37 protein-coding genes, 1 pseudogene and 1 riboswitch are annotated in these 41,248 nt (G+C 31.5%); of the genes and pseudogenes, 10 read left to right on the plus strand and 28 right to left on the minus strand.

Annotated elements, in window-relative coordinates; genetic code table 11:
• Nucleotides 1–222: pseudogene (locus Q326_RS18775) on the plus strand (IS110 family transposase); the annotation flags it as partial.
• Between the two features lie 310 nt (nucleotides 223–532).
• Here the strand turns inward: Q326_RS18775 and Q326_RS0109870 are convergent.
• The 4 genes from Q326_RS0109870 to Q326_RS0109885 form a co-directional block, all read right to left on the minus strand.
• Nucleotides 533–1,918, minus strand: a complete 1,386-nt coding sequence (locus Q326_RS0109870; RefSeq protein ID WP_084489608.1) for a sigma-54 interaction domain-containing protein — start codon at nucleotides 1,916–1,918, stop codon at nucleotides 533–535.
• A gap of 240 nt (nucleotides 1,919–2,158) precedes the next feature.
• Nucleotides 2,159–3,502: an alanine/glycine:cation symporter family protein gene (locus Q326_RS0109875; protein WP_026895243.1), complete on the minus strand. Its 1,344-nt coding sequence runs from the start codon at nucleotides 3,500–3,502 to the stop codon at nucleotides 2,159–2,161.
• Between the two features lie 245 nt (nucleotides 3,503–3,747).
• The gene (locus Q326_RS0109880) at nucleotides 3,748–5,109 is read right to left on the minus strand and encodes a sigma-54-dependent transcriptional regulator (protein WP_026895244.1); all 1,362 of its coding nucleotides are present in this window, start codon (nucleotides 5,107–5,109) and stop codon (nucleotides 3,748–3,750) included.
• Nucleotides 5,102–7,111 carry a transporter substrate-binding domain-containing protein gene (locus Q326_RS0109885; protein WP_026895245.1) on the minus strand — a complete coding sequence of 670 codons (2,010 nt, stop codon included), beginning with the start codon at nucleotides 7,109–7,111 and terminating at the stop codon, nucleotides 5,102–5,104. Before Q326_RS0109885 ends, Q326_RS0109880 begins: the two co-directional genes overlap by 8 nt.
• Before the next feature lie 157 nt (nucleotides 7,112–7,268).
• A riboswitch (TPP riboswitch) is annotated at nucleotides 7,269–7,367 on the plus strand.
• Between the two features lie 96 nt (nucleotides 7,368–7,463).
• Between Q326_RS0109885 and thiC the strand changes: the two genes are divergently transcribed.
• The gene (thiC, locus tag Q326_RS0109890) at nucleotides 7,464–8,777 is read left to right on the plus strand and encodes a phosphomethylpyrimidine synthase ThiC (protein WP_026895246.1); all 1,314 of its coding nucleotides are present in this window, start codon (nucleotides 7,464–7,466) and stop codon (nucleotides 8,775–8,777) included.
• 67 nt (nucleotides 8,778–8,844) lie between these two features.
• Here thiC and Q326_RS0109895 read toward each other — a convergent pair whose 3' ends face one another.
• The 3 genes from Q326_RS0109895 to Q326_RS0109905 form a co-directional block, all read right to left on the minus strand.
• Complete coding sequence (locus Q326_RS0109895) at nucleotides 8,845–9,036, minus strand: hypothetical protein (RefSeq protein WP_026895247.1); 192 nt, start codon at nucleotides 9,034–9,036, stop codon at nucleotides 8,845–8,847.
• Between the two features lie 120 nt (nucleotides 9,037–9,156).
• Nucleotides 9,157–9,663 (minus strand): FUSC family protein, encoded by a 507-nt coding sequence (locus tag Q326_RS0109900; RefSeq protein WP_051531360.1) that lies wholly within the window; start codon nucleotides 9,661–9,663, stop codon nucleotides 9,157–9,159.
• A gap of 207 nt (nucleotides 9,664–9,870) precedes the next feature.
• Entirely contained in the window at nucleotides 9,871–10,101 is a 231-nt protein-coding gene (locus Q326_RS0109905; protein WP_026895249.1) for a hypothetical protein, read from the minus strand.
• Between the two features lie 364 nt (nucleotides 10,102–10,465).
• On the opposite strand from Q326_RS0109905, the gene Q326_RS0109910 reads away from it, so the two are divergent.
• On the plus strand, nucleotides 10,466–10,699 hold the full coding sequence (locus tag Q326_RS0109910) for a helix-turn-helix domain-containing protein (RefSeq protein WP_026895250.1): 234 nt from the start codon (nucleotides 10,466–10,468) through the stop codon (nucleotides 10,697–10,699).
• A 90-nt stretch (nucleotides 10,700–10,789) separates the two neighbouring features.
• Here the strand turns inward: Q326_RS0109910 and Q326_RS0109915 are convergent, their stop codons facing one another.
• From Q326_RS0109915 to Q326_RS0110000, 18 genes are all read right to left on the minus strand, one after another.
• Entirely contained in the window at nucleotides 10,790–12,106 is a 1,317-nt protein-coding gene (locus tag Q326_RS0109915; protein ID WP_026895251.1) for a TRAP transporter large permease, read from the minus strand.
• Between the two features lie 24 nt (nucleotides 12,107–12,130).
• On the minus strand, nucleotides 12,131–12,616 hold the full coding sequence (locus tag Q326_RS0109920; RefSeq protein ID WP_034601835.1) for a TRAP transporter small permease: 486 nt from the start codon (nucleotides 12,614–12,616) through the stop codon (nucleotides 12,131–12,133).
• Between the two features lie 151 nt (nucleotides 12,617–12,767).
• The gene (locus Q326_RS0109925; protein ID WP_205687668.1) at nucleotides 12,768–13,823 is read right to left on the minus strand and encodes a TRAP transporter substrate-binding protein; all 1,056 of its coding nucleotides are present in this window, start codon (nucleotides 13,821–13,823) and stop codon (nucleotides 12,768–12,770) included.
• A 59-nt stretch (nucleotides 13,824–13,882) separates the two neighbouring features.
• Nucleotides 13,883–14,917, minus strand: coding sequence for an L-erythro-3,5-diaminohexanoate dehydrogenase (gene kdd / locus Q326_RS0109930; protein ID WP_034601838.1), 1,035 nt, complete (start codon nucleotides 14,915–14,917; stop codon nucleotides 13,883–13,885).
• A gap of 299 nt (nucleotides 14,918–15,216) precedes the next feature.
• Nucleotides 15,217–17,193: a sodium:solute symporter family protein gene (locus tag Q326_RS0109935; protein WP_026895255.1), complete on the minus strand. Its 1,977-nt coding sequence runs from the start codon at nucleotides 17,191–17,193 to the stop codon at nucleotides 15,217–15,219.
• Nucleotides 17,194–17,299: 106 nt separating this feature from the next.
• Nucleotides 17,300–18,070, minus strand: a complete 771-nt coding sequence (locus tag Q326_RS0109940; RefSeq protein WP_026895256.1) for a cyclase family protein — start codon at nucleotides 18,068–18,070, stop codon at nucleotides 17,300–17,302.
• A gap of 16 nt (nucleotides 18,071–18,086) precedes the next feature.
• Nucleotides 18,087–18,905: a beta-keto acid cleavage family enzyme gene (locus Q326_RS0109945; RefSeq protein ID WP_026895257.1), complete on the minus strand. Its 819-nt coding sequence runs from the start codon at nucleotides 18,903–18,905 to the stop codon at nucleotides 18,087–18,089.
• Between the two features lie 20 nt (nucleotides 18,906–18,925).
• Nucleotides 18,926–20,098 carry a thiolase family protein gene (locus Q326_RS0109950; protein WP_026895258.1) on the minus strand — a complete coding sequence of 391 codons (1,173 nt, stop codon included), beginning with the start codon at nucleotides 20,096–20,098 and terminating at the stop codon, nucleotides 18,926–18,928.
• A gap of 238 nt (nucleotides 20,099–20,336) precedes the next feature.
• Nucleotides 20,337–21,746, minus strand: coding sequence for a sigma-54 interaction domain-containing protein (locus Q326_RS0109955; RefSeq protein ID WP_034601842.1), 1,410 nt, complete (start codon nucleotides 21,744–21,746; stop codon nucleotides 20,337–20,339).
• 387 nt (nucleotides 21,747–22,133) lie between these two features.
• Nucleotides 22,134–23,360, minus strand: a complete 1,227-nt coding sequence (locus Q326_RS17090) for an ISLre2 family transposase (protein WP_169733583.1) — start codon at nucleotides 23,358–23,360, stop codon at nucleotides 22,134–22,136.
• A 326-nt stretch (nucleotides 23,361–23,686) separates the two neighbouring features.
• Nucleotides 23,687–24,823 (minus strand): acyl-CoA dehydrogenase, encoded by a 1,137-nt coding sequence (locus Q326_RS0109965; protein ID WP_026895260.1) that lies wholly within the window; start codon nucleotides 24,821–24,823, stop codon nucleotides 23,687–23,689.
• 48 nt (nucleotides 24,824–24,871) lie between these two features.
• Complete coding sequence (locus tag Q326_RS0109970) at nucleotides 24,872–26,188, minus strand: acetyl-CoA hydrolase/transferase family protein (protein ID WP_026895261.1); 1,317 nt, start codon at nucleotides 26,186–26,188, stop codon at nucleotides 24,872–24,874.
• A gap of 53 nt (nucleotides 26,189–26,241) precedes the next feature.
• A complete protein-coding gene (locus Q326_RS0109975; RefSeq protein WP_026895262.1) occupies nucleotides 26,242–27,024 on the minus strand; it encodes an enoyl-CoA hydratase/isomerase family protein in 783 nt (260 codons plus the stop codon).
• Nucleotides 27,025–27,225: 201 nt separating this feature from the next.
• On the minus strand, nucleotides 27,226–27,549 hold the full coding sequence (locus Q326_RS0109980) for a type II toxin-antitoxin system RelE/ParE family toxin (RefSeq protein ID WP_026895263.1): 324 nt from the start codon (nucleotides 27,547–27,549) through the stop codon (nucleotides 27,226–27,228).
• Between the two features lie 4 nt (nucleotides 27,550–27,553).
• Nucleotides 27,554–27,802 (minus strand): type II toxin-antitoxin system prevent-host-death family antitoxin, encoded by a 249-nt coding sequence (locus Q326_RS0109985; RefSeq protein ID WP_026895264.1) that lies wholly within the window; start codon nucleotides 27,800–27,802, stop codon nucleotides 27,554–27,556.
• A gap of 111 nt (nucleotides 27,803–27,913) precedes the next feature.
• A complete protein-coding gene (locus Q326_RS0109990) occupies nucleotides 27,914–28,873 on the minus strand; it encodes an ABC transporter ATP-binding protein (protein ID WP_026895265.1) in 960 nt (319 codons plus the stop codon).
• On the minus strand, nucleotides 28,857–30,524 hold the full coding sequence (locus Q326_RS0109995) for an ABC transporter permease (RefSeq protein WP_026895266.1): 1,668 nt from the start codon (nucleotides 30,522–30,524) through the stop codon (nucleotides 28,857–28,859). Before Q326_RS0109995 ends, Q326_RS0109990 begins: the two co-directional genes overlap by 17 nt.
• Nucleotides 30,525–30,526: 2 nt before the next feature.
• Nucleotides 30,527–31,564 (minus strand): ABC transporter substrate-binding protein, encoded by a 1,038-nt coding sequence (locus Q326_RS0110000; RefSeq protein ID WP_488655820.1) that lies wholly within the window; start codon nucleotides 31,562–31,564, stop codon nucleotides 30,527–30,529.
• A 221-nt stretch (nucleotides 31,565–31,785) separates the two neighbouring features.
• Between Q326_RS0110000 and Q326_RS0110005 the strand changes: the two genes are divergently transcribed.
• Nucleotides 31,786–32,427: a PHP-associated domain-containing protein gene (locus Q326_RS0110005; RefSeq protein ID WP_026895268.1), complete on the plus strand. Its 642-nt coding sequence runs from the start codon at nucleotides 31,786–31,788 to the stop codon at nucleotides 32,425–32,427.
• Nucleotides 32,428–32,509: 82 nt separating this feature from the next.
• Here the strand turns inward: Q326_RS0110005 and Q326_RS17950 are convergent, their stop codons facing one another.
• Entirely contained in the window at nucleotides 32,510–34,669 is a 2,160-nt protein-coding gene (locus Q326_RS17950; RefSeq protein ID WP_051531363.1) for a tyrosine-protein phosphatase, read from the minus strand.
• Between the two features lie 346 nt (nucleotides 34,670–35,015).
• Between Q326_RS17950 and Q326_RS0110015 the strand changes: the two genes are divergently transcribed.
• The 4 genes from Q326_RS0110015 to Q326_RS0110030 are packed head-to-tail and all read left to right on the plus strand — an operon-like array spanning nucleotide 35,016 to nucleotide 38,575.
• Nucleotides 35,016–35,231, plus strand: coding sequence for a FeoA family protein (locus tag Q326_RS0110015; protein WP_026895269.1), 216 nt, complete (start codon nucleotides 35,016–35,018; stop codon nucleotides 35,229–35,231).
• Nucleotides 35,232–35,233: 2 nt separating this feature from the next.
• Nucleotides 35,234–36,988, plus strand: a complete 1,755-nt coding sequence (locus Q326_RS0110020) for a ferrous iron transporter B (protein WP_026895270.1) — start codon at nucleotides 35,234–35,236, stop codon at nucleotides 36,986–36,988.
• A gap of 10 nt (nucleotides 36,989–36,998) precedes the next feature.
• The gene (locus tag Q326_RS0110025) at nucleotides 36,999–37,565 is read left to right on the plus strand and encodes a nicotianamine synthase family protein (protein ID WP_026895271.1); all 567 of its coding nucleotides are present in this window, start codon (nucleotides 36,999–37,001) and stop codon (nucleotides 37,563–37,565) included.
• A gap of 8 nt (nucleotides 37,566–37,573) precedes the next feature.
• Nucleotides 37,574–38,575: a lysylphosphatidylglycerol synthase transmembrane domain-containing protein gene (locus Q326_RS0110030; protein WP_026895272.1), complete on the plus strand. Its 1,002-nt coding sequence runs from the start codon at nucleotides 37,574–37,576 to the stop codon at nucleotides 38,573–38,575.
• 84 nt (nucleotides 38,576–38,659) lie between these two features.
• Here the strand turns inward: Q326_RS0110030 and Q326_RS0110035 are convergent, their stop codons facing one another.
• Entirely contained in the window at nucleotides 38,660–39,325 is a 666-nt protein-coding gene (locus Q326_RS0110035; RefSeq protein WP_026895273.1) for an AraC family transcriptional regulator, read from the minus strand.
• Between the two features lie 247 nt (nucleotides 39,326–39,572).
• Here Q326_RS0110035 and Q326_RS0110040 point away from each other — a divergent pair, with 247 nt between their 5' ends.
• Both Q326_RS0110040 and Q326_RS0110045 read left to right on the plus strand, forming a co-directional pair.
• Complete coding sequence (locus Q326_RS0110040) at nucleotides 39,573–40,055, plus strand: hypothetical protein (protein WP_026895274.1); 483 nt, start codon at nucleotides 39,573–39,575, stop codon at nucleotides 40,053–40,055.
• Complete coding sequence (locus Q326_RS0110045) at nucleotides 40,055–40,585, plus strand: permease (protein ID WP_026895275.1); 531 nt, start codon at nucleotides 40,055–40,057, stop codon at nucleotides 40,583–40,585. Before Q326_RS0110040 ends, Q326_RS0110045 begins: the two co-directional genes overlap by 1 nt.
• Before the next feature lie 103 nt (nucleotides 40,586–40,688).
• Here Q326_RS0110045 and Q326_RS0110050 read toward each other — a convergent pair.
• A partial coding sequence (locus Q326_RS0110050) for an RpnC/YadD family protein (RefSeq protein ID WP_026895276.1) occupies nucleotides 40,689–41,248 on the minus strand: 560 nt, incomplete at its 5' end.

The following is a 41,248-nucleotide window of genomic DNA, read 5'->3' on the forward strand; positions in this document are numbered from 1 at the left end:
GGTAACAAATATCTTAGATATTACTTAATTGAATCAGCAAACAGTGTAAAAAATCTTGTTCCAGAGTACAAAGAGTATTACTACAAAAAATTTAGTGAAGTTAAAACCCATCAACACAAAAGAGCACTCGCGTTAACATCTCGTAAATTAGTACGCCTGATTTTTAGCTTGCTGACTAAGAATCAAATCTACTCCAATGATAAAGTTGGGGAGATTCAATAAAATATGCTCTTAAATCAAACCTGTTTTTTTGCTGAAAAACCTAGGTTCTATTAAAGTTACCCTTTTTTAATCACTTCTTTTATTTTCTTTTAAAAATTCTCCTTGACATATTACCAGGTTGCTTTTTTATTTGTACAATATATTATTGCAATAAATATGCCTAAGGGTTTTTATAATATTTGTTTAGATATAAAATCAACTTTATATTAATTAATAACTCATACTGGCGTCGATATCATTTTTTTATTTATTAATTTTTCACACAAAAATATTGCTAAAAATTTATCATATGATAAATTTTTAGCAATATTTAAAGTCCCATCTTTTTTATTCTATATTGTAATGTTTGCCTTTTTATTCCTAATATCTTTGAAGCCTCCGATATATTTCCTTTTGTAATTTCTAAAGCCTCTGATATTATTGACTTTTCAAATTCAAGCATTCTTTTATTATAATCCAAATCATCATAGTCTTTCACTTTAATATTCATCATATTTTTTTTCATATAATGTGGTAAATGTTCTAAATTAATTGGATCAACAAATAGAGAATTTAATAATAGATAATTAACTACATTTTTTAACTCCCTTACATTTCCTGGCCAAGGATATTTTCTAAAAAAATCTTTAACTTTAACTGAAATATTTGGTTCCTTAATCTTGATTCTTTTACTTTCTCTTTTTATAAAAATTCTAGTTAAATAATCTATATCTGATTTTCTATCACGCAAAGGGGGGATATTTATATATATAGGACCCAATCTATAAAATAAATCTTCTCTCAATTTTTTGTCTCTCATTAAAGTTTCAGGATTTTCATTAGTAGTACCAATAATTCTAACATTTACATAAATGTCTCTTTTTCCTCCTACCCTTCTAATGCAACCTTCTTCTAAGACTCTTAAAAGTTTTGCTTGCAAAAATATAGGCAAAGAATTTAATTCATCTAGTAATAATGTACCTCCATCAGCCTGCTCAAATAATCCTATTTTTTGAACTGCACCAGTAAAACTTCCTACCTCTGTTCCAAAAAAAATAGATTCCAATAAATTTTCTGGGATAGCTGCACAATTCTGTGCTATAAAAGGCTTATTTTTTCTAGGACTTTTATTATGTATACTCTGGGCTATTATTTCTTTTCCTGTTCCTGTTTCTCCAAAAATTAAAACATTATAATCATAAAGAGCCATATGACTAATCTTTTCTATTAAAAAAGTCATTTCCTTTTCTACAGTTAAAAAATCGCTGAAATTATAGCTATATGAACTTTTCAAATCAAGACGACTTTTTATTTTCATTTCTTTTTTAGCGTCCCGCAAAAGATAAGAAAACAAATCTCCAAAAGAATCTTCCGTTTTAACATATTCTATTGCTCCAATAATTTTTCCATCCTTAAATATTGGGATATTGGTACTAACTAAATAAATCATTTCTCCTTTATTATTAAATCGAATTTTTATTTTATTATTTATACTATTACCTGTTTTTACACAATTAAGCAGTGTACTTGATTTTTCTTCTAAGTCTTCGTGTAATTCCAATATATGCTTCCCACATATTTCATTCTCATTTAAACCTATTATTTTAGCCATTTTACTATTACAATAAATGATTAATCCTTCTATATTAATAACCCTTATACCAATATCTATCGTTTCTATTATGTAAGAGGAAATATTTTTCATATCTATTCCCAAAATAAAAATCAACCCCTTTTTGGATAACAATTATAAGGCTTGCTTACGGATACATGTATATTATATTCTGTAATTACAAAATATAATGAAATTCATGAAATATATACATATTTCTACAAATTATTTGGTTTTCCTCTTATCTTTGACAATAAAGTGTAGATTCGTGGAATAGAATAAAATCCCATCAGATAGAAGACTCTACCTAATGGGATTTTATTAAATCTAAGATATTTACCAATATTATTTATTTTCAAAATACTCTCTTTTCAATTTAACAACAATTCCATTTAATAATAGTAAAGAAATAAGGTTTGGAATTGCCATTAGACCATTTGCAGTATCTGCTAATCCCCATACAAATTCTAACCCTCCTAAAGAACCTATAACTATAAAAATTATCCATAGGATCCTAATTGGTTTAATTGCTTTATATCCAAATAAATAGTCACCTGCCCTTTCACAATAATAGTTGGCAGATATTAAACAAGAATATCCAAATAAAATAGCAGATATTAATACAACATAACTACCTATATTTCCAGGCAAAGTTTTAGAAAATGCTCGCATAGTCAATGCAGGCCCTGATACACCTGTAACCCATTCCCCAGATATTACTATTGCTAATCCAGTAATTGTTCCAATTATTAATGTATCTACAAAGACCTCTATTGTCCCCCATATGCCCTGCTCTACTGGATGATTAACTTGAGCACTACTATGAATAATAGGAGAGCTACCCATACCAGCCTCATTAGAAAACAGTCCCCTGGCTGTACCAATTGTTATCATTCTAGTAATAGTAGCACCAGCAAATCCACCAGTTGCAGAAACTGGGTTAAATGCAGTATAAAATATTTGAATAAATGCATTGGGAATCTTGTCAATATTTAATATCAATACAGCTAATCCAGTGATTATATATATACCTCCCATGAAAGGAGTTAGGAACTGACACACTTCTCCAATTCTTTTAATGCCACCTAAAATAACAATCCCTGCTAATATAGCAAAAACAACCCCTGTAATAATTGGTTTAATTCCCCACTGTTCCTGCAATGACATAGCAATAGTATTAGTGTCAACAATAGCTCCTATTATGAAATAAGAAATAATAACCATAATACTAAAAAAAGTTGCTAGCCATTTTTTCCCTAACCCTTTTTCAATATAATACATAGCTCCACCAGCATAAGCTCCATTTGCCCTTTTTTCTCTGAAGTGAATTCCAAGGGTAACTTCAGCAAATTTTGTAGCCATTCCAAAAATTGCTGCTACCCACATCCAAAATAAAGCACCAGGTCCCCCAATAGATATTGCAGTAGCAACACCCGCAATATTTCCAGTGCCAACAACAGCGGCAATTGAAGTAAATCCTGCCTGCCCCGATGATATATCTCCTTCTTCAGCATCCCCCTTTGAAAATGATTTTACCAATGTGTTTTTAAAAATGTGCTTAAAATTAATCAACTGGAAAAATCCTAGTTTAAAACTTAAAAAGATCCCAGTCCCCACCAATAAAGCAATCATATATGGCCCCCAGACAATGCCATTTAACCAATCATTAACTGCATATACTACATCCATTTATAATTCCTCCTATTTATTATATTTCCCTTAAGTAGTAGTACTCTTAATATACTAATAAGGGTTATATAATAAATATTCGCAATTTATATGCCAACAATCTGAGTTCACATCTTTTTGTTATAAAACCATTTTAAACGTTGATATTTGGCGATTTATTGTTTTCCTAAATAATCATGTTAAATAATTGTCAGAATAAACAGAAATTTATTTCCTACCATTACCGGAAATAAATTTCTGTTTTATTATTTTCTTATTTTATATTCATTAATTTTGTTAGACAAATGACGTGTTGTTATACCCAATTTTTTGGCAGTGACAGATACGTTCCTCTTACTTTCTTTAAATATTTCATTAATATAAAATGCTTCAAATATTTTCCTAGCTTCCTTCAATGATTTACCCATTAATTTTTTTTGATTTAAATCTCTATAAGTATGTATTTTACCCATTGGCAAATAATCTTTTTTTATAACCCCATCTTCAGATAATACTACAAGCCTTTCTATAATATTCTTTAATTCACGAATATTTCCAGGATATTCATATTTATTAAGAAAAAATAATACATCATCATCAATAGTCTTTACCTTCTTTTTCAATTCATTTTCAGTTTTACCAATAAAAAACTCTATTAGTTTAGGTAAGTCTTCTTTTCTTTCCCTTAGAGGCGGAATATTTATTGTAATAGTATTAACCCTATACAACAAATCTTCTCTTAAATGATTTTTATAAATAGCATCTTTTATATCTCTATTTGTGGCTGAAATAAATCTCAAATCTATAGGTATGTTCCTATTGCTTCCTATTCTTTCAATAGATTTTGTATCAATTGCCCTTAACAATTTTATTTGAGTATTTATAGGCATATCCCCTATTTCATCTAAAAATAATGTGCCTCCATCGGCTTCTTCAAATCTTCCTATTCTTTTTTCTGTTGCTCCAGTAAATGCTGCTTTTTCATGTCCAAATAATTCTGATTCCAGTAATCCATCAGAAAAGACATGACAATTAACAGCAACAAAATTATTATCACGTCTTAAGCTTATATTGTGAATATACCTAGCTAGAACTTCTTTACCTGTTCCAGACTCCCCTAAAATCAAAATACTGCTATTACTTAATGCTGCTTTTTGTGCAATATGTATGACTTCTTGAAATTTCTCATTTTTAGTCTCTAATAAAAATTTACCATTCTTTTGCATCTTTTTAAGTATACTATTTTCTTTCTCCAGAACTTTAATCCGTACTAATTTATCTATCTCTAACAACAATGTTTCTGGATTATGACTTTTTATATAATAGCTAAATGCACCCTTTTTCATTGCTTCAACTGCACTTTCAATAGTCCCATATCCCGTTATTACAATGACTTCTATGTCTTTGAATTTCTCTTTGACTTCTTCCAAAAGTTTTAGGCCTGTCATATTTTTCATTTTCAAATCTGTTAATACAAGATCAATTTCTTCATGTTCTAATAATTTCATTGCCTCTTCTCCAGAACTACAAGACTTCACATTGTATCCCTTTTTTGTTAATAAAATTTTATAGACCTCTTGATAGCGAACTTCATCATCTACTACTAAAATAGTAAAATCTTTAGCCATCTATTTTCATCCTCTCTGGTAAATAAATAGTAAATGTAGTTCCTAAGCCAATACTACTTTCTACTTGGATTTCACCCCCTAATTTTTGAACTTCATTATAAACTACATAAAGCCCTAATCCTGTTCCATCTTTATTTTGTTTTGTAGTAAAAAATGGATTGAATATATTCTTAAGATTTTCTTCATTTATACCAATACCATTATCTTTAATTATGATATTAACACCATTATCTTTTGGGTAACAAATTATTTCTATTACTCCATCCTGTTCAATAGCATGTATAGCATTTTCAATTGTGTTAATTAATATATGCTTTAATGATTCTCTATTTGAATGTATCGTTAATAACTCATCACATTTAACATCAAACTTTATACTTCCTATCTCTAATTGAATCTGCTCCAATTCAACAATATTTATAATCATATCCTTTATAAATATTTTCTGTTCATAATCATCTGTCAACCTAGAAAAATTCAATAGATTTGTTATGATATGATCAATCCTACCCACTGATTCTTCAATTATTTCCAATGATTTAATATCTTCTTGATTTAAATTATTCTCTTTCATTAAATAACCATATGTATGTATTAACCCAAGGGGATTTCTTATCTCATGGGCTACCCCTGCCGCCAGTTGACCAATTGCCTCCATCTTATTTCTTTGTGCCAATCTGCCCTCTATTATTCTAAAATCAGTTATATCTTCTATCACAATTAACAGTTTATATGTATTATCAGTAACAAAATCCATAGAAAACACACTAAAGCTATAAGTCCTATTATCCATAGGAATCTCCATATTTTTAATATCATTATCCTTATTAAAAAAAGTATTGATTTCCTGTTCTATTAAATTAAGTATTGGAAATGTTAAATAGTGGGTACCTATTACCTTTGACTTGTCGGAACCGATTAATTTTAAAAAGGGCTTATTACAATTCAATATGATTCCATATTCATCTAAAACTACAACTAATTGATTTAAAGCATTAAATGTAGTTTCCAGCTCTTCTTTACTCTTTCTAATCTCACTATTTCTACTACTAATCTCTTCCTTTAATATCTCAATTAAAATTAACATAACTAATACAATAGCAGCTACTATTACAATAAATAATATACCCCCTATGAACATATTATCTGTCAATATGGTTTTTTCAATTGGGGTAGAAATTCCAAACCATCTCTGTTGTATTTTGGTAACATAATCTATCTTCTTTAAATTTAATATAGCCTTATTGAAGATATTTAATAGATGTGAATCCGCCTTTCTAACAGCTAAAACTACGTCTTGCTCATATATGTATGGATAGATTAAATGTGTTTCATCTTTTAGATTCATTTTAAGTACAAAATAATTAATTACAGGCTCGTCTCCTATTACTCCATTGACAATACCCTTTCTTAATAAAAAAATAGACTCTTCAATATCATCAGTTAATATGTAATTTATTTGAGGAAAATGTTTATCAATATGCTCTCTAGCATAATCTCCTCTTTGTATAGCAACTGTATGTCCAAATAAATCAGAAATCTCTTCTATGGAATTATTCTTACTAGCTACCAATACTACACCTTTAAGCTGATAAATCGGTTTTGAAAAACTATATGCTAACTTTCTCTCATCACTAACAAATATATCGACAATATCTGCTTCCCCATTTTTTAAACCATTTAATGCATTTTCCCATACCGATGGTTTAAAAATAATATCTGCTCCCATCTCTACAGAAAGAGCTGATGCATAATCAATTACTAAACCCCTGTATTGATTATTTTCTTCCTCTATATATGAGAGAGGTGGGGCATTTTCATCAGAAGTAAAAATAATCGTACCCCTGTCTTCAATAATTTTAAACTCATTTTCTGTTATTGGCTTAGACTGAATATAGTATTCATATAAATTTAAATCATATTTTATTTTTGTTAGCTGGTTAAATAACACAATCATAATTAAAAATAATATCAATAAATAAATAGCAGCTCTTTTTTTCATAATAGATCATTGTCCTTTTAAATTATTGAAATATGGCTATTTAGGCTAGTTATATTATATCATATATTCATATTTCAGAATAGTTTGATATATCCATGCCTCTCAATGTTACTTTACAAAAATAGGATAAAAGATTATAATGTATATATAATTTAATAGTAGTAGCTAGGGGAGCTTTTTAGCTGAGAAGGAAAATTCCTGACCCTTTGAACCTGAATTAGTTAGTACTAACGTAGGGAAGCTGTTTATCTTATATTTTGATAGAAAGCTTACCTTTGTGGTAAGCTTTTTTAATTTTTATATCAAAATATAAATTACAAAAATTTTATAAAATATAAGGGGGAAGTACATAATGAATTATACAACTCAAATGGATGCTGCTAAAAAGGGTATTATAACTAAAGAAATGGAAGTAGTGGCACAAAAAGAAAAAATTGATACTCAAAAGCTAATGAAATTAGTTGCCGATGGAAAAGTAGTTATACCAGCAAATAAAAATCATAAATCTTTAGATGCCGAAGGTATAGGGGAAGGATTGAAGACAAAGATAAATGTGAATCTAGGAATTTCTAAAGATTGTTACAATGTAGATGCAGAGATGGAAAAGGTAAAAGTAGCATTAGACATGAATGCAGAAGCAATAATGGATTTAAGTTCATATGGTAAGACCCAGGAGTTTAGACAAAAGCTAGTTGATATGTCTACAGCTGTTGTAGGAACTGTACCTGTATATGATGCTGTGGGATTTTATGATAAGGAACTCAGTGATATAACCTCAGAAGAATTTCTAAAGGTTGTGGAAAGACATGCCAAAGATGGTGTAGATTTTATCACTGTCCATGCAGGAATGAATAGAGAAACTGCTAAGGTCTTCAAAAGAAATCCTAGACTTACTAATATAGTCTCTAGAGGTGGATCATTGATGTACGCATGGATGGAATTAAATAATAAGGAAAATCCATTCTTTGAATACTACGATGAAATGTTAGATATCTGTGCCAAATATGATGTAACATTAAGTTTAGGTGATGCATGTAGACCTGGTAGTATAAATGATTCCACCGATGCAAGCCAAGTAAAAGAATTGATGATATTGGGTGAACTCACTTTAAGGGCTTGGGAAAAAAATGTGCAAGTCATGATAGAAGGTCCAGGACATCTGGCTATAGATGAAATAAAATCAAATATGATTCTAGAGAAAAAACTTTGTCATGGAGCACCTTTTTATGTATTAGGTCCAATAGTTACCGACATTGCCCCTGGATATGACCACATAACCAGTGCAATTGGTGGAGCAATTGCAGCTAGTACTGGAGCTGACTTTCTATGTTATGTTACACCAGCAGAGCATCTTAGATTACCTACACTTGATGATATGAAAGAAGGTATTATTGCTACAAAAATTGCTGCTCATACTGCAGACATTGCCAAAAATGTAAACGGTGCAAGACAATGGGACTATGATATGAGTAAAGCAAGACAAGAATTGGACTGGGATACAATGTTCAAATTAGCTATAGATTCTGAAAAACCTAAAAAATATAGAATGGAATCCATGCCACTACATGAAGATAGTTGTACTATGTGTGGAAAAATGTGTTCAATGAGAAATATGAATAAAATAAAAGAAGGAAAAGATTTAAATATTTTGAGAGAAGATGATTAGAAAAAAGACTTGGGATATAGTTTTATATCCCAAGTCTCTTTTCTATTGACAAATTATTTTGCTTGTTTTAATCTTGCAATCTCTGCCCAATTACTAGCTGTAGCCTCTTCGACCCTGTACATACTTCTCCACTTTTAATGCCACCTATTTTATTTTTTATGCCATTTATTTCATTTTTCACGGCGCCTATTTCACTTTTGATTGGATATAATTCTTCTTTAAGCATCTCTCTAATTGCTGACAATAACTCTTTTTCCATGGTTTAATCGCCTCAATCACAGTATGCCTTCAGATGATTTATAGATTAATAAATGTCTTCTGCTTATTATGTCATAGATATATGTTTGACAACTTATGCCTTTATTTTCCGATCACTATTCTAATCTTTAGATGAATAAATTTTATTTATTAAAAGGGAAACAATTATACCTATTAATGTATCAATTATCCTGTTTAGTCCAAAAAATATGGGAGAAATATCCCCACCATGAGACACTGTTATACTTAAAAAAACCACACAACTAATATAAGTTGACTTTGCAGTTTTGCAATATACATTTGTATATATTATTGGGACCAAGAAAAAACACAATGTCAAATAGTATATGTAACTAAATAATTTAATATTAATAAAATCAGCCAATAAAATAGCTATAAATCCATAGAACCCACCAATCATTGTGCCAATCATTCTATTTTTACCTACTTTTAGACTATTGGCATGAGTATTCTGCATACAAAGTATTGCAGCTATAGCAGAATAAAAAGGTGGTGATTTCCTAATAAAACTTATCAAAAAACATATATATACTGCAATAACTGTCTTAACAACTCGCATACCTATAAATGTTGTTTTTTTGTCCTTGTCTAGTGTGAACTTTTCCATAGCTATGCTCCTAATTTTACATTTTCCCTTATTTTTTGACAAATATGCATCTATAGGATATCAGATTTTACTTATTAATTCTAGAGATAAGTGATAAAATATATCATCATAGTTTTAGAGAATGCAAAAGGTTACTTTTTAGTGGATAATAAAATGGTCAAGAAATACTGAAAAATTAAGCCTGAGATACAATGTCCCAGGCTTAATTTAATGCATTAATTTAATATTGTTTTCTCTTATCATTTTTATATCTACCCCTATAATCTCTGAAACTTCTTTCATTGGCAATCCCATTTTCAAAAGCCTTTTAACCAAATTTATTTTTTTATAGCTTAATCTCCCCTGTTCACTATTTATACTTTTAAAACCTGGTAATTCTTTATCTGATTCTTGATATCTTAAGCTCCTAACCTTAATATTTGTAAACTTTTCCGCCATTTTATCTCCCCCTTGAATTTTTATTCTCAATTACTCATTATCTTTAAACCTTAATATAATCTCCCCAATATTCCCTTTTCTCATAAGTTCAAAGTCCTTTAATTATTTTTACTTATTGTTGTATTAATACTAATAAATTGGTAAAATGTTATCATAAAGTTTGCCCCCACAAACTTTACGATAACTGACTAAGTAATTATTACTAATAAGTTCTTTTTGCTGTTCATAAACCCTGAAACAGCTATGTCTTAATTGTGTTATAAAGTTATATATTTGGTCACCACCTTTCTAAAAATATCTACGCATTGTGCGTCTTTTATTTATATGTTATAACGCATTGTGCGTAAAGTCAAGGAGTTTTTTTATGTTTTCAAGAGAAATATTTTCTAAACGAGTTAAAATGTTGAGATTATCTCACAATCTTAGTCAAATTGAGCTTGCAAAAATTGTTGGTTTTTCATACAGCAGTGCAATTGGAGACATTGAAAGAGGTAGGAGAACAACTCCTATAGATAAAATAGTAGCATTGGCAGACTATTTTGATGTATCTGTTGATTACCTAATAGGTAGAACCGATAATCCAAAGCTCAATAAGTAATCTATTAATCAAAAAAGGCGATGTGGATACTTAAGTATCCACATCGCCTTTTTTGATTGCACTTTATGAGATAACAATTCGAACAATTCACTATACAAACAACAATGATAACCAAGGCACATAGGTAATTATCAAAAGTGCTACAATAGAAGTAACAAAAAATGGTACTATATATGTAAACATACTCTCTAATTTAATCTTTGCAACAGCAGCTCCTACAAAAAGATTACATCCATATGGCGGTGTGCAGAGACCAATTGCCAAATTAACAGCCATAATGACACCAAAATGGACTGGATCAACACCTAAAGACCTAATAGCTGGAAGTAACATTGGAGCCATTATAATAATAGCTGGAACTGTATCCAAAAACAAACCTACTGCTAACAATATCAAATTAATAAGAATTAACACTACATACATATTATCTGAAACACTAGTCAAAAAAGTAGTAATCATCTGAGGTACTTTTTCAAAAGTCATAAAAGTAGAAAAAACTGTTGAATATCCAAGAAGAAAAGATGTAATACCATTAAGAACAGCGGCATCTAAGAGAACTCTATATAAATCCTTCAATTTCATATCTCTATACACAAACAAACTTATTATAGTTGAATAAACAACAGATATACAAGCAGCTTCTGTAGGTGTAAATATTCCTGAATAGATTCCTCCTAGTATTATGACAGGAGAAAGTAGTGCCCATATACCTTCTTTTGTTGCAACCCAAATAAGCTTTGCACGTTTCCTCAAAAGCTCATTAATTGGAACTTTTTTATATTCTCTTTCAGTAGCATGATTATTTTTTAAATCTATATTATTCTTTTTGCATAAAATGATATTCATAACAATATAAACAAGTCCTAATAATATTCCTGGAAGAATCCCTGCTATAAATAGACTTGGTATAGGTGTACCTGTTGTAGCTCCATATAAAACAAAAGAAAGACTAGGAGGAATAATCGGTCCTACTATACCTCCAAAACAAACAAGTGTAGCTGCATAAGATGGATTATATCCCTTTCGTTTCATCTCAGGAATCATCATACCACCTATAGCAGAAGTAGTTGCCATTCCAGACCCTGTTAATGCACCAAAAAACATAGAAGCTAACACAGTCACACAACCAAGGGCACCTGTTACAAAATCAATAATTGCAGAAGCAAAGTCTACTATCCGTCTTGCAATGCCTCCTGTAGACATTATCAATCCTGCTAACATAAAAAATGGTATTGCCATAACAGTAAAAGAACTGATACCAGAGTAACAATACTGTGCACTAATTACCATATTCAAATCTGAACAAAAGATCATAGAAGCCATAGTTGCTCCACCAATTGCAAAACCAACTGGTACACCAACCATTAACATAATAAATAATATAACAAATAATACAACCAACGACATTATATATTCCCTCCTTTCAGCAAATCAAGCCTTTAATCCCTTATTAATTGATGTTATAGAATCTATTATTGATACTAAACAACGAATTATCATTATGCTACAACCTACAACAACTGCTAGATAACCCCAAGACATACTTATCTTTATACCTGCATAATTAACATTTGCCTGACTCATCACAAGACTAACCCCATAGTAGACTGTAATGGAACATATTCCTATTACAATCAATTGGGAGATAATATTGAAAATATGTCCAGGAATAAAGGGCAATTTATCAACTAACATAGTAATTTTGATATGCTCTCCCCTTTTAGCACCTATACTAATTCCAATCCACGATAACCATACAAAAAGAAACTTTCCAAGCTCTTCAGACCAAGAAAGAGAATTATTAAAAACATATCTCATAATAACCTGTAAGAAAATTGCTAAAACCATAGTAGCAAACATAGTAACTAATAAAATTCCCTCTACTCTATCCAGAATAGAAACTATTTTTTTCTTCATAAAGTTATTGCATATGTCATGTCTAGAAAAAATTTATACGACATGACCTGCTCCCTCCTTTCAATAAATTAAAATTCATCTATATAACACGCTTTGTACTTGAATATTCAAGTACAAAGCATTAATAACATTAAACGTTAATATTTTGAATTCATTGTTTAGGAATAGTGTTAAGCCAAGCATCCATTACTTCATCACCTACTTTTTCTCTCCACTTATCATATATAGGTTGTACAGCTTGTACAAAATCTTCTACTTCTTTGGATGTTAACTCTTCTACAGTAGCTCCTTCATTTTTGAAACGTTCAATATATTTCATTTCATTATTTCTTTCTTCTTCTCTTTGCTGTTCACACATTTTATGAACACCATCTTCAAAAATCACTCTTAAATCTTCAGGCATAGAATTAATCCAATCCAAAGAACAAATCACTGGAAATGGTGAACTTGCATGGTTTGTTAAAGTGACATACGGAGCAATCTCATGAAGTGAGAAATCATTAAATACTCCCAATGAATGATCCAATGCATCTATTGTCCCTTGTGAAAGAGAGGTAATTACTTCACCCCAAGCCATAGGTGTTGGATTCCCACCCATTGCTTTCCAAAGTTCAATATTCAGTTCATTTTGTGCTATACGAATCTTCTGCCCATCAAGATCAGTAGCATTATGATAAGTTTTGTCTGTGCTTATTACTTGTCTCATGCCATTATAAAACATATCTAAACAATAATATCCTGAGTCTTCAAGGGTCTTATTGAAAAGTTCTAGACCTCCATTTTCAAAAGTTCCTTCAATCCAGTCCTCATAAGTAGGATACAGATAAGGCAAATCAATACAACTTGAAGCTGGTCCAGCTGCAGATGTAATTACAGAAGAAAGCTCAAATGCAACATCTAATGTACCAAGTTTTGTACCAGCTATTAAATCTGGAGAATCTCCCAATTGACCATCAGGATAAACTTCAATTACAAACTTCCCTGGAGCCTTTTCTTCAAGATATTCGCCGAGCCAAACACTCCAACGATGAGTTGAACGTGTGGATGAATCAGTATGCCCAATTTTCACAACAATTGGTATGTCTTCATTATTAGAAGTTTTTGCTCCTACCGATCTATCTGATTCAGATGATTTACCACAACCCACAGCTAAAGTTAAAACCATTACTACTACAAATATCAATGCTAATAGTTTTTTGATTTTCATATATCTCGTCCTTTCAAATTAATAGTTTTCTAATGTTACTAAATTATGTAATAATAGTATTATTTTAAATATTTCTTTTCAAAATAATTTCTTAGCATTGGATTATCCCTCATAATTTGGAATGTAACGTCTGCATGTCCTGGATAATATCCATTTCCTACTAACATTCTTGTATACTTTCCTATACCTTCAGCACCTAAAGAAGCCTTTGCAAAATTTGTACTCATACTAAAAAAATAAACTAATCCTTCATTGTCTGTAATCAATACTGTTGAAACTTCAGTATCACTAACATTTACAGTATTAATAGTTAAATCTGCTAACCTGTCTCCCATAATTTTTTGATATTTTTGAAGTATCTCAAGTGGATGTTGAGCATTGCCTTGTATTACATAATCAGCTAAACCAAGTTCTTTAACTAATTCACATTGTTCTTTTGAATACTCAATACAAATAACCTTACCAGTTGGTTTAACCCTCTTCTTAGCTTCATGTAAACAAAGAAGTCCAGCTTTACCCGATCCAATTACGACTACTATGTCGTTAGGCTTAGCATTTACAGCAACTTGTGCTGGAGCACCTGCTACATCCATAATGGCTAATGAAAGATTTTCCGAAAGATCTTTAGGAAGTTTTGTATAAATTCCACTTTCAAATAAAACTGCATCAGCCTTTACAAATACTTGATCTGTCTTTATATTTACATCTAAAATTTCATGAATTTTTAATGGGGTTAAAGATAGTGATACTAACGTAGCAATCTTATCCCCTACTTTTAAATCACTTTTTCCTTGAAAATTCTGTCCTATTTGTTTGACTTTACCTATTAAATTTCCCCCTGATTTAGTCACAGGGTCTTGAAACTTTCCCTGAGCTTCAACTATCTCTGTTATAGACTTTTTTATTTCTTCTTTATCACCATTACATTTTGTTCTAATTCTATTAAATGCTGTTGAAGTTGGATTTAATGCAATAACATCAATTAAAATTTCATTTGAACATATTTTAGTAGTATTGTTAACTTTAGCAGCTGATTGAGGTAAAAAACCTTTAGGTTCTAATACTCTATGTCCACCATACGTATTTCCTTTCATATCAATTATCCCCCTATTTAAATTCAATATCATAGTCAGTCTATTGTGAAATTCTATATAACACTCTTTCTTACTTTAGCACCCCCTTTTCTTTATTAATAATACTGTTGCATTAACACAAAAAAGTTGTTTGAATATCTATTTGACTATATTGTCACCACCTTTAAATAATTTTAAACGCATTTTGCGTCATTGTCTATCTATATGATATAACGCATTTTGCGTTAAGTCAAGTAGTTTTTTATATTCAAAAAAGAGAACTAACCTTTTTAACTTGGTTAATTCTCTTTCATCTTCTTTTAAATAGTTACATAATCCCCATATTTTCTAATCATTGATTTCCCTAAATCAGTAATTTCTACTTTTCTTTTAAATAGTCCCTTTTCATTAATATAACCTCTACGATTTAAATGAGAAATCATACTAGACATTTGCAAAGAGGACATATTGTATTCCTTTGGAAATGATCCTATTTTTTCCTTTTCATTAAAGGTTATTTCTAAAAATTTAAGATATTTTTTATTTAGATAATCTTTAACCATTGCTAATTCCTTTTCATCTAATATTGGTAAAGCCTTCTCTCCCTTTTTAGTTATATTAAAAGTAAAAAATTTACTTCCTCTCAATCCTGCTCTTTCTATATATCCACCTTGGTCTAATTTTTCAATTGCTACATTTGATATTCCAGAATCAACCTTTAGCCCATCACTTATATCTGCTAGATATTGATGTCCATTACGAATCATAACTAATACTTCAAGATCAAACTCATCTAATTTTCTTTCCACTCTATTGGATTTATTTGCTCTAATATCCCAATTAGGGTCTCCATAATACTTTGGTTTATCAGTGAAAGTTGCCAATATTCCTACAATTAAAGATACTAGAAATCCAATAATAGCCATATGTGTCCACTTTCCTATTGCAAATATTCCTGTTAATTCAGTTATAGTTAAAATAACCATTGTTATCATACCTATAAGAACTCCCCAAAAAGCTCCTCTAGCATTAAATCTTGGCCAAAATGCCCCTAATAGCAACAATACAGCTGGTGGAGTTAGCCAAGCGTTTGCAAATGCAAACAAATAAGTAGGTCCCCCTGGAAAGAAAGTCATTACCCATGTAACTATAATAATTAACCCCATTGTAAATTTACTGGCCCTCAATGTAGTCTCAGATGATGCTTTCTTATTTATCAGTCTTTTGTAAATATCCCTTGTGGCCATAGATGTTGCTCCCATTGCTGCCGTTGAAGATGTAGATAGAGCAGCAGCTGCAGCACCAACTATAAATAATGAACCTAATATTGGAGTAATTACAGTTGCAATCATTCCATAAGCAGCAGTTTGATCAGCACTTCCTCCAACTAAAGCAAATACCTCTGGCATAGTGACACCAGCATATATGCCGATTATAGATAAAGGTATCATAAATACAATTATTAGATATATTGTTCCAATAGTATATGATTTTCTTGCAATACTTTCATTCCTACATGAAGAAATCTTTAACCAATAATAATTATTTCCCCATACCAAAGCAGTACCAAATAAAAGCATAAATGTTATAACACTTGGATATTTCATTGTCAAACCAGGTAATTGAGCCCCAGATAATCCAGTATTAAACCAGTTCCCCCCTAACCAAGTATTGAAGTATTCAAATCCTCCATACTTATTCATTAATATTAGAGTAAATATAGGAACAGCAATTGTACCAATGGTCACTTGAATAAAATCTGCCACTGATGTTGCCCATAGACCACTCATAGTTGCAAATATTAGAATAACTAAAAATGCAACTGCAGCAATTGCAATTGTCGACCAGCCGGTATATCCTGAAACAATAGCTGATAATGATGACACATTATTCGCTAATATACCACACATACCAATAACAGATGTAACTGCCACAAGTCCTCTTACTTTGCCATTATATCTAATCTGAAAATACTCTGGAAGAGTCTGTGCTCCAGATCTTCTTATAAAATTCGAAAATAAATTAGCATATAAAAATAATCCAAATATAGAATAGATTACACCCCATATTATGCCACCTCTAGCTCCATATAGAACAGAAAATCCAGGTGCTAAAGCTATACTTGTACCAGCAAATCCTATTGCAACAACGGCTACAGTGTTAATAGGAAAACTGATTTCTCTTCCTGCTAATATATAGTCATCTGAATCTGATACCCATTTTTTAGAGATTAGCCCAGAACCGACTAATAACCCAATAAATATAATCGCATATATAGCAAAGGTAATATTAACCATTGATTTAACCTCCTATTTGCTTTTAATTTTTATATATAGTATAATGCTTCTATCTTTATTTTTATAAATTATTTGTTAGAAAGGGATATAAAATCCCTTTCTTTTTTTATTCTTCTACAAAAGCCACAGCCCGTATCCATCCAGCACTGGCCTTTTTTATTTTTATGGGAAAACAGAAAAATTTGCTCCCTATTATAGGTAAAGATTCTAAATTAGTTAATTTTTCTATATGACAATATGCCTTTTCTGCGCCAGCTCTATGGCCTTCCCATATGATACTTTTATCACCAGTTTTATCAAATTCTTCTGCTATTAATGGTAATGGTCTATCCCAGCTCCAAGCATCTGTTCCTACTACTCTGACCCCTTGATTGACAAGCCATAGAGTTGCAGCCTTACTCATTCCACATCCAGAAGATAGGTATCTCTTGCTTCCCCAATACTTGCTAGCTCCAGTATTAACCAATACTATATCTCCAGCCTTTAATGTATATTGTATTTTATTGAAATATTCATCAAAATCTTCAGGTTCAACCTTATATCCGTCAGGCTTATCCCTAAAATCTACAACAACAGCAGACCCATAAAACCAATCTAAAGGTATTTCATCTATTGTCCATGCCTCTTCACCTCCATTCATAGTTGGATAGTAATGATAAGGAGCATCAATATGAGTCCCTCCATGGGTAGAAACTTTAAGAAACTCAACAGCCCATCCATTTCCTTCTGGAAGATCTTCTAATGTAGCATTCCCAAAGTACTCCAACATTTCTTCTGCTGTATCTTTATGGTTTCTATAGTCTATATATGGAATATAATCTGGTGGATCACTAGGTAATCCACTTTCTAATGCAATACTTAAATCTATAATTTTCATTATATATATCCTCCTCTTATTCTAATCCTAATATTTCTCTTGTTTCATCTGGTGTAGCCACTTCATTTCCAACTTCCTTTATTATATTAGCAGCCCGCATCACAAATTGTTTGTTGGATCTTGCCAATTCTTTTTTATTAAATAGTATATTATCTTCCATACCAACTCTTATATGACCACCCAACGCTATAGTTGCTAGCATTATTGGAATATGAGTTTTTCCAATACCAAAAGCCGACCATGTAGAATTAGATGGCAACAATCCCTTCATAAAAACTAAGTTTTCTACAGTAGCTGCAATTCCCCCCGCTGCACCTAAAACAAATTGATAGTGCAAAGGCTCTTTTAATATTCCTTTTTTTACATAATACTTGGCATTATAAATCATTCCTGGATCAAATATTTCAATTTCTGGTTTTATTCCATATTCATTCATTGTTTTCCCTAATTCCTCTAAAAAAGATGGAGAATTTATAAACAAGGAATTATGTTGCCAGTTCATAGAACCACAATCATAAGATGCCATGTCAGGTCTAATTAATTTTAAATGTGATTGTCTTGTTTCATCTGTCGCATTTAGATCACCTGATGTGGTTAGATTAATTATAATATCACATTTATCTTTAATTAAATCTACTGTTTCTTTGAATCTCTCTTTGTCCATAGTACCTTGGCCCTTATCATCTCTCATATGCAGATGAGCAATAGATGCTCCTGCCTCATAGCATTGATACACATCTTCAGCAATTTCTTTTGGTGTTAAAGGTATATTAGGATTGTCTTTTTTAGTTGGCCACGCACCAGTTGGTGCTACTGTTATAATTGTTTTTCCCATATCTTCACTTCCTCCCTAAATTAATCTCTTTCCAGCAGCATAGCTACGCCTTGCCCTCCTCCACAACAGAAGGTTATTAAGCCTAAATTAACATCTCTAAATTCCATCTCATAAACCATTTTTGTCGTCAATATAGCCCCAGTTCCAGCTAATGGATGTCCAAGAGCTATGGCCCCTCCATTAACATTTAATTTATTCTCATTGATTTTAAGTTCTTTGATACATGCTAATGTTTGCGCTGCAAAGGCTTCATTTAATTCAATTAAATCAATATCTTCTAATTTTAGGCCTGTCTTTTCAAGTACCTTTTTAGTTGCAGGTACTGGTCCTATTCCCATTATATTTGGATCTACTCCTACAGCAGTAAATGCTTTATACCTTGCTAAAATCTCATACCCCATAGCTTTAGCCAATTTTTCTTCCATCATAATCACAGCTCCTGCTCCATCACTCATTGGAGAACTATTCCCTGCTGTTACCACTCCATCTTGTTTAAACACTGATTTTAATTTAGCCATAGATTCCAAATTAGCATCATCTCTAATAGTCTCATCTTCATCAATTACAACCTTCTTGTCCCTGTCCAATTGTACTTCAATTGGTAATATCTGTTCCTTAAACTTCCCCTTTTTTCTTGCTAAGGAAGCTTTTTTATGACTATTAACAGAATAGATATCAAGTTCTTCTCTAGTAAGACTGTACAATTGTGCCAAATTTTCTGCTGTAATACCCATACTAGGATTACCAATATGCTCTGGTGAAAGCCTTAATTTCCCATTAAATCTAGGTGGATTAACAGAATAACCTATCTCAGGTTTCAGCATCACATAAGGTCTGCGTGAATCACTCTCTACTCCCCCAGCAATAATCACTTTAGCTTCTCCTAATTGAATCATCATTGCTGCTAAAGCTATTGCATTAAGCGAAGTCCCACATTGCCTATCAACAGTAAGTGCTGGTATGTCTATTGGTAAGCCAGCTTCAAGAGAAACCACTCTTGCAATATTGTTTACATCATGACCCATAAGATTACCAAATATAATCTCATCTACCATATCCAAACTTATACTAACTCTATTGATAACTTCTTTAACAACTTCTGCCCCCATCTTATAAGGTTCTACTGATGCCAATACTCCCCTACATCTTCCCACTGGAGTACGCACAGCGGAAACAATAACTGCATTATTCATACTAACCTCCTTCTGTAAATTTATTTTCATTTATTTAATATTGCAAAACTTATGCCATTTTAAAAAAATAATAATAAGCTTAGAGTTCTAGGCTTTATACCTATATATCTAAGCTTACAAAAACAAAATGTGTAACTATATGTTTACACATTAATGCTTGTTATTTATTTTTCTTCTGATCACAACCTGATTATAAGTAAAGTGTAAACAATAGTTTGCGCAAACTATCATTTACACTTTATAATTTATCTAACTCATACTTTTTTATTTTTTTATATAAAAGAGTCCTAGATATTCCAAGAGTTTTAGCTGCCCGTGTCTTATTTTGATTGCAATCTCTAAGGACCTTAATTATTGTTTCCTTTTCTAAATCCTCCTTGATATCTTTTAGCAATAATTTATTTTTCTTTTGCCCTTTACAACTCTTAACAGTTTTTTTCTTTTCAAAATAATCACAAAAATGACTCCATGATAGAGATTCTCCCCACGACTTATTCATTGCTCTTTCCAATACATTTTGAAGTTCCCTTATATTTCCTGGCCAATTGTATTCTAATCCCATTAATCTAGTTTTTGCTTCATCAGATATTCCAATTACACTCATTCCAAGCTGAAAATTTAATTTGTCTAATAAATTATCCATTATTAGAGGGATATCTTCTTTTCTCTTTCTAAGAGGTGGTATAGTAATTTTTAATACATTAAGCCTATAAAAAAGATCCATTCTAAATTTATTTTTCGCCACTAATTTATCTAAATTTGCATTTGAAGCTGCAATAATTCTAACATCTACAGGTATAGATTTTCCTCCTCCTACTCTTTCTATTTCCCTTTCTTGTAATGCTCTTAATAGTTTAGGTTGTAAAGATAAAGGCATTTGATTAATTTCATCAAAAAATAGGCTACCTCCATTGGCCATTTCAAATCTTCCCTCTTTACCACCTTTTTTAGCTCCTGTAAAAGCCCCTTCTTCATATCCAAAAAACTCCGATTCTAAAAGCTCACTAGGTATAGCTGCACAATTCACTTTAATAAAAGGTTGAGAATATCTATTACTCAAATCATGTATGGCATGAGCAACTAATTCCTTTCCAGTACCTGTTTCTCCTTCTATTAATACACTAGAATTTGATCTAGCAGCATTGACTATTAATTTTTTCATATTTTTTATCTTTACACTATCTCCTATAATATTATCAATTGTATAATCTGCTCCCCTGATTTTTCTTAATTCCTCTTGATAATATTCAATTCTACTAGCCATACTATTTACTTTAAAAGAAAAATCTATTGCTTCTTCCATTCCTTTGAATATAACATGTATAAATCCAGCTACCACTTTACCATCCTTCATAATTGGCAGATAGGTCGAAAAAGCCTTTATTTTTGAAGGGCCTTTAGTTATAATTACATGTCCTGTTACAGATTTTTTTGTCTTTAAAACATAATCAATTTTTGTATCTGGAATAAAGTCTCGAACAGGCTTCCCTTTTATATCTCTTAGCTTTATATTTCCCATCATCTTTGACCATTTGTCATTCACATATAAATATCTCCCCTTAGAATCCGTTATGACAACTCCATCTAAATGCTCTATGATTAATTTAAATACATCTAAGTTAATATCTTCAAAATCACTATTAGTCATAATACCCCCTTATCATACAAATACTAGACTTTTTTATCGATATATCAAATATATTAATAGAAAGAATATTGTTAATAACAAATATTTTCATAATATTACCTCAAATGCTGATTTGCCCAATATTATATATCATATTTATGAAACATTCAACCGACCCAATGCATGGGATAGTGTCAAGTTACTGTAGGTTTTTATGAAATAGAGATTCCCCACATCATTATGAAGTTAAGCTCCAGTCATAGACTTAAGCAATTCTGATAGCCAAGTCCTTTTACCATTATTTAAAATTGTTATATTATTTATTTTTTCATTTGTAGATTTATTAACTGTTTTTTGTATGCTTTGTTTGCTTAATTTACTTAATCTTAATTCCTTTTGTTCTTCTTTTCACTTGTTAATGATTAAATCATATACATCTCCACCATTAGCTTTAAATACTCTAAGTCTAGACATTTGATCTACACCTGTTTTGCTCCAAGCTCGTGGTCTAGAGCTTAGCCTATCGGCTAATATATGGCTTATATGACCTTCAGCACTGCAACCTATATAATCCTTATTATACTGATTTTTTATACCTTCCCATTGGTTCATTATATATCTTCTAGAATCTTTTATTGCATTTATTTTTGTTTGTAACTTAGTTTCTTCAATGATAACTCTAAATAAATCAAGTACACTTTTTTTATCTAATTTATTTATATAATGCCACATAATAGGTGTTGTATAAGGTAAGTGAGCTGTGGCTATCTTTATATATTTAGATAAATGAAATCTATCTAGTACAAAGATACTTCCTTTAATCCATCCTACACCATTCTTTATCCACTTAGCTCCATCTCCTGATAAATAGATTTTCTCTATTTTTTCCATGTCATAAGCTTCTTCTAAATAATTGGCTACTTCTATCCATAAATCAGCACTATGAGAATAAACACCACTAAAATACCTTACATTTTGAAGTCTATATCTATCTTTATTAACAGCTTTTTTACCTTCATGCACATATACTAACTTTGGCTCAATATTTTTTCCAGATTGAAGTGCTACATGATCCTCATCAGCTTCAATATATAAAGTTTTAACTACTTTCTTTTTTTCAGTTATCTTAACACTATCATTTGGTATATCTCCTAGCTCTCTAATAGTATTCATGACTGTTTGATTAGTTAGATCAATAGAGTCAACAGCTATTTGACCACTTTTTCTATAAGAAGATTCTATGGCTTCATCCACAAGCTTCGCTTTTAAAGAAGAATCTAATCTATCATGTATATCTATTCCCAATCTTTGATCTGATAAATATTTATATTCACCAGTTTTCTTATTTTTATAGTAGGTTCTTTTATAATTAACTTCACCAAATATTGTAGCTATAGTTTTTCTGTCTGCTTTTCTCTGAACAGTCCATTTTTCTTTTCTTAAATTATCCTGTTTTACTAAAGAATCCACTGTTTCCAACGCTTTTTGTACTATCTGTACGCCTATATCATCAAGTATTTTTTCAGTATTTAAAATAAATTCCGATATATCTTTATGGTTTGCCAAAGTATTAATTAAATTTTCTTTTGTTTCATTGATGATTTTTTGTGAAATTTCATGTATAATAGTTTCCAAGAGAGTTCCTCCTTTGATGTTGGTTTTGGCACTTACATCATAACATATGGAGGAACTTTCTTTTTTATTTTTTGAAATTTTACCTACAATAATTTTACTCTAAGAATGCATGGTTTGTTCTTCCAGTTATAACTGTTGTATTTATAAATATATTTGATCCAATTATTATAACTTATTTCATGAATCTATTTAGTTAGTTCTATTATACGTATACTAGTCTAACCAAATACCCATATATAAAAGGTGGCGGCAAAATGAACCGTCACCTTATCTAATTAATATAGTGTCAATAATAAAGTTTAAAAGTGAGCCTGACCCCATAGCTTTTATATTGTACTGCCTGCTATGACCATCTTCATTACTTCTGATGTTCCTTCATAAATTTCTGTTATTTTAGCATCTCTCATCATTCTTTCCACAGGATAATCTTTTATATAGCCATATCCTCCATGTAATTGTACTGCTTTACTTGTTGTAAACACTGCTGTTTCGGATGCGAATAGTTTGGCCATTGCTGCATCTTTTGAATAATTTTGTCCTGCATATTTTTTAGATGCAGCTTTATATACTAACAGTCTTGAAGCATTAATCTTAGTTTCCATTTCTGATATATACCACTGTAACCCTTGAAATCTAGATAGAGGTTTCCCAAATTGTTCCCTCTCCTTTATATACTTTATGGATTCATCTAATGCCGATTGTGCTATGCCCAATGCTTGGGCTGCTATTCCTATCCGTCCTCCATCTAGGCAATTCATAGCTATGGCAAACCCTTTTCCCTCTTTTCCCAATAAATTTTCTTTAGGCACTTTTACATTGTCAAAGAATAACTCTCCCACTGGCACTGCTGTTATACCCATTTTATCTTCTATTTTCCCCACAGAAAATCCCTCTGTATCAGCATCTACTATCAAAGCAGTTATACCCCTCAATCCCTTTTCTGGATACTGCATGGCAAATACTATAGCTATATCTGCATAATTACAATTTGTTATGAAGCATTTTTGACCATTTAATATATAATAGTCTTTTTCTGATTTTATCCTACTAGATTGACTTGCAGCATCAGAGCCTGCATTTGGTTCTGTTAATGCAAAACAACAGCCAATCTTGCCCTGACACATGGGTTTCAAGTACTTTTGCTTTTGTTCCTCCGTTCCAAATTTTAAGATAGGATATGTGTATAGAGAATTATAACCTGAGCATAAAAGTCCCACCGCAGCACTTTTTCTAGATAATTCTTCTACAGCTATGGCATATGCCAAATCATCTCCCCCACTTCCGCCATATTTTGTGGGTACTGATATACTTAATAGCCCATATCTTGCCATATCATCTACTATCTTTTTTGGATATGCCCTGGTTTCATCTATTTCTGATGCTATGGGTTCCACTTCTTTTTCTGCAAATGCTTTAACCACTCTCTGTACCATTTTTTGTTCTGGTGTTAAATTGAAGTTCATAAAATATTTCCCCCCTTATAATCCAATCTTGAATAGAGAGATTATAGTTTAAAATATTAGGCCATTTTCCTTAGCATCATTCATTAATTGTTCTCTAAACTGTGGATGTGCCACTTTAATCAATGCCTCTACCCTTTGAGCAATACTCTTACCCCTTAAATCTGCAACACCATACTCTGTTACTATATATTGTGTATCTGTCCTTGGCGTAGTTATTACTGCCCCTGGGGGTAATGCTGCATTAATTCTAGATACCAATGTTCCATCTTTTTTCTTTGCTGTAGATTTAAATGCTAGGAAAGACTTTCCTCCATTGGATAATACAGCTCCCCTTACGAAGTCCAATTGTCCTCCTGTACCACTAAATTGCTTAAACCCTAGAGACTCTGAGCATGCTTGACCTGTTAAATCACACATTAGAGCATTGTTTATAGATATGAATTTGTCATTCTTTGCTATAATCTCTGGTGCAGCTATATAGGATATGGGATAACTTTTTACCATATCATTTTTATTCATAAAATCATATAGTTTTTGAGAACCTATGGCAAAACTACATGTAATCTCTCCTGGATGTATGGTCTTTTTGCTGCCATTTATTACTCCCTTTTCGGTCAAAGTAACCATAGAATCTGTAAGCATCTCTGTATGTACTCCTAGATCTTTATGGTTTTCTAGAAAAAATCCCACTGCATTTGCTACCCCACCAAGGCCTATTTGTACTGTTGAACCGTTTTCTATCCTTTCTACTATATGAGAGGCTATTTTTTTCTCTAACTCTGTTACTGGAGGTTGAGGTAATTCTGCTAATTTATGGTCTGCTTCACATATATAATCAACATCTTTAACATTTATGAAAGATTCCTTTTCGCATCCATATACATATGATGTCTCCTTATTTACTTGTACTATAACTGTTTCTGCAAGTTCCACTGCAGTATCATTGCAAAATGCACCTACAGGTCCATAGCTCATATTGCCTTGTTCATCTGGTGGAGATACTTCAATAAGCAGTACATTAGGTTTTATTACATTTCTAGTTAACCAATCGGTATGAGAAAATTGATAAGATGTATATTCTACATTTCCCATTGGATAATATTTTCTTTCAAATGGTCCCATAAATGTTGTAAAATGATGTATATGTCCCTTGTATTCTGGTTTTAGGTAATCAAAGGGATATAGTATAAGACATGTATACATAGTTACATTTTCCAATTCTTTGTATCTTTTGGTGATTGCATTTATAATATCTCTAGGTGCACTGGCACATGGTGGATACCATATTCTGTCATTTGATTTTATCACAGATGCTGCCTCTTCTAATGATACTAATCTACTTTTATATTCATCTTTCCAATTCATAATACTCCCCCTCTATTTTGTTAATATTCTGAAAATATCTTGTTTTTTATAGATTATTTGCCTTTAAAGACAGGAGCTCTCTTTTCCATAAATGCCTTTACACCCTCTTTATGATCTGCTGTTTTCATGCATATAGTTTGAAGATCTGCCTCCAATTCTGTTGCTGTATCTAAGTCTAAGTCTCCACTTTTGTTTATTACTTTTTTCATTAAAGATAGAGAGATTGGTGCTGATCTTACTAATCTTTTGGCAAATTTATATGTCTCTTCCCTTAGTGTCTCATCGGGAAATACTTTGTTTACTACTCCTAAATCCAGTGCTGTTTTAGCATCAATCAAATCTCCTGTAAACATTAACTCTTTGGCTTTGTGGGTCCCAACTGCCTTTGGTAAGAGGAACATACCTGCACAATCAGGCACTAGTCCTACTTTAGCAAAACTTTGGCCAAACCTAGACGATTCTGCACAATAGACGATGTCACATGCCAGTGCTAAATTAAACCCTGCACCTGCAGCTACACCATTTACCATAGCTATTACAGGCTTATCCATAGTTATAACAAGGGATGCTATATTACCTGCTTTACTAATAAACTTTCGTGCACATATGGGATCTTCTATTGATACCAAATAATTCAAATCTCCCCCTGCACTAAATGCCTTACCATTACCAGTAAGTACTACTACCCTTATTTCATCATCTTTCTTTACCTTTTCTAATGTTTCTGTCAAGTCATCTACTAATTCATCATTCAGTGAATTAAGTGCTTTAGGTCTATCCAATGTAATAGTTGCAATAGCATCTTTAACCTCTAGCAATACTGTTTTTTGTGACAAATTTAACACCTCCAATTATATTTATACATATCCATAGGTATGTCTCTAATATTAATATGCTTACAATTCTATTAATATGAAAAAAGAGAGGGAAATAACATAATGAAAAAATGTTATTTCCCTCTCTTTTTTTAAACTAATTAGTCTTATTTTCCATAATATTTTATTAGTTTTTTGAAGTAAAACTAATCTTAACAATTCCTAAAAATCAACTTCATTTGGAAATAGAATTTTAAGATAATTTCTTCTAGAATATAAAATACGATAGATTGATACAAACTCGTTGTCTATTTTATAAAATACAATATAGTTTCCCGATACTAAATACCTAAAATCTGTTTTTGCATTTATCTTTGTTGATAAATCTACTCCCATCATCGGAAACTCTTTTAATCGCTCATAACTTTCAAAGATCTTTCTTATAATATTTATTGCAGCTTTTGGACTTTCTAATTCTTTTGTTATATAATCTCTAATCTCTATCAAGTCTTCAGTTGCCATGGGATTTATTCTCAGTTTATGCATTAAATTAAACTCCCAGTTTTTCTTTCACCTGATCTTCTGTCATCCAATCATCATCTATTTTAATTCGATTTTCAGCTTCTATAAGTTTAGATAGCAATTTTATAGTAGCTTGATTTTTCTCATATTCTTTGATATCTAAGATTGCAAATCTCCCTCTACCATTCTTCGTCAAAAAAACCGGAGAACCAACTACTATATCTTTTAGTACATCGTTATAATTCCTTAAGTCTGAAACAGGTTTTATATTAGGCATAATTATCAACTCCTTCGTTAATATTATATCCTTATTTTACTTAAAATTCAACGTAATATATTATACAAATTTCAAATTTAATATTATGGAAAAACAAGTCAATATCTTATCTCACATCTGTTTTGTCTTATATTCAAGATATACCTTATCACCTATTTGATATTCTTTTGTTGATTTATTTGTAACTTGTGCTTCAATTATATTATTTTCTACATTTATTTTGTATTTTATATATGGCCCTAAAAATATCTTTTCTTCTATTTTGCCTATTATTTTGCCTTTCACATCTCCATTATAATCTGTGATATCTATCATTTCAGGTCTTACAAAGCTTATATTTCCATTCTCATCTTTTATTGTATTAGAATTACCTATAAAGTCTAATACAAATGGTGTCTTGGGGTTTTCATAGATTTCTCTGGCAGTTCCCAATTGCTCTAGCATCCCTTCATTCATGATACCGATTTTATCACCCATGGTTAGTGCTTCTTCTTGGTCATGGGTTACAAATACCATGGTTATGCCAAATTTCCTTTGAATATTCTTTATTTCTTCTCTCATTTTTATACGTAGCTTTGCATCTAAATTTGATAGTGGTTCATCTAACAACAACACCTTAGGATTTACAATAAGGGACCTGGCCAATGCCACCCTTTGTTGTTGACCACCACTTAACTGATGTATTCTTTTATTTTTGTATGTGCTGAGTCCTACAAGCTCTAAATACTCTTCACCCTTTGTTTTAGCTTTTTTCCTTTTAATCCGTTGAAATTTCAACCCATATATTACATTTTCCAATACAGTCATATGTGGAAATAGAGCATAGGACTGAAATACTGTAGACACAGGTCTTTTGTCTGGAGGCATTTTACTTACATCTTGACCATCTATCCATATCTTTCCCTCATCTGGAATCAAAAAACCTCCTATCATCTTTAGGGTAGTAGTCTTGCCACAACCACTGGGCCCTAATAGACATAGTAGTTCTCCCTTTTCTACCCCTATATTCAAATCATTTACTGCAACTAAATCCTCAAAAGATTTTCTCAAGTGTTCAATTTCTAAAAACATTTTTCCCCTCCAGTACAAATTTTGAAAAAGTTATATTTACAGCTAATGTAATTAAGATAATAGTCACAGCAATTGCTGAACCAACTCCATAATTCCCACTCTGAATAGCATCAAACATCTCAATGGTAGCCAGTTTTTTCCCTGGATATATCAAAAATATTATAGAACCAATAGTAGTCATAGTAGCAGTAAAATTATTTATAAATGAAACTAATAGGGCCGATCTAGACATAGGGATTATAATATCCTTTAGCACAAAGAAGTCTTGTCCTCCTAAATCCTTTGCTGCCTGTTCTATTTGGGGATTTATCTGAGATAACACAGCACTATTTATTTTGGTAGACATAGGTAATTGCTTAAATAACACATTGAATATAACTATAAGTGCAGTACCAGTCAATTCCAATGGATAATCATTAAATGCCAAAATATATCCTATACCAAAAAATGTACCTGGTATTATATATGGTATAGTAGCAATGAAGTCTATGCCTTTCATTATCTTTATCCTTCTTATCTCTAGATAATAGGCTATCAATGAACCTATTAGACTTCCACCTATTGCTGCAATAAGTGCATATAATATACTTCTCAAGAAGCTTTTTCCACTATATATCCTCATATTCTGGATATTTTCCAGTGAAAAATACATATTTCCCGATCTATATTTTGTAAAAGCTGAAACAAATATGGATATGTATTGTAACAACATTATAGTCAAGAAAAAGTAGGTAATTATTTTTATGAATTTACCTAGAAAATCATCTATGGTCATCTCATCTTCTTCTGTGAAACCTACCAATGCATTGGTAGAAGCCATATTTGTCCTAGCCATAAAAACCCTGTAAAAGAGAAATGCAATAATAGCTGGTACAAATATCAGAACACTTATGGCCGATGCAGCATTTAAATCGGCATAGGCTATAACATCTAAATATGCCTGGGTTGCCAATACATTAAATGCGCCCCCTATAATAGTAGGTGTTCCAAAATCTGAAAGGGACCTAACAAATGTAAGTAATGCTACAACCAATATACCTGGTTTCATCAAAGGCAATACAATCTTTCTCACTGTGTATGAAGAGCTTGCCCCTAAATCTAGAGAAGATTTTATGAAGTTCTTATCTATACCATTTATAACCCCTACCAAAATCAATGCACTTAGAGAAGTAAATCCCAGGGATTGCATGGCCACTATCCCCTGCCATCCATAGGTATTCATGGTCAGTCCCAATATATTGTGGATTATAAATCCCCTCCTCCCAAATAAGGTTATATATGCCAATGATGACACAAATGGAGGTGATATCATAGTCAACATAAGGACTAAAAGAAGCACCTTTCTAATCCTTTTGCCACTAAAACTTATATACAAAGATATACATACCGACATAAAAGTAGATATAACTGTAGTCAATATGGCTACAAATATACTGTTATAAAACAATTTTGTACTCTTATTGAATAAATTCATATATATATCCAGTGTTAATTTGCCATCCACTATAAAACTTTCCATTATAACCGATGCTATGGGATAAAGTATAAATGTCATAACCAAAGATATAACAGCCACTAATATTAATTTGTCCAATATATTATAAAAATGGGTACCTAATAAATTAGATACCCTCTTAGTCTTTATCATCATACTTATTTGTCTCCTACTAATTCACTCCATTTATTGAGTATAGTCTCCCTATCATTACCAAAAGAACTTAAATCCAATTCTAATAGCGTGTCTTTTGGCACTCCTAATTCTAGCCCTTGTACATCAGGTTTGACCATCATAGCACTATCTTTTCCATCTAGTTTGGCTAGTTCAGATTGAACATCCTTAGTAAATATCCAGTCCATGAATAATTTTGCTGCTTCAAGATTTTCAGCATTTTTAAATATTGCCATTCCCTCTGGCACCCATGGTATACCGTCTTCTGGATAAACAACTGTCATATTTCTTTCCTCTTGCAAATCAAATATTCCCTTATCTATATAGGTTATACCTATAGCTACTTCTCCTTCTACAGCCTTAAGTTGAGGATCTTTACCCCTTTTTCCATAGTAAGGGATATTCTTATCTAGTTCTTCAAAGAATTTCCACCCTGCTTCTTCTCCCATGGATTGTAACAGACCATTAACTACTGCATAATTTGTTCCTGATATTGCTGGGTTAGACATGATTATTTCATCTTTATATTTTGGATCAGTTAGATCTTTCCAATTTTTAGGCATGGGAAGATCATTTTCTTCTAATACTTCATTATTTCCTATAAATCCTACTATAGTCATACCCTTTGCTACCCAATATCCCTCACTATCCTTGTATTGATCTGGGATATCTTCTGTCTGTGGTGATTTGTAGGACTCTAAAAGCCCCTCTTCTTTAGCTTGCATAAATGCGTCCAGTCCACCACCGAACCAAAAATCTGCCATTGGTTTTCCGCCTTCAGCCTTTGTTCTAGATAGTAACTCCCCTGAAGACATACTTACAAATTCTACTTTTATACCTGTTTTATCAGTGAATTTGTCAAATAACTCCTTATAGCTTTCAGATGTAGCTACTATCCTTAGAGTTGTTCCTTCTAAGGCCTTTGCTCCATCTTCTTCTGTATTTTCTACTGGATTGCTTTCTTCATTACTTTCACTATTTTCAGTTTCAGTATTGCCACAGGCTGCCAAACTTAATATCATAGTCAAAACTAAAAATAATGCTACTACTGACTTAAATCGCTTCACTTACAACCCCTCCATTTCTAATTTGTCTATAAGATTATATCATTGAAACAAGATTAATATGGCAATTATAGAAATTCCTTATAGTATATTTTTTAATATTATTTTTTTCTATAGTACAACATATATGGATATTTCTGTGTTAGAATTCCAATATAATATTATCTGGAGGTAATGATATGATTATTGATACCCATCTACATGAAAGTAAATACTCCCCCGACAGTCACCTATCCCTTACAGAGGCCATAGAAACTGCTAAGTCTTTAGGACTTGATGGTATATGTGTAACTGACCACGACAATAATTATTTAAAAAATGATATAGGTACATCTAAAAAGATAGATGATATATTAGTTATTGTAGGGGCAGAAATACTCACATTTGAAGGAGATATATTAGTTTTTGGATTAGATAAAGTGCCTAAAGATATGGTTCATGCTGAAGAATTGTTAGAAATAGTAAAAAGGAATCATGGAGTGGCTATAAGTGCCCACCCTTTTAGAAATAACAATAGAGGATTAGGGGAATATATCAGAAATGTAAAAGATAATCTCCATGGAATAGAGGCATTTAATGGCAGCACACTCCCCCATCACAACCTATACGCATATGCCTTGGCCACAGAACTTGGTATCCCCTGTCTCGGAGCAGGTGACGCCCATCTATATAAGCAGGTAGGAAAATATGCAACTTATTTTAATGATTCCATTAGAGATGAAAAAGATTTTATCGATGCCATTAAAACAAAAGACTTTTGTCCAGTCATAAGAAAAAATGAACAGTTCGAAAAAATAGACATATATAAAACTCCCTTCTGATTTAGTTGCTATCAGAAAGGAGCTATTTTTTTACTTGCTCTATTAAGTTTAAAAATGAGCCTGACCCTATTTGAGTTTTATTTTAATCTGAAAGATTAGCCTTTAATGTTTCAATCTGTTCATCTGTCATACCACCTGACACAAGATAGTCGTATGCAGCTGCCGCTAAATCTATATTATCTAAATCCTCAGTATTTCCAATAACCTTAAGCATCGACAATACATCTTGAGAAATCAACTTATACTGATCAGTTCCTTCTTTAACTCCATAATAATTAATATAGCTTTGCATATAGTCTTCAACAATCTCATCCTTAGATGCACCCATCAAAGATTCAATCAATGCTGCAAAAAAACCTGCACGATCTTTGCCTTCAGTACAATGGAAGATATAAGGTGCCTTATTCTCTGACATAAACACAAGACCTTTAACAACATTTGCCTTAAACTCATCATTGGCATATGCAATGCTCATATTCAAAGGCAATACATTGTTATTTTTGTAAAGCTTTGCATAATATGGAGAGGCAAAATCATCTGCTGCTAGATAAGTATTAATATTGTCATCTGAATCCGCAAGATTAACAACTGTATTTACATTGGCTTTCTTCATAAGTTTATCAGAATAAGAAGCACGACCAAGCTCATTATTTATTGGGCTTGAACTACGGTAAAGTACCCCTTTGGCTATATCACCTACAGTAATATTACGGAAATTAGCAAACACCTCATCAGAAGAATACTCTTCACGATTATTTGTACGCTCTAATTTACGAATCTCATATTGAAGAAGATAATCTCCAGGATCAGTAAGCATAATAGTTGCCTTATCCCCAACTTCCACATTAGCAACCTCGTTTAACTTTCCATAGTTTATACAAACTGCAATATTAGTATGTCCTGGATAAGCACGCACTAGTGGACTACCATTGTCTACATAGTAGCCATCTAAAAATGGTGCTTCAAGTACAAAACCATTATCAAATATAGCTGTTACCATATCACCTTTTTCAAAACCTAATTTATAGAAATCTTCAATCAAAATATCTGTTGATGCATGGCCATATTTTTCTATTTCAGTAACTTTAGCTTCTACATTTGGAGTCTTATACATAGAATCAGCGGAAAGCTTAGTCTTAAGAACTGTAATCTCATCGGAAGTCATACCTATTGTTTCTAAATAATTTTCTGCAGCTTCTGCAAGGTCAACATCTGAGATGTCAGTTCCCTTTTCATATCCACAGACAATTGTAGTCAATGAGGATATGATATTACTATTTGCTATTGATGTATATTGTTCGCTGTCTTTTTCAACTTTATAATAGTTTTCGTAGGTAGTCATATAATCATCCACTACTTCATCAAGCTCTGCACCCATAAGAGATTCTAATAAAGCACTCACAAACCCTGCACGGTCTTTCCCCTCTGTACAATGAATAAGGTATGGTCCCTCATTCTTACTTAGGAATCGTAGTCCGTCGGCTAATTTTGTTCCAAAATCCTCTCCTGCAATATCAACACCCATATCCAAGTACTTTACCTTCCCTGTATCATAAAGTGATTTGTAATAATCAGAGGTAAAATCATCTGATGCAATATAACCTTCAATTTCTTCTTGAGAATCAGCCAAATTTAATACTGTCTGTACTCCTACCGCCTCAGCTAATGCATCGGAATAAGCTGCACGGCCTAATTCATTATTTATAGGACTGCTACTCCTATATAGAACAGCTGGTTTGATTCCAGTAGTGGCAATACTACGGAAATTTGCAAATATTGAATCTGCTGTATAGTCAGAACGTAGATTGGTTCGTTCCAATTGATGAAGCAGGTATTCTGAAAGATAACCTTCTTTTTCTAATAGGGAAAATGTTACCTCATCACCCACTTCTGCATTGTATGTAGTAGAAAAATTACCCATATTGATTGCAACAACCAACAAATTTTCTTCCTGGTCATCACGTACAACAAGACTTCCTGTGTCTACATCACTATAGGATGTACAGAAAGGTATTTCAAGTACATTATCTCCAACTGTAACCTTTAGCATATCACCTAATTCATAACCCGCATCATATAGAGCATCAGGTTTAACATCCATTGTAAGATTACCATACTTTTGTACCTCTACAACGGTCCCCAATACATCATCATAAGTATCTACCGCATTAGCAGCAATAGGCAGTGAAAATGCCATGGCTAAAACCAAAAGCAATGAAATAATTCTCTTTACCTGTCTCATATTTCTCCTCCTTTTAATATTGTTTAATAATCTCACCTGTACTAAAATATAAGGTTCGAGAGCCACTTATATTATACTATGTTTTCATTATTATTTCCATAATAGTCCAATAATTCCGATATTTATTCCCTCTCTTTATTACCCTTCTTATATATTCTAAAATTCAAAAGCAATGGCGGTTTTCATTTATGCCTCATAAAGTTTAAAAGTGAGCCTAACCCTATTTAATTATTTTTTCTATAAAAATCTTAATTTATCTAAATAAATTCATATAAATATTATGGTATACTACCAGATAATGATAATCATTATCACAGCATAATTAAATTTATAGGAGGAATAAGTTATGGTTTTATCAAGATGTAAAAATATAAGAAGATATAGAATTAAGTCATTACCTAAGATGCATTTATTAAAGGTTCTTGGTGTAAGAGAAGGGATTGACCTTACCTTTCAAAGCAAACAACCCTTGGGTGGGCCTATTGTAGTAAAAGTAGGTAGTAGAAGTATAGCCATAGCAAAGGACATCGCAAAAGACATCGTTGTGGAGGAGGTAGTTTAATATTGTCTTGTCATAAAAGTAAACATAAAGAGATTTCTGTTGATGGAAAAACCAAGATACTTCTCATGGGTAATCCCAATGTGGGAAAAAGTGTGATCTTTTCCAAACTAACAGGAGTAAATGTAGACAGCTCCAACTATACAGGTACTACTGTGGATTATACCATAGGGGATTTTAACTTTAGAAATGAAAAGGGAGTAATTATAGATGTGCCTGGCACATATTCCTTAGAGGCCACTTCAGAAGCTGAAAAAGTTGCAGTCTCGTTATTGGAAGAAAATGCAGATGTCATAATATGTGTTTTAGATGCAACACATTTAGACAGGAATTTAGATTTAGCATTTCAATTAAAAGAGTACTCCACCCCAATAATATATTGTCTAAACCTAATAGATGTAGCGGAAAGACAAGGTATAAAAATAGATTCAGATAAACTATCGGAAGAATTAAATGCACCAGTAATTCCTACTGTGGCCATCAAAAATATTGGGCTAATGGATTTATTAACTACATCCATGGATTTAAAGGACAAGGAAACAACTCCAGTTCCTAAAATGGAAGAAAATCTTAGATGGAAAAAGATAAATGAGGTAATAAACAAGGTGCAGACAAATACAGAAAAGAAACCTAGCTTTGTAGATAAATTAGAACACTGGACCGTTAAGCCTTGGCCAGGGATTCCAATTTCTGTACTTATATTAATTATATCTTTGGGAGTTGTTATAGGTGGAGGTAAGGCCCTTAGAGCAGTTATATTATTGCCCTTATTAAATAAAGTAACTATACCCTTTTTAACTACTATAGTCTCAATGATTATACCTGCTGGTATATTTAGAAACCTATTAGTTGGAGAATATGGTATGTTGATAATAGGTATAGAGTGGCCATTTGCACTAATTCTTCCCTATGTGCTTTTATTTTATATTGTATTTTCTTTTTTAGAAGACAGTGGATATTTACCTAGAATAGGCGTACTTGCTGATGGAATACTTAGAAAAATAGGTATCCAAGGTGGAAATATTATCCCATTAATGATGGGGTATGGATGTGCAGTTCCATCCATTATATCTACAAGAGCAGCAAATACATACAAGGAAAGAATAATGGTGGCTTCTTTAGTATCTTTAGCAATTCCTTGCGTTTCACAAACAGGAGCTTTTATTGCTTTACTAGGTGATAGATCCCCTTTAGCCCTTGTAATGGTGTATATTACTTCTTTGATAGTAATATTGATAGCAGGAATAGTCATGAACAAGGTAATCCCTGGTAGAAGTCAACCTATGCTACTCGAAGTACCAAATCTATTATGGCCAGATAGAACTGCTTTCTTTAAAAAATTGAAACTAAGGATGAAACATTTCTTTATAGAAGCAAGAGGGGCTATGATGATTGGTATTGCCATTGCAGCTATAATAGTTGAGACAGGGATGCTTCAAGGATTTAGTAATATGGTATCTCCTCTAGTTGAAGAGTGGTTAGGTCTTCCACGGGAGGCTAGTCTATTTTTGATATTAGGCATTGTTAGAAGAGAATTTGCAGCTTTGCCATTATTAGAGTTAGATTTAAGTGTATTTCAGTTATTTGTTGGTTCTATAGTAGCACTGTTTTATCTTCCATGTATATCTGTATTTGGAATATTAATAAAAGAATTCTCTCTAAAATCAGCATTGATGATAGGGGTAGGAACTACTCTTGTGGCATTCTTACTTGGAGGATCTATAAAACAAATTGGAAATTTAGTAATATCTTTATTTTAGAGGTGTAAATATGATAAGAGCTTGGACAAAATGGATGGAAAAAAGAATATCTAATTCAAATTTCTTTATTGATATGTATGAATTATATTATAAAAATGTAGTTAAAAATGAAATTAGATTAGCTAGAGTAGAAGATAAGGATAATATACTTTGTATTGGTGGAGGTGCAGTACCATGTACTGCCCTTCAAATGGCCATGGAAACAGGAGCTAAGGTTCATGTAATAGATATAGATCCTATAGCAGTATACAATGCTAAAAACCTGATTAACAAAAAAGGTCTAAGTCATAGGATTCAAGTATCCAATAAAAATGGACAAGAAATAGATATAAGAGATTATGATGTCATTCATGTCGCACTACAAGTAAGTCCAAAAGAAAAGGTTTTGGAAAACTTATGGAAAAAAGCAAGAAAAGGGACAAAAATAGTAGTGAGAATGCCTAAAAAAGGTTTAAATTACTTTTATTCTAGTCTATCTTGTGGATTTTTGGAAACAAATGATATAAATTGTGAAAGATGTTCAGCAAAAAAAGGAATAAACACTATGGATAGGACACTACTTATGGTTAAAAATTAGGTGATTTTATGAAAAAGAATCTATTGTACTGCTTAGGAGCTGTGGCGATTATATTTCTATTGTTAAATTTAGACTTTGCAGAAATATTTTTAAGTATAAAAACTGTTCCCTTATATTTACTCTTTATATCTTTAACATTACAGATTATCACCATGGTTTTGATATCTATTCAGTGGAAAACCATGGTGAATCTAATAGATAAAGATTGTAAACTAGCTGATATACTAAAAATGAATATGAAAGGTAATGTAGTAGATGCCATCACTCCTGGAGTTAAAGTAGGAGGAGAACTTGCGAGACTTTATGATATAAAGGTAAGACTAGGTTTAAATACAAGTGATGGAGCTGTGGTAGTAGGGCTTCAAAAGACAGCAAGTATATTAAGTTTTTATTCCTTAACTCTACTCAGTCTGATTTGGTTTTATTTTAATATAGGACAAACAGACTTACATCATATGCTTATATTTTCAACAATTGTAATCATATTTGGAATAGGTTTTATTGTGATTATTTTAGCTTTTTTAAATCCTAAACCAATAGAAAGCCTATTATTAAAAATTGCCATTAAAGAAAATACAAAAGATAAGCTCAAAAATCTATTCCAAAGATATGTTATATCTTTAAAAAAATTTAAGAAAAAGAAGAAAAAATTTTTTTTGCAAATATTACTCAGTATATTTATATGGATACTTTTTGCATTTAAAATGTATTTAATATTGATAGGATTAAATATAAAACTTAATATGCTTTCAATAGCTTCAATTACATATTTAAGCTATATAATCGGAATGATACCATTATTACCAGGCAGCGTAGGAAGTTTTGAAACTAGCATGACCTATCTTTTATCAATGAAAGGAGTTGCAATAGAAAAAGGAATTGCAATTGCAATAATATTTAGATTTGTAACGTTTTGGTTTGAGTTTTTTATTAGTTTGTTTTTTTTGATATCATATAAACTCATATCCAAAATTATAAAGAGAAATAAATATGCTAGAAAGCCACTATAAAAAATAGTATGATACTTTCATGTTAAAGTATCATACTATTTTTTTAAACATCTATATATAATTAGTACCTTAAAAACTAATTTTTTAAAATAGGCATTTATTATGATCTATTTTATACTGCTTGGGGCTCATTTTTTCCAATTTTTTAAATACATAACAAAAATAACTTTGACTATTAAATCCACACTCTAATGCAATATCTAAAAGAGAAAGAGAAGTGTTCTTGAGTAATTCTTTTGCCCTATCTATTTTTACTATATTGATATATTCAGAAAAGCTATACCCCACATGGTCAGAAAATAAAAAAGATAAATAGTTTTTACTCACATGAATTCCATCAGCTACTTTTTGTAGTGTTAAGTCCCCATCTAAATTATTGTTTATATATATTAGCGCTTTATTTATAATAGGATGTTTTGTATTAACAAATTTTTCTTCTTTAATACTTAACGAGAAGAGAACCATTTCCTTTCCCAGTAAATACAGATGTTCAATCTTTTTTTGTCTTTCAATCTTTTCTATAAAGCAACATCTATGATATATTAACTTTTTCTTACACATATGACTGAAAAAATAATTGTTATAGATAATAGTATTTAAACATATTAAATGATTTTTTAATGTTCTTAGATTACAATCAATCCCTACATCCATTTTTAAGTACGTAGAATAGAGTTCATTGTATGTATTTAAAGCGCGACATTCATCTCTAGTGCTTATATTTTTTAATAAGTTTTTTTCTAACGGCATCAAATATCTCACCTCTTATAAAGTAATAGATATTGATAATCATTATCAGCATTTAAGGTATATTATATATGAAAGATTATGGGTTTGTAAAGTCCAAAAAAGCACTAAAAGATAACCAATATAAAGATTAAAACTTTTGTACAATTTCAAATGTGGATTTAACCAATTCTTGACAATAGCCCATATTTATTGTAGGATAATACCACCCCCTGGTATATGGGTATATATTGATTGGAGGTTTTATTCTATGACAAGTCTTTATATAGTAACAGCAGTCGCCCTTGTTATCTCTTACTTCTTAAATCCACAAAAGACCAAAATGGGTCTGAAAAAAGGATGGAAAAAGTTTTCAAAAACCTTGCCCACTTATCTTAAGCTACTTATGATTATATCCCTTGTACTTCTTTTTACTGAAGAAACTATAATTAAGTACCTAAGTCAAGATAATCTTTTATTGGGACTAATATCTAGTCTTTTACTTGGTTCAGTTACCATGATGCCTGGATTTATTGCCTATCCTCTTGCTAAGATACTGGTGGAAAAAGGTGTTCCTTATATGGTTGTGGCAGGATTTGTAACTTCTCTTATGCTTGTAGGGATTGTCACATATCCACTTGAAAGCAAATACTTTGGAACAAAAGCAACAATTCTGAGAAATATCATGAGTTTTGTCGTAGCAGGGCTTATTTCTTTACTCATGGGAATCTTCTATGGGGAGGTATTTATCTAATGAAAAAATTTGACAAGAATTATTTATATTTTGGTGTATTTCTTTTGTTTTCACTGATATCATGGTTAATAAAATTTGACCTTGGAATTAAGGTCTGGGACAATTTTCTAGTATTTGCAAAGGATATGGTCCTTATACTTCCACCGGCATTTATCCTTATAGGACTGTTTGATGTATGGGCCAAAAGAGAATCGGTTGAAAAGCACTTTGGTAACAATAGCAACCCCTTGAGATTTTTGTGGTCAGTTCTTCTTGCATCCACAACAGTAGGGGGAACTTTTGTCGCATTTCCACTGGCAAATTCCATGTATCACAAGGGTGCCAAATACAGCTCAATTATAACCTATATAACATCAGCCTCTCTTTTCATGATTCCCATGAGTATCATGGAGGCAAGTATGCTTGGTATTCGATTTACAGTTATAAGACTAATAGGTTCCCTTCCATTTATAATAATTGGAGCCATTATGCTTGAAAAATATTTTGAAAAATCAAGATATCAGCTACCTCTCATAACCGATGACAAATAATATATAGACTATAGTGCGATGATTATATTTGTATTGCTTTGCAAAAAAAGGAACTAATCTTTTTAGGTTGATTAGTTCCTTTCTGTTGCAACAATATATAGCTTTAATTAATAAATTTTTTTAACTCTTCTACTTCAGATTTAGAAAGACCTGTAGCTTTTACTACTAAGGCTATCTCTGTACCTTCTTTTAAGAGATTCTTTGCTATTTCTTTAGCCTTATTAATTTCACCTTCTAGTCTTCCTTTTTGCATGCCTTTTTTCATGCCTTTTTGCATGCCTTCTTGCCTTCCTTTTTCTTCTCTTTTTTCTAATATATTCATGGTAATAGCCCCCTTTCCTTCTAGTTTTTTTATTTGTTCTTTTATGTCTTCTTCTTTTATATCTCTGTTTGTTAGTTCTATATATTTTAAGTATATTTCTCCATAATATATTAGTGTCTCTAGTGGTTCTTCTTTTTTTACTTCTTCTAATGCTAGTAAATATGTTCTTAATACTATTTCTAGATCTTCTTCAAAGGCATATTTAAATGCCTTTAGCATCATTGCTGTTAGTTTTGTTAGTTTTTCAAAATCTCTTTCTTCATATTCTCCTATGTTAAAAAAGTCATGCTTAAATACTGGCACTCTTTGTTTAAAGTATTCTGGTAATTCATAAAATCCTG

Source organism: Clostridiisalibacter paucivorans DSM 22131 (genome assembly GCF_000620125.1).
In the GTDB taxonomy this organism is placed as follows: Bacteria; Bacillota; Clostridia; order Tissierellales; family Clostridiisalibacteraceae; genus Clostridiisalibacter; species Clostridiisalibacter paucivorans.

What these genes read in the sequence shown, in the direction of transcription:
- Q326_RS0109875 (WP_026895243.1), bottom strand. Translation starts at nt 3,502, where the DNA reads ATGGATGTAGTATATGCAGTTAATGATTGGTTAAATGGCATTGTCTGG.
- Q326_RS0109880 (WP_026895244.1), bottom strand. Translation starts at nt 5,109, where the DNA reads ATGGCTAAAGATTTTACTATTTTAGTAGTAGATGATGAAGTTCGCTAT.
- Q326_RS0109885 (WP_026895245.1), bottom strand. Translation starts at nt 7,111, where the DNA reads ATGAAAAAAAGAGCTGCTATTTATTTATTGATATTATTTTTAATTATG.
- thiC (WP_026895246.1), top strand. Translation starts at nt 7,464, where the DNA reads ATGAATTATACAACTCAAATGGATGCTGCTAAAAAGGGTATTATAACT.
- Q326_RS0109895 (WP_026895247.1), bottom strand. Translation starts at nt 9,036, where the DNA reads ATGGAAAAAGAGTTATTGTCAGCAATTAGAGAGATGCTTAAAGAAGAA.
- Q326_RS0109900 (WP_051531360.1), bottom strand. Translation starts at nt 9,663, where the DNA reads ATGGAAAAGTTCACACTAGACAAGGACAAAAAAACAACATTTATAGGT.
- Q326_RS0109905 (WP_026895249.1), bottom strand. Translation starts at nt 10,101, where the DNA reads ATGGCGGAAAAGTTTACAAATATTAAGGTTAGGAGCTTAAGATATCAA.
- Q326_RS0109910 (WP_026895250.1), top strand. Translation starts at nt 10,466, where the DNA reads ATGTTTTCAAGAGAAATATTTTCTAAACGAGTTAAAATGTTGAGATTA.
- Q326_RS0109915 (WP_026895251.1), bottom strand. Translation starts at nt 12,106, where the DNA reads ATGTCGTTGGTTGTATTATTTGTTATATTATTTATTATGTTAATGGTT.
- Q326_RS0109920 (WP_034601835.1), bottom strand. Translation starts at nt 12,616, where the DNA reads ATGAAGAAAAAAATAGTTTCTATTCTGGATAGAGTAGAGGGAATTTTA.
- Q326_RS0109925 (WP_205687668.1), bottom strand. Translation starts at nt 13,823, where the DNA reads ATGAAAATCAAAAAACTATTAGCATTGATATTTGTAGTAGTAATGGTT.
- kdd (WP_034601838.1), bottom strand. Translation starts at nt 14,917, where the DNA reads ATGAAAGGAAATACGTATGGTGGACATAGAGTATTAGAACCTAAAGGT.
- Q326_RS0109935 (WP_026895255.1), bottom strand. Translation starts at nt 17,193, where the DNA reads ATGGTTAATATTACCTTTGCTATATATGCGATTATATTTATTGGGTTA.
- Q326_RS0109940 (WP_026895256.1), bottom strand. Translation starts at nt 18,070, where the DNA reads ATGAAAATTATAGATTTAAGTATTGCATTAGAAAGTGGATTACCTAGT.
- Q326_RS0109945 (WP_026895257.1), bottom strand. Translation starts at nt 18,905, where the DNA reads ATGGGAAAAACAATTATAACAGTAGCACCAACTGGTGCGTGGCCAACT.
- Q326_RS0109950 (WP_026895258.1), bottom strand. Translation starts at nt 20,098, where the DNA reads ATGAATAATGCAGTTATTGTTTCCGCTGTGCGTACTCCAGTGGGAAGA.
- Q326_RS0109955 (WP_034601842.1), bottom strand. Translation starts at nt 21,746, where the DNA reads ATGACTAATAGTGATTTTGAAGATATTAACTTAGATGTATTTAAATTA.
- Q326_RS0109965 (WP_026895260.1), bottom strand. Translation starts at nt 24,823, where the DNA reads ATGAACTTCAATTTAACACCAGAACAAAAAATGGTACAGAGAGTGGTT.
- Q326_RS0109970 (WP_026895261.1), bottom strand. Translation starts at nt 26,188, where the DNA reads ATGAATTGGAAAGATGAATATAAAAGTAGATTAGTATCATTAGAAGAG.
- Q326_RS0109980 (WP_026895263.1), bottom strand. Translation starts at nt 27,549, where the DNA reads ATGCATAAACTGAGAATAAATCCCATGGCAACTGAAGACTTGATAGAG.
- Q326_RS0109985 (WP_026895264.1), bottom strand. Translation starts at nt 27,802, where the DNA reads ATGCCTAATATAAAACCTGTTTCAGACTTAAGGAATTATAACGATGTA.
- Q326_RS0109990 (WP_026895265.1), bottom strand. Translation starts at nt 28,873, where the DNA reads ATGTTTTTAGAAATTGAACACTTGAGAAAATCTTTTGAGGATTTAGTT.
- Q326_RS0109995 (WP_026895266.1), bottom strand. Translation starts at nt 30,524, where the DNA reads ATGATGATAAAGACTAAGAGGGTATCTAATTTATTAGGTACCCATTTT.
- Q326_RS0110000 (WP_488655820.1), bottom strand. Translation starts at nt 31,564, where the DNA reads ATGATATTAAGTTTGGCAGCCTGTGGCAATACTGAAACTGAAAATAGT.
- Q326_RS0110005 (WP_026895268.1), top strand. Translation starts at nt 31,786, where the DNA reads ATGATTATTGATACCCATCTACATGAAAGTAAATACTCCCCCGACAGT.
- Q326_RS17950 (WP_051531363.1), bottom strand. Translation starts at nt 34,669, where the DNA reads ATGAGACAGGTAAAGAGAATTATTTCATTGCTTTTGGTTTTAGCCATG.
- Q326_RS0110015 (WP_026895269.1), top strand. Translation starts at nt 35,016, where the DNA reads ATGGTTTTATCAAGATGTAAAAATATAAGAAGATATAGAATTAAGTCA.
- Q326_RS0110025 (WP_026895271.1), top strand. Translation starts at nt 36,999, where the DNA reads ATGATAAGAGCTTGGACAAAATGGATGGAAAAAAGAATATCTAATTCA.
- Q326_RS0110030 (WP_026895272.1), top strand. Translation starts at nt 37,574, where the DNA reads ATGAAAAAGAATCTATTGTACTGCTTAGGAGCTGTGGCGATTATATTT.
- Q326_RS0110035 (WP_026895273.1), bottom strand. Translation starts at nt 39,325, where the DNA reads ATGCCGTTAGAAAAAAACTTATTAAAAAATATAAGCACTAGAGATGAA.
- Q326_RS0110040 (WP_026895274.1), top strand. Translation starts at nt 39,573, where the DNA reads ATGACAAGTCTTTATATAGTAACAGCAGTCGCCCTTGTTATCTCTTAC.
- Q326_RS0110045 (WP_026895275.1), top strand. Translation starts at nt 40,055, where the DNA reads ATGAAAAAATTTGACAAGAATTATTTATATTTTGGTGTATTTCTTTTG.